50 protein-coding genes and 2 pseudogenes (1 of these 52 only partly in view) are annotated in these 50,226 nt (G+C 71.7%); 25 read left to right on the top strand and 27 right to left on the bottom strand.

Annotated features, from left to right (window positions below):
• Nucleotides 1–330: 330 nt before the first annotated feature.
• The 8 genes from ACIP63_RS25170 to ACIP63_RS25135 all read right to left on the bottom strand — a co-directional run bounded on the left by ACIP63_RS25170 (nt 331) and on the right by ACIP63_RS25135 (nt 10,098).
• Nucleotides 331–1,788 (bottom strand): catalase, encoded by a 1,458-nt coding sequence (locus ACIP63_RS25170; protein WP_401519529.1) that lies wholly within the window; start codon nt 1,786–1,788, stop codon nt 331–333.
• Nucleotides 1,789–1,972: 184 nt separating this feature from the next.
• Nucleotides 1,973–2,866, bottom strand: coding sequence for a 2-hydroxy-3-oxopropionate reductase (locus tag ACIP63_RS25165; protein WP_401519527.1), 894 nt, complete (start codon nt 2,864–2,866; stop codon nt 1,973–1,975).
• Between the two features lie 43 nt (nt 2,867–2,909).
• Entirely contained in the window at nt 2,910–3,749 is an 840-nt protein-coding gene (locus ACIP63_RS25160) for a TIM barrel protein (protein WP_401519586.1), read from the bottom strand.
• 157 nt (nt 3,750–3,906) lie between these two features.
• On the bottom strand, nt 3,907–5,337 hold the full coding sequence (locus tag ACIP63_RS25155) for a cellulose binding domain-containing protein (protein WP_401519524.1): 1,431 nt from the start codon (nt 5,335–5,337) through the stop codon (nt 3,907–3,909).
• A 34-nt stretch (nt 5,338–5,371) separates the two neighbouring features.
• On the bottom strand, nt 5,372–6,934 hold the full coding sequence (locus ACIP63_RS25150) for a beta-N-acetylhexosaminidase (protein ID WP_401519521.1): 1,563 nt from the start codon (nt 6,932–6,934) through the stop codon (nt 5,372–5,374).
• Nucleotides 6,935–6,987: 53 nt separating this feature from the next.
• Nucleotides 6,988–7,827, bottom strand: coding sequence for a carbohydrate ABC transporter permease (locus ACIP63_RS25145; protein WP_401519518.1), 840 nt, complete (start codon nt 7,825–7,827; stop codon nt 6,988–6,990).
• The gene (locus ACIP63_RS25140) at nt 7,824–8,792 is read right to left on the bottom strand and encodes a carbohydrate ABC transporter permease (RefSeq protein ID WP_401519515.1); all 969 of its coding nucleotides are present in this window, start codon (nt 8,790–8,792) and stop codon (nt 7,824–7,826) included. Before ACIP63_RS25140 ends, ACIP63_RS25145 begins: the two co-directional genes overlap by 4 nt.
• A 40-nt stretch (nt 8,793–8,832) precedes the next feature.
• The gene (locus ACIP63_RS25135; protein WP_401519512.1) at nt 8,833–10,098 is read right to left on the bottom strand and encodes an extracellular solute-binding protein; all 1,266 of its coding nucleotides are present in this window, start codon (nt 10,096–10,098) and stop codon (nt 8,833–8,835) included.
• 249 nt (nt 10,099–10,347) lie between these two features.
• Here ACIP63_RS25135 and ACIP63_RS25130 point away from each other — a divergent pair, with 249 nt between their 5' ends.
• The 9 genes from ACIP63_RS25130 (at nt 10,348) to ACIP63_RS25090 (ending at nt 18,536) form a co-directional block, all read left to right on the top strand.
• Nucleotides 10,348–11,190 (top strand): GntR family transcriptional regulator, encoded by an 843-nt coding sequence (locus ACIP63_RS25130; RefSeq protein ID WP_401519509.1) that lies wholly within the window; start codon nt 10,348–10,350, stop codon nt 11,188–11,190.
• Between the two features lie 103 nt (nt 11,191–11,293).
• Nucleotides 11,294–11,545 carry a hypothetical protein gene (locus tag ACIP63_RS25125; RefSeq protein ID WP_362935780.1) on the top strand — a complete coding sequence of 84 codons (252 nt, stop codon included), beginning with the start codon at nt 11,294–11,296 and terminating at the stop codon, nt 11,543–11,545.
• Nucleotides 11,542–11,919, top strand: coding sequence for a helix-turn-helix domain-containing protein (locus ACIP63_RS25120; protein WP_401519506.1), 378 nt, complete (start codon nt 11,542–11,544; stop codon nt 11,917–11,919). The genes ACIP63_RS25125 and ACIP63_RS25120 overlap by 4 nt, the downstream gene beginning before the upstream one ends.
• A gap of 154 nt (nt 11,920–12,073) precedes the next feature.
• Nucleotides 12,074–12,580 carry a 2-oxo-4-hydroxy-4-carboxy-5-ureidoimidazoline decarboxylase gene (gene uraD, locus ACIP63_RS25115; protein WP_401519503.1) on the top strand — a complete coding sequence of 169 codons (507 nt, stop codon included), beginning with the start codon at nt 12,074–12,076 and terminating at the stop codon, nt 12,578–12,580.
• A 50-nt stretch (nt 12,581–12,630) separates the two neighbouring features.
• The gene (uraH, locus tag ACIP63_RS25110; protein ID WP_401519500.1) at nt 12,631–13,023 is read left to right on the top strand and encodes a hydroxyisourate hydrolase; all 393 of its coding nucleotides are present in this window, start codon (nt 12,631–12,633) and stop codon (nt 13,021–13,023) included.
• A gap of 6 nt (nt 13,024–13,029) precedes the next feature.
• On the top strand, nt 13,030–13,953 hold the full coding sequence (gene pucL / locus ACIP63_RS25105; RefSeq protein WP_393767376.1) for a factor-independent urate hydroxylase: 924 nt from the start codon (nt 13,030–13,032) through the stop codon (nt 13,951–13,953).
• A 64-nt stretch (nt 13,954–14,017) separates the two neighbouring features.
• Nucleotides 14,018–15,418, top strand: a complete 1,401-nt coding sequence (locus tag ACIP63_RS25100; protein WP_401519496.1) for a nucleobase:cation symporter-2 family protein — start codon at nt 14,018–14,020, stop codon at nt 15,416–15,418.
• 45 nt (nt 15,419–15,463) lie between these two features.
• Nucleotides 15,464–16,852, top strand: coding sequence for an 8-oxoguanine deaminase (locus tag ACIP63_RS25095; RefSeq protein ID WP_401519493.1), 1,389 nt, complete (start codon nt 15,464–15,466; stop codon nt 16,850–16,852).
• 229 nt (nt 16,853–17,081) lie between these two features.
• Complete coding sequence (locus tag ACIP63_RS25090) at nt 17,082–18,536, top strand: nucleobase:cation symporter-2 family protein (RefSeq protein ID WP_401519490.1); 1,455 nt, start codon at nt 17,082–17,084, stop codon at nt 18,534–18,536.
• Between the two features lie 64 nt (nt 18,537–18,600).
• Here the strand turns inward: ACIP63_RS25090 and ACIP63_RS25085 are convergent, their stop codons facing one another.
• Both ACIP63_RS25085 and ACIP63_RS25080 read right to left on the bottom strand, forming a co-directional pair.
• A complete protein-coding gene (locus tag ACIP63_RS25085; protein ID WP_401519487.1) occupies nt 18,601–19,467 on the bottom strand; it encodes a chitosanase in 867 nt (288 codons plus the stop codon).
• Between the two features lie 107 nt (nt 19,468–19,574).
• Nucleotides 19,575–20,378, bottom strand: coding sequence for a chitosanase (locus ACIP63_RS25080; protein ID WP_401519484.1), 804 nt, complete (start codon nt 20,376–20,378; stop codon nt 19,575–19,577).
• Between the two features lie 64 nt (nt 20,379–20,442).
• Here ACIP63_RS25080 and ACIP63_RS25075 point away from each other — a divergent pair, with 64 nt between their 5' ends.
• Nucleotides 20,443–21,126, top strand: a complete 684-nt coding sequence (locus ACIP63_RS25075) for an alpha/beta fold hydrolase (protein ID WP_401519481.1) — start codon at nt 20,443–20,445, stop codon at nt 21,124–21,126.
• A 144-nt stretch (nt 21,127–21,270) separates the two neighbouring features.
• On the opposite strand, the gene ACIP63_RS25070 is transcribed toward ACIP63_RS25075, so the two are convergent.
• Nucleotides 21,271–21,879, bottom strand: a complete 609-nt coding sequence (locus ACIP63_RS25070) for a TIGR03086 family metal-binding protein (RefSeq protein ID WP_401519479.1) — start codon at nt 21,877–21,879, stop codon at nt 21,271–21,273.
• A gap of 117 nt (nt 21,880–21,996) precedes the next feature.
• Here ACIP63_RS25070 and ACIP63_RS25065 point away from each other — a divergent pair, with 117 nt between their 5' ends.
• Nucleotides 21,997–22,989: a fibronectin type III domain-containing protein gene (locus tag ACIP63_RS25065; RefSeq protein ID WP_401519477.1), complete on the top strand. Its 993-nt coding sequence runs from the start codon at nt 21,997–21,999 to the stop codon at nt 22,987–22,989.
• A 15-nt stretch (nt 22,990–23,004) separates the two neighbouring features.
• On the opposite strand, the gene ACIP63_RS25060 is transcribed toward ACIP63_RS25065, so the two are convergent.
• Entirely contained in the window at nt 23,005–23,610 is a 606-nt protein-coding gene (locus ACIP63_RS25060) for a GPP34 family phosphoprotein (protein WP_401519474.1), read from the bottom strand.
• A 30-nt stretch (nt 23,611–23,640) separates the two neighbouring features.
• Between ACIP63_RS25060 and ACIP63_RS25055 the strand changes: the two genes are divergently transcribed.
• Both ACIP63_RS25055 and ACIP63_RS25050 read left to right on the top strand, forming a co-directional pair.
• Complete coding sequence (locus ACIP63_RS25055; protein WP_401519472.1) at nt 23,641–24,372, top strand: QsdR family transcriptional regulator; 732 nt, start codon at nt 23,641–23,643, stop codon at nt 24,370–24,372.
• A gap of 91 nt (nt 24,373–24,463) precedes the next feature.
• Complete coding sequence (locus ACIP63_RS25050; protein WP_401519469.1) at nt 24,464–25,810, top strand: hypothetical protein; 1,347 nt, start codon at nt 24,464–24,466, stop codon at nt 25,808–25,810.
• 67 nt (nt 25,811–25,877) lie between these two features.
• On the opposite strand, the gene ACIP63_RS25045 is transcribed toward ACIP63_RS25050, so the two are convergent.
• The 9 genes and pseudogenes from ACIP63_RS25045 to ACIP63_RS25005 form a co-directional block, all read right to left on the bottom strand.
• Entirely contained in the window at nt 25,878–26,540 is a 663-nt protein-coding gene (locus ACIP63_RS25045) for a lysophospholipid acyltransferase family protein (RefSeq protein WP_401519466.1), read from the bottom strand.
• Nucleotides 26,541–26,666: 126 nt separating this feature from the next.
• The gene (locus ACIP63_RS25040; RefSeq protein WP_401519464.1) at nt 26,667–27,839 is read right to left on the bottom strand and encodes a VWA-like domain-containing protein; all 1,173 of its coding nucleotides are present in this window, start codon (nt 27,837–27,839) and stop codon (nt 26,667–26,669) included.
• Nucleotides 27,832–29,040, bottom strand: coding sequence for an AAA family ATPase (locus tag ACIP63_RS25035; protein ID WP_401519461.1), 1,209 nt, complete (start codon nt 29,038–29,040; stop codon nt 27,832–27,834). The genes ACIP63_RS25040 and ACIP63_RS25035 overlap by 8 nt, the downstream gene beginning before the upstream one ends.
• Nucleotides 29,037–30,779: an ankyrin repeat domain-containing protein gene (locus ACIP63_RS25030; RefSeq protein WP_401519459.1), complete on the bottom strand. Its 1,743-nt coding sequence runs from the start codon at nt 30,777–30,779 to the stop codon at nt 29,037–29,039. The genes ACIP63_RS25035 and ACIP63_RS25030 overlap by 4 nt, the downstream gene beginning before the upstream one ends.
• Nucleotides 30,776–31,912, bottom strand: coding sequence for a gala protein (locus tag ACIP63_RS25025; RefSeq protein WP_401519456.1), 1,137 nt, complete (start codon nt 31,910–31,912; stop codon nt 30,776–30,778). The genes ACIP63_RS25030 and ACIP63_RS25025 overlap by 4 nt, the downstream gene beginning before the upstream one ends.
• Nucleotides 31,913–32,006: 94 nt before the next feature.
• Nucleotides 32,007–32,082 (bottom strand): annotated as a pseudogene (locus tag ACIP63_RS25020).
• A 75-nt stretch (nt 32,083–32,157) separates the two neighbouring features.
• On the bottom strand, nt 32,158–32,574 hold the full coding sequence (locus ACIP63_RS25015) for a hypothetical protein (protein ID WP_401519453.1): 417 nt from the start codon (nt 32,572–32,574) through the stop codon (nt 32,158–32,160).
• Between the two features lie 132 nt (nt 32,575–32,706).
• The gene (gene aceB, locus ACIP63_RS25010; RefSeq protein ID WP_401519450.1) at nt 32,707–34,326 is read right to left on the bottom strand and encodes a malate synthase A; all 1,620 of its coding nucleotides are present in this window, start codon (nt 34,324–34,326) and stop codon (nt 32,707–32,709) included.
• A 255-nt stretch (nt 34,327–34,581) separates the two neighbouring features.
• Nucleotides 34,582–35,187: an NTP transferase domain-containing protein gene (locus ACIP63_RS25005; RefSeq protein ID WP_401519448.1), complete on the bottom strand. Its 606-nt coding sequence runs from the start codon at nt 35,185–35,187 to the stop codon at nt 34,582–34,584.
• A gap of 203 nt (nt 35,188–35,390) precedes the next feature.
• Here ACIP63_RS25005 and ACIP63_RS25000 point away from each other — a divergent pair, with 203 nt between their 5' ends.
• A complete protein-coding gene (locus ACIP63_RS25000; protein WP_401519583.1) occupies nt 35,391–35,699 on the top strand; it encodes a DUF5955 family protein in 309 nt (102 codons plus the stop codon).
• Nucleotides 35,700–35,757: 58 nt separating this feature from the next.
• On the opposite strand, the gene ACIP63_RS24995 is transcribed toward ACIP63_RS25000, so the two are convergent.
• Entirely contained in the window at nt 35,758–36,561 is an 804-nt protein-coding gene (locus ACIP63_RS24995) for an IclR family transcriptional regulator (RefSeq protein ID WP_401519446.1), read from the bottom strand.
• A gap of 344 nt (nt 36,562–36,905) precedes the next feature.
• On the opposite strand from ACIP63_RS24995, the gene allB reads away from it, so the two are divergent.
• The 3 genes from allB (at nt 36,906) to ACIP63_RS24980 (ending at nt 39,788) form a co-directional block, all read left to right on the top strand.
• On the top strand, nt 36,906–38,249 hold the full coding sequence (gene allB / locus ACIP63_RS24990) for an allantoinase AllB (protein ID WP_401519445.1): 1,344 nt from the start codon (nt 36,906–36,908) through the stop codon (nt 38,247–38,249).
• Nucleotides 38,250–38,252: 3 nt separating this feature from the next.
• Nucleotides 38,253–39,368, top strand: coding sequence for an allantoicase (gene alc, locus ACIP63_RS24985; protein ID WP_401519444.1), 1,116 nt, complete (start codon nt 38,253–38,255; stop codon nt 39,366–39,368).
• 90 nt (nt 39,369–39,458) lie between these two features.
• Nucleotides 39,459–39,788, top strand: coding sequence for a putative quinol monooxygenase (locus tag ACIP63_RS24980; protein WP_104784424.1), 330 nt, complete (start codon nt 39,459–39,461; stop codon nt 39,786–39,788).
• Between the two features lies 1 nt (nt 39,789).
• Here ACIP63_RS24980 and ACIP63_RS24975 read toward each other — a convergent pair whose 3' ends face one another.
• Nucleotides 39,790–40,626, bottom strand: a complete 837-nt coding sequence (locus ACIP63_RS24975) for an aldo/keto reductase (RefSeq protein ID WP_401519441.1) — start codon at nt 40,624–40,626, stop codon at nt 39,790–39,792.
• Nucleotides 40,627–40,706: 80 nt separating this feature from the next.
• On the bottom strand, nt 40,707–41,183 hold the full coding sequence (locus ACIP63_RS24970; RefSeq protein WP_401519438.1) for a hypothetical protein: 477 nt from the start codon (nt 41,181–41,183) through the stop codon (nt 40,707–40,709).
• A gap of 190 nt (nt 41,184–41,373) precedes the next feature.
• Between ACIP63_RS24970 and ACIP63_RS24965 the strand changes: the two genes are divergently transcribed.
• A complete protein-coding gene (locus tag ACIP63_RS24965; protein WP_401519436.1) occupies nt 41,374–42,000 on the top strand; it encodes a dihydrofolate reductase family protein in 627 nt (208 codons plus the stop codon).
• A gap of 57 nt (nt 42,001–42,057) precedes the next feature.
• Here the strand turns inward: ACIP63_RS24965 and ACIP63_RS24960 are convergent, their stop codons facing one another.
• The gene (locus ACIP63_RS24960; protein WP_401519433.1) at nt 42,058–42,711 is read right to left on the bottom strand and encodes a TetR/AcrR family transcriptional regulator; all 654 of its coding nucleotides are present in this window, start codon (nt 42,709–42,711) and stop codon (nt 42,058–42,060) included.
• Between the two features lie 222 nt (nt 42,712–42,933).
• Between ACIP63_RS24960 and ACIP63_RS24955 the strand changes: the two genes are divergently transcribed.
• Nucleotides 42,934–43,854, top strand: a complete 921-nt coding sequence (locus ACIP63_RS24955) for a DMT family transporter (RefSeq protein WP_401519580.1) — start codon at nt 42,934–42,936, stop codon at nt 43,852–43,854.
• On the opposite strand, the gene ACIP63_RS24950 is transcribed toward ACIP63_RS24955, so the two are convergent.
• Nucleotides 43,844–44,047, bottom strand: a complete 204-nt coding sequence (locus ACIP63_RS24950) for a hypothetical protein (RefSeq protein WP_401519431.1) — start codon at nt 44,045–44,047, stop codon at nt 43,844–43,846. The genes ACIP63_RS24955 and ACIP63_RS24950 overlap by 11 nt on opposite strands.
• Before the next feature lie 145 nt (nt 44,048–44,192).
• Between ACIP63_RS24950 and ACIP63_RS24945 the strand changes: the two genes are divergently transcribed.
• The 5 genes and pseudogenes from ACIP63_RS24945 (at nt 44,193) to ACIP63_RS24925 (ending at nt 48,979) form a co-directional block, all read left to right on the top strand.
• Complete coding sequence (locus ACIP63_RS24945; RefSeq protein WP_401519428.1) at nt 44,193–45,410, top strand: sensor histidine kinase; 1,218 nt, start codon at nt 44,193–44,195, stop codon at nt 45,408–45,410.
• On the top strand, nt 45,407–46,135 hold the full coding sequence (locus ACIP63_RS24940) for a response regulator (protein ID WP_401519425.1): 729 nt from the start codon (nt 45,407–45,409) through the stop codon (nt 46,133–46,135). Before ACIP63_RS24945 ends, ACIP63_RS24940 begins: the two co-directional genes overlap by 4 nt.
• Nucleotides 46,136–46,165: 30 nt before the next feature.
• On the top strand, nt 46,166–47,338 hold the full coding sequence (locus ACIP63_RS24935) for a cytochrome P450 (RefSeq protein WP_401519422.1): 1,173 nt from the start codon (nt 46,166–46,168) through the stop codon (nt 47,336–47,338).
• Nucleotides 47,339–47,353: 15 nt separating this feature from the next.
• The gene (locus tag ACIP63_RS24930; RefSeq protein WP_401519419.1) at nt 47,354–47,773 is read left to right on the top strand and encodes a PaaI family thioesterase; all 420 of its coding nucleotides are present in this window, start codon (nt 47,354–47,356) and stop codon (nt 47,771–47,773) included.
• An 11-nt stretch (nt 47,774–47,784) separates the two neighbouring features.
• A pseudogene (locus tag ACIP63_RS24925) lies at nt 47,785–48,979 on the top strand (cytochrome P450).
• A gap of 13 nt (nt 48,980–48,992) precedes the next feature.
• Here the strand turns inward: ACIP63_RS24925 and ACIP63_RS24920 are convergent.
• On the bottom strand, nt 48,993–49,997 hold the full coding sequence (locus ACIP63_RS24920; protein ID WP_401519417.1) for a Gfo/Idh/MocA family oxidoreductase: 1,005 nt from the start codon (nt 49,995–49,997) through the stop codon (nt 48,993–48,995).
• A gap of 93 nt (nt 49,998–50,090) precedes the next feature.
• Here ACIP63_RS24920 and ACIP63_RS24915 point away from each other — a divergent pair, with 93 nt between their 5' ends.
• Nucleotides 50,091–50,226 carry the start of a GntR family transcriptional regulator gene (locus tag ACIP63_RS24915; RefSeq protein WP_401519414.1) on the top strand. It continues 626 nt past the right edge of the window, so the window shows 136 of its 762 coding nt (coding positions 1–136); it begins with the start codon at nt 50,091–50,093; its stop codon lies beyond the right edge, outside the window.

The raw sequence follows: 50,226 nt of genomic DNA, 5'->3' as shown, positions 1-50,226 counted from the left end.
GGGTGTGTGGGGGTCACTGGGGGCCGGCGCCCACCACCCCCCCCGCGCATTAACCCGGCACCCGACCCGCCCTTCCCCCCCCCCACCCCCCCGCGGGGGGGGGGGCCCCCCCCCCCCGCGCCCCCCCCACCCCTGCGATCCGATCCGTTCACAGCGACCGCGGCGGCGGCGAGCGGGCTGCCGGCGCCGGTTCCCTCAGGTCTGGAACCGGGCCGCCGGGCCCTTCGCCACCGCACTGGCGTCGTCCGCCGCCGCGGTCCCGTCCTGCCGGTGCCGCGTACTACCCCTCATCCGGGTGCGCGGCACGGGCAGGGCCCTGGGAAGGGAGGCTCAGTCCTCGCGCAGGGCGCGGACGGCCTCCTCCACGCGCTTGCCGTAGTCGGCGTCGGCGGCGTGGAAGTGGGCGAGGTTCTTCTCGATCACGTCGTCGCGGGTGACCTGCGAGAGTCCGCCGGCGATGTTGGCGATCAGGCGGTCCTTCTCGTCCGCCGACATCAGCCGGTAGAGCTCGCCCGCCTGGAAGAAGTCGTCGTCCTTCGCGTGCAGGGGCGCCTCGTGCGTACCCGTCCAGCCGTGCACCGCGAGCGGGGAGGCGAGCGCCGCGCCGGTCTGGGCGGGGCCGGCGTACGAGTTGGGCTCGTAGTTCTTGTCCTGGCGCGAGCCGTACCGGGTGGCGTGCAGTCCGTCGCGGCCGTAGTTGTCGACGGCGGCGGCCTTCGGCGCGTTGACCGGGAGCTGGGTGTGGTTGATGCCCAGCCGGTAGCGCTGCGCGTCGGCGTACGCGAACAGCCGGCCCTGGAGCATCTTGTCCGGCGAGGGACCGATGCCGGGCACGAAGTTGTTCGGCGAGAACGCCGCCTGCTCCACCTCGGCGAAGACGTTGTCCGGGTTGCGGTCCAGCACCAGCCGGCCGACGCGCTGGAGCGGGTAGTCGGCGTGCGGCCACACCTTCGTCACGTCGAACGGGTTGAAGCGGTAGTCCGCCGCCTCGGCGGCCGGCATCAGCTGCACGTGCAGCGTCCAGGACGGGTTGACTCCACGCTCGATGGCCTGGAGCAGGTCCGTCTGGTGCGAGTTGGCGTCCTTGCCGACCTGCTCGGCGGCCTGCTCGGCGGAGAGGGAACGCACGCCCTGGTTGGTCTTGAAGTGGTACTTGACGAAGAAGGCCTCGCCCTTCGCGTTCGTCCACTGGTACGTGTGCGAGCCGAAGCCGTGCATGTGACGGTACGAGGCGGGGATCCCGCGGTCACCCATCAGCCAGGTGATCTGGTGCGTCGCCTCGGGGGAGTTCGCCCAGAAGTCCCAGACGTTGTCCGGCTCCTGGCGTCCCGTGAACGGGTCCCGCTTCTGGGAGTGGATGAAGTCGGGGAACTTGATCGGGTCCTTGATGAAGAACACCGGGGTGTTGTTGCCGACGAGGTCGTAATTGCCCTCGTTCGTGTAGAACTTGAGGGCGAAGCCGCGCGGGTCGCGGACGGCGTCCGCGCCGCCCAGCGAGTCGGCGACGGTCGAGAAGCGGATGAACGTCTCGGTGCGGCGGCCCACCTCGGAGAGGAAGTCGGCACGGGTGAAGCCGGTGACGTCGTCCGTCACCTCGAAGTAGCCGTACGCGCCGGAGCCGCGGGCGTGGACGACGCGCTCCGGGATGCGCTCACGGTTGAAGCGGGCGAGCTTCTCGAGCAGGTGCTGGTCCTGGACGAGGATCGGCCCGCCGGCGCCGGCCGTGGCGGAGTTCTGGTTGTCGGCGACCGGGGCGCCTGACTCGGTCGTGAGCACACGCTGGGACATGGAGGCCTTCCGTACGGGGCTGCTGGCGGCCTCAGGAGCGTAGATTCGCCATTGTCGAGGCGTCAACAGTTTGTTGAAATTGGAGGAGGAGGTTCCGGGTCGCGGCAGCGCCTGGGCGCGACAGGACAGGTGTCAGCGCCACCGCGACCCGGAGTTCATGGGGCCCTGTGGAGGGCCGGGAGTGTCAGACCTGGGAGCCGGAGAGCCGCTCGACCGAGCGCAGCAGCGCGGAGTGGTCCAGGCCGCCGTCACCCTGCGCGCGCAGGGACGCCACGAGCTGGGCCACGACCCCGCCGACGGGCAGTGCCGCGCCGACGTTGCGGGCGGCGTCCGTGACGATGCCCATGTCCTTGTGGTGCAGGTCGATCCGGAAGCCCGGGGCGAAGTCCCGCTTCAGGAAGTTGTCCTTCTTGCGGGTCAGGACGGTCGAGCCGGCGAGGCCGCCGTTCAGCACGTCGAGCGCGGCGGACAGGTCGACCCCGGACTTCTCCAGGAACACGACGGCCTCGGCGCAGGCCTGGATGTTGACGGCGACGATCAGCTGGTTGGCCGCCTTCACCGTCTGGCCGGAGCCGTGGGGGCCGCACAGGACGATCGTCTTGCCGAGTGCGTCCAGCAGCGGCTTCGCGGCGTCGAAGTCGCTCTGCTCGCCGCCGACCATGATGGACAGGACGGCCTCGATGGCGCCGGCCTCTCCGCCGGAGACGGGGGCGTCCAGCACGCGGATGCCCTTGTCCTTTGCGCTCGATGCCAGGTCCACGGAGGTCTGCGGCGTGATGGAGGACATGTCGATCAGCAGGGCGTCCCGCCTGGCGTTCTCCAGGATGCCGTCGGGGCCGTACGCGATGGCCTCGACCTGCGGGGACGCCGGGACCATGGTGATGACGACATCCGCGTCGCGCACCGCGTCCGCGATCGAGGCGGCACCCTTGCCGCCCGCCGCGACGAGCCGGTCGATCTTGTCCTGCTCCAGGGTGTAACCGGTCACCTGGTAACCGGCCTTGACCAGGTTCTCGGACATGGGGGAGCCCATGATGCCGAGCCCGATCCAGGCGACCTTGGGGAGATTGCTGCTCATGAGGGTGCCTTCCGGTAAGCGTGTGTGCGGGAGGGGGCGGGCCTCAGCGGGCCGGCCGGGCCCCGGCCGGGAGCCAGTCGAAGGACTCCGCGCTCGGCCGGTCGCCCGGCTTGTACTCCAGACCGACCCAGCCGTCGTAGCCGGCCTCGGTCAGCTCGTCGAGGAGTCGCTCCAGCGGGAGCGAGCCGGTGCCGGGCGCGCCGCGCCCCGGGTTGTCGGCGATCTGGACGTGGCCGGTCTTCGCGGCGTACGCCTTGATCACCTGGCTGAGGTCCTCGCCGTTCATCGACAGGTGGTAGAGGTCCAGCAGGAACGTGGCGTTGCCCAGGCCCGTCGCCTCGTTGACACGGTCGACGACCTCGACGCCCGCCGGTGCGCTGACCAGGGGATAGAGCGGCGACTCCGTGTCGTTGAGGGTCTCGATCAGGAGGGTCGCCCCGATCCGGTGGGCCGCACGGGCGGCCAGGACCAGGTTCTCCAGGGCGAGTTCGTCCTGGACGGCCGGGTCCACGCCCTCCACGCGGTTGCCGTAGAGCGCGTTGAGCGCCTTGCAGCCGACCGAGGCCGCGAAGTCCGCCGCCACGTCGATGTTGGCGCGGAAGCGGTCCGACTCCTCGCCGGGCAGCGAGAGCGCCCCGCGGTCGGGGCCCGGGAGGCGGCCCGCGTAGAAGTTCAGCCCCACCAGCTGCGTGCCCGCGTCGTCGAGCGCCTTCTTCAGGGCGTCGAGCTCGGCCTGCGCGGGGGTGGGGGTCTCGATCCAGGGCCACCAGAGCTCGACCGCCGTGAAGCCCGCGGCGGCGGCCGCCGCGGGGCGCTCCAGGAGCGGGAGTTCGGTGAAGAGGATCGAGAGGTTCACATCGAAGCGCTGGTCCGAGTAACCCATCATGCGCTCCTTCCGTATCGCGGAAGTTAGTTTCTGCTTAACGGAAGATTGCCTGGCGTGTGGTGAGGCTGTCAAGAGGGAAACCGAATTCCGGACACGCGGGAGCGGGGTGGAGGGCTCCTCGCCCTCCACCCCGCTCCCCTTCACATCTGCCTGGTCAGGAGGCCGGAACCGTGTCCTGGAACGTGGTGCCCGCCGCGCGGTACCCGCTCACCAGCGCCGAGACCTGGGCGGGGGAGAGGACCTGGTCCTTCACGTGCAGGACGTAGTCCACCTGCTGGTCGTACGAGCGCGGAGCCGTGCTGCTCTGGCCGGCGAGATCGATCAGCCACTGGTTGAAGTTGATCGACATCGGCCGCTCCGGGAGATAGGCCGCCCCGTGCGTGCCGAAGAGCTGACCGTCGACGTAGTACGTGATGGCGCTGTCGTCGATGGTCACCACCAGGTCGTGCCAGCCCGCGTAGCTCTGCCGCGCCTCGCTGTGCTGGTTGACGGCCTCCCACGGGTCGGGGCGGTAGGTCTCCCACGAGGTGGTGTAGAGGATGTTGGCGGGCTCGCCCCAGCCGCCGTTGGGCAGGTACTCGAAGTCGTACTCGGCGTAGTCGTCCGCCATCGGCGCCTTGAGGTCGTTGATGGTGAAGAAGGTCTGGACGAGGTGGTCGCCGTCGGGCCCGGACCTCGGGGCGTCGCTGAACTTCACGCGGGCCGCGTAGGTGCCGTTGCGGAACTTCATGGACTGCGTGAGGATCTCCGTCTGCACCGTCGAGGCTCCCGTGCCCGCGGTCGACGTCTCCAGGTTCATCACCGAATTGCCGCTCTGGCTGGTGAAGGTGACGTTCTCCGGGGCCCAGACGGCGCCAGGCACCCCGGGGCCGCCGGAGTTCGAGCGGACGCTCCAGCCGTTCGCGGCGATCCTCGGGTCCGTGTGACCGCTGTAGTCGAAGTCGTCGAACAGCCGGGGTCCGTCGGCCGGCGGGTCGGTGGGGGGATCGGTCGGGTCGGTCGGGCCGTTGCCCTCGGGCGCCTCGCCCCAGGCCGTCACGGCGCCCACCTGCGCGGTGATCCTGGGCCAGTCCCCGTACGTGCTCCGTCCGGCGCCGAAGGAGTAGTCGTCGCTCTGCCCGAGCGGCTGCCAGTCCGTGCGGTGGAAGCGCAGCTGCATGTCCCCGGTGTCCGCGCCGGGCGCCAGGGAGCCCGCCCCCGCCGTGAAGGCGATCTCCAGGTAGCGGTCGGCGGTGGCGGTCGGGTGGGGCAGCGGCTTGAAGCTCCCGGTGATGTTCGAGCAGCCCTTCACCGCCCACGAGCAGGCGAAACGGTAAGCCGCGGACGCGGAGTCGCCCTTGAAGTAGTACCGCACCTTGACGTCGGAGAGAGGCACGCTCGCACTCCCCGTGTTACGTACCTTCAGCCACGGTTCGCTCTGGTCGGCCGTCGCTCCCGACGCGCTCGTGCGGTACTGGACGACGAGCCCGCCGGCCGCCGCGGCACCGGCGGTCGTGGGCAGGGCGGCGAGGGCCGTGCAGCCCAGGGCCAGGGTGACGGCGGCGGCGGCCGCCGCGCGGATACGGCTCCTGCGGAATGTCCTCATGACGGTGTTCCTCTCCGGAACGGTGGGGGATGAGTTACCGAGGGGGTCGCGCTGTACCTGCGGACGCGGTCGCCAGGGACCGCGTGGTGAGAGGCCGGTAGCGCACGCCGAGAGCGTCCAGCCGGGCGGTGTGATCGCGCAGCCGCCCGACGAATCCGGCCCAGTCGCCGCGCCCGCCGGACCAGGCACGGTCCGCCAGGGCGCACAGCCGGGGATAGGTGAGGTACTCGATCCGGTCCGGCGTCGTCACGTACTCGGTCCACAGCTGCGCCTGGGTGCCGAGGACACGGGAGGCATCGTCCGGCCCCCAGCCCGGCGGCACCGGCTCGTTCGTGTGGACCGCGTACAGGGGGACGGGGTCGCCCCGCTGGGCGGTGGGTTCGTCCGGATCCGTGGACTGGGCGTAGTCCAGATAGGTCGCGCGGTGGTGCGCGGTCACCACCTGGTGGCCGCGCCGCGCGGCGGCGAGGGCGTGCGCGGGGTCGCGCCAGGTCATCACCGTGAATTCGGGCGGCAGTTCGCTGCCGGTCTCGGCCCAGCCGGTGGGCCGCCGGCCGTGCTCCACGAGGAACGAGCCGATCCGGCCCATGAACCAGCTGTGCAGCCCACGGGGACCGTTCAGCCCCTCGGCCGCCGCACGCGCCACGGCCGCCGGGCTGTTCTCCCACTCGGCGACCGGGCACTCGTCGCCGCCGATGTGGACGTACGGCGAGGGGAAGACGTCCATGACCTCCTCCAGCACCGTACGGCAGAAGTCGAACACCTCCTCGTGGACGCCGAACACGGTGTCGCAGACGCCCCACCGGGTCCACACGTCGAGGCGCCGCTCCGGGTGGTTGCCCAGGTGGGGATAGGCCGCGAGCGCCGCGCGCACATGGCCCGGCATCTCGATCTCCGGCACGACGGTCACCCCCCGCTCCCGTGCGTGACGGACCAGTCCCCGCAGCTCCGCCCTGGTGTACGCCCCCGTGTGCGGCACCCCGTCGGACAGGGACTGCGCCCGGTGCCCGCCCACCGACGTCAGCCGGGGGAAGGCGTCGACCGGCATGCGCCAGCCCTGGTCGTCCGTGAGGTGCAGGTGGAGGACGTTGAGCTTGTGCAGCGCCATCAGGTCCACGTAGCGGCGCAGATAGGAGACGGGCTGGAAGTGCCGGGCGACGTCGAGCATCGCACCGCGCCACGGATACCGCGGCACGTCGCTGATCTCGACGCACGGCAGCTCCCAGGAGATTCCCCGCGCACCGCCCGACAGGGCTTCGGGCGGCAGCAGTTGCCGGATGGTCTGGACGCCCCGGAGCAGCCCGTCCGGACGGGCCGCGCGCAGCAGGAGCGCCTGCGGCCCGACGGTCAGGCCGTACCCCTCCTCGCCCAGTCCGCCGAGCTGCGGATCGAGCGCCAAGACGACACGGCCGTCCGCCGAGGGCGGCAGGGGCAGGCCGGTCGTCGGCCCGAGGAGTGTGCGTAACAGGTCCGCCGCCCCTTCGGCACCCGGCAGGGCGCGTACGGCGGTGTCCTGGCCGAGGACGAATCGGCCCGGGCGCGGCGAGACCTTGCCGGGCCGGGGGACGAGGGAGAGCTCGGGGCGTGATGCGGGCACGGAGGGCCTCCGGGGCAGGGGTTACGGACGGTTCGCGCGTACGCCGACAGGGCTCACCCCTTGACGGCGCCGGCCGCGAAGCCGGAGGTCACATGGCGCTGGAGCAGCAGGAAGACCACGAGCGCGGGCAGCGCGAAGAGCGTCGAGGCGGCCATGGTGGCGCCCCAGTCGGTGCCGAAGGTGTTCTGGAAGGAGGAGAGCCAGACCGGCAGGGTGCGGTTGTCCTGCTGCTTGATGATCAGGAAGTTGGCGTAGGCGAACTCGTTCCAGGCCGTGATGAATCCGAACAGCGAGGTCGCCATCAGACCGGGGGCGAGCAGCGGCAGCGCCACCCTGACGAACGCGCCGGTCCGGGTGCAGCCGTCGACCTGGGCGGCCTCCTCCAGTTCGGGCGGGATGGTCGCGAGGAACCCCCGCAGCACCACGATCGTGAACGGCAGCGTGATCATGAAGTAGACGAGGGTCAGGGTCGGCAGCCGGTCGAGCATGTCCGTGTCGCGCGAGATGATGTAGATCGGGATGATCAGTGACTCCCAGGGCGCCATCTGGGCGACGAAGACCAGCAGCATGAACTGCCGCCGGCCCCTCCACCGCAGGCGCGCCACGGCGAACGACGCCCCGAGCGCCACGACGAGGGAGAGCAGCACGGCTCCCAGCGTGACCAGGACGCTGTTGCGCCAGAACAGTTCGAAGCCGTCCGCCTGCACGGCCCGGCGGAAGTGGTCCAGGGTCCAGGTGTAGGGCACGAGCCTCGGCTCGGCGGACCGGATGTCCCGGGACGGCTTGAACGCGGTGGAGATCATCCAGTACACGGGGAAGAGGCAGACCACGACGGTCACGACGGCGGCGGCGTTCAGCGGGAGCCGCCGGACCCGGGGGCGCAGCAGGGTCATCCGAGATCGTCCTCCTGACGGAACATCTGACGGAAGTAGAGGACCAGCACCCCGGACATCAGGACCACGGTGATCATCGACGCGGCGGAACCCAGGTCGTAGCGCTGGCTGGAGAGCGCCGTCTGGACCGCGTACACGGGCAGGATGGTGGTGGCGTCGCCAGGGCCGCCGCGGGTCATCACCCAGATCTGGACGAACGCCTTGAAGGTCCAGATCACCTCCAGGGAGAGGACCAGCATGAAGATCGGCCGCAGGATCGGGAAGGTGAGCGAGCGGAAGATCCGGGAGGCGGACGCGCCGTCCAGGCGCGCCGACTCGTACAGCTCGGCCGGGACGGTCGTCAGCGCGGAGTAGAGGGTGACCGCCGCGAACGGGACGGACTGCCAGACGATCAGCAGGACCAGGATCGTGAACGACGCCGTGCCGTTCGCGAACCACGGGTAGCGGTCGAAGGACCCGAAGCCGAGCGCGGTCAGCAGCTGGTTGACGATGCCGAACTCGGAGTGGAACAGCCACTGGAAGACCGTCGTGGCCGCGACCACCGGCATGGCCCAGGCCAGCACCAGCGAGCAGAGCACGACCGTACGGCCGGCCCGGCGCAGCCGTTCCGTCATGAGCGCGACCAGGGTCGAGATGACCATGATCAGCACGACGTCGACGGCCATGAAGACGAAGGTGCGGCCGGTCACCTCCCAGAAGCGCGGGTCGGACAGCAGCGTCCGGTAGTTGCGCAGCCCCACGAACTCGGCGTCGCCGCTGATCAGCTGGCGGAGCCGGAAGTCCTGGAGGGAGATCACCACCGCCCGCACCAGCGGGTACACCAGCAGATAGATCATGCCGCCGATCGCGGGGGCGATCAGGGCGTACGGCCACAGGTCGCGCGGGGGCCGTCCCGGCCGCCGCCCCGGTGGCGCCTTCGGGGGACGGTGGACGTGGGGAGCGGGCCGTTCACGCACATCCGGCACGGTGGGCCTCCTCTCGGTGACGGGAAACGGACGGGCCGGATCAGGAGCCGGCGTTCATGGCCCGGGTGATGTCCGCGGAGGCCCTGGCCGCCTCCTCGGCGGCGTCACCGCCGGTGAGGACGGCGGTCATGTAGTCCTTGACCGGGTTCTCCGCCTCCACCGCCGCCCAGCCCGGGGTGTTCGGCGTCGCGTGCCCGTTCGCCGCACCGACGGCCATCGCCGAGGCGCCCGGGTCGCCCGCAACGGCCGAGGCGAGGGTGGTCCGGTTGGGCACGTAGCTCATGGCCACCGCGAGCTTCTTCTGCCAGGCGTCGCCCGTGAGCTCCTTGATGAAGGTCACGGCCGCCTCGGGGTGACCGGACGCGGCGGGAACGACCAGGTCGGAACCGCCGGTGAACACCGCACCCGGAGTGCCGGCCGTCTTCCCCGGGATCGGGAAGAAGCCCAGCTTCCCCTTGAGCTCCGGATTGTTCTCGACGACCACGTTGGCCCCGCCGGGCGTGGAGATGACCTGTGCCACCTGCCCCTGCGCCATCACCTCGGCCTGCGGCGGATCGTCCTCGTCGGAGTCCTTGGGGCCCTTGCCGAGTGCCTGGAGCTGTGCGTAGAAGGCCATGCCCCGCTGCGCCTCGGGCGTGTCGAGCGCGCCCTTCCACGTGCCGCCGGACTCGGTGGCGAAGTCGCCGCCCTCGTCCCAGATGAAGCCGCCCAGCGCGTACCAGAGCTGGCCCGGCAGGTAGATGCCCTGCGTGCCGCCCTTGTTCAGCTTCGTGGTGGCGTCGATCCACGCGTCGCGTGTGGTGATCTCCGCGGCGTCGACACCGGCCTTCTCGAACAGGTCCTTGCGGTAGATCACGACCCGGTTGGCGGCGTAGTACGGGATGCCGTACTGCTTCCCCTCGTACGCACCGGGTTCGGCCAGCCCCGGCAGCCAGTCCGCGCCGTTCAGCTCGTCCTTCCGGTCGCTGAGGTCCAGCAGTCCGCCGCTCTCCGCGAACTGGGCGACCTGGGTGTTGCCCGCCTCGATCACGTCCGGGGCGTCGTTGCTCGCCAGGGCGGCGGTGATCTTCTGGCCGATGCCGTCCCACTCCTGGATCTGGATCCTGACGTCGATGTCGGGGTGCGCGGCCTCGAACCCCTCGGTGAACTCCTTCTGGAACGCGGCCGAGACGCTGTCACGCATCAGCCAGACGTCGACCGTCGTCACGCCCCCGGCCTCGTCCGCGCCGTCCCCACCAGAACTGCAGGCACTGAGAGCGGCGGCCGTCACGAGCGCGGACACACCGGCAAGCAAGCGGTACTTCACGGTTCACCTCAACGGGAGCAGAGACCTGACCACCTGACCAGTGAAGCCCACTGGACAGCTCACCTCTTGATGGGGGATGAAGGTGGCATAGACCAATGGGGTCGTCAACCCCCCCTGTATAAAGGGATTTTGGGGAATCTGATCGAGAGCTTCCTCTGTTCATGCCGGCGAGGGCGGCTAGACTCTCCCTGACCAGTGGCCATCGGTCGCTCAACTGGTAAAGGGAGCGGGACGCGCGAAGGGGAACGCATGAAAGCCGACGTACCGGGGACGGTGCTCAAACGGGAACGGGTGCGCGACGCGGTCCTCGAGCTGATCGAGAGCCGCAGCCCCGGCGACGCCATCCCGTCCGAGCGGGCCCTGTGCGCCCTGCTCGGCGTCTCCCGGCCGACCCTGCGGGCCGCCGTCGACGAGCTGGTGGCCGCCGGTCTGCTCGTCCGTGAACACGGACGCGGGATGTTCGTCGCCCCGGAGAAGATCACCCAGGAGCTGGTCTCCGCCGACCTCGCCCTGAGCGTGCCGCAGGCCGCCGGAGCGTGGTCGAGCAGGCTGCTGGAGTTCACGACCCTCCAGGCCGGCGCCCGGGTCGGCCGCAAGCTGCGGATGTCGCCCGCCGACGAGATCGTCTACGTCGCACGGCTGCGTCTGGTCGACGGCGCGCCCATGGCCATCGAGCACCTGCACATCAGGGCGGCGCTCGTCCCCGGCCTGTCGGCCCAGGAGCTGGAGGACGGCGACCTCTACGAGCACCTGCGCCACACCCACGGGGTGCACGTCCGTGAGGCGGTCCAGGCCATCGAGCCCACGGTCGTCACGAGGGCGGAGGCCCAGCTCCTGGAGGTCCCCGAGCTCTCCCCCGCCCTGCTCTTCGAGCGCCTGACCTCGGACACCGCCGGACTGCCCGTGGAGTACGTCCACTCGCTCTACCGGGGTGACCGCTACCGGATCGTCTCCCGGCTCGCGCTCGGCCCGGCCGCCGCCGGCGCCCCGCTGGTCAGGGACGGCCACCACCCGGGGATCCCGCCCGGGGACTTCGCACACGGCGATCCGATCGCCTCCTCCACCCGGGGGGACATCCAGGCCGGGCCGTGAGGAGCGGTCCGTCCTTCAGGCATTCCAGGCCCGGCGTCCCGTGCCTTAGGGTCGGGGCGAGCCGTGCGAGCCGACGGACGCGGCGGGACATGAGGGAGGCACCGTGCGCTTGAGGGTGGAATTCACCACCGAGCCCTTCGATCTCGACGAGGCACCCGCTCATGCGGTGGTGGCCCGCGAGGTCATCCAGACCGCCGACCTGGACGCGGTGGACGTGGGCCCCTTCGGGAACACGGCCGAAGGAGGCGCGGACGAGGTGCTCACCGCCGTGGACTCGCTGCTGCGGAAGGCCCTGGCCTCGGGCGCCACCCGGGTCTCCCTCCAGCTCAACGTGATCGGGGAGGACACCCCGTGACCGAACCGGCCGACCACCCGCTGGTCACCGCGGTGAAGCCGCTCGTCGACGCCATGGGAGCGGAGCTGCTCGCCCCGGAGCAGGCCACCACCGAGGACGTGCTCCTCGCGTGGGAGGGGGCCGACGTCATAGCCGTACGGCTCCCGCAGCTCTCCGAGTCGCTGGACCACATCCTGTCCGCGATGGAGCGGCGGCACGGGATGCCACTGGCCGAGCTGGACCGGAAGGCCAAGCAGGGCGTCGTGCGCACCCTTGAGGCACGCGGTGCCTTCTCCGTGCGGCACGGTGTGGAGACCGTGGCGGGGGCGCTCGGCGTCAGCCGCTTCACCGTCTACAACTATCTGAACCGGGACAATGCCGCCAAGGGTGAGTAGCGGCGCGTAATGCGGTGCAATGCCGTCGTCCGGGAACTCGGGCGGCGGCATCACTTGTTCGCGGAATTTCAACAAACTGTTGACGTGGTGTTGCGGAGGGCGTTAGCTATCCGCAGCCCGACAACGCACAGCGAAAAAAGCCACGGAGGCTCCCGTGACTACGAGCTCCACACCGGGCCTCGCCCGGTTCAACACCCTGGCGGCCGCAGAGGCCGCAGCCGCGCTGCACGAGGTGTGTGCCAGTGCGGCGTGGGGAAGCTCCGTCCTCGCCCACCGGCCCTACGACGGCACGGAAGCCCTGTTCTCCGCGAGCGACGCCGCCATGGCCGAGCTCTCACCGGAGGACCTGGCCGAGGCCATGGCCGGCCACCCGCCGATCGGCCGCCCCAAGCCGGGGGACCCGGCCTCCGCCCGTGAGCAGCGGGGGATGGCCGGTGCGTCCGAGGAGCTCAAGGCGGAGATGCTCGAACTCAACCTGGCCTACCAGGAGCGGTTCGGACATGTCTTCCTGATCTGCGCCACCGGAGCCACCGGTGAACAGATGCGCGACGCGGTGAAGGCCCGGATCGGCAACTCGCCCGAGCAGGAACGCGAGATCGTCCGCGCCGAGCTGGGCAAGATCAACCGCATCCGCCTGACCCGCCTCGTGCAGGACTCCTGAGGGATCAGGCACCCCGTACAGCACTCTTCAGAACAAGGAGCGTGACGGTCTTGAGCACCGACACCACCGCATCGGTGTCCACCCACATCCTGGACACCAGCGTCGGCCGTCCCGCCGGAGCCGTCACCGTCTCCCTGGCCGCCCGCAGCGGCGCCGACGCGGCGTATGTGACGCTCGGCGGCTCCGCGACCGACGCGGACGGGCGCTGCAAAGACCTGCCGGCCCTGCCGGAAGGAACCACCCACGTACGGCTCGTCTTCGACACCGAGTCGTACTTCACCGCGAAGAAGCAAGCCGAGGCGCAGCAGGACGCCCCCCGCGTAAGGGACAGCGGCGCGTTCTTCCCGGAGGTGGCGATCGCATTCGCCGTCACCCCGGGCGAGCACTATCACGTACCGCTGCTGCTCAACCCGTTCGGCTACTCCGTTTACCGAGGGAGCTAGCAGACAATGCCCACGATTCTCGGCCAGAACCAGTACGGCAAAGCAGAGAACCGCGTCGTCAAGATCACGCGGGACGGCGACACCCACCACATCAAGGACCTCAACGTCTCGGTCGCCCTCTCCGGCGACATGGACGACGTCCACTACTCCGGCTCCAACGCCAACGTCCTGCCGACCGACACCACCAAGAACACGGTGTTCGCCTTCGCCAAGGAACACGGCATCGAGTCCGCCGAGCAGTTCGGCATCCACCTCGCCCGGCACTTCGTGTCCTCGCAGGAGCCGATCAAGGTGGCCCGGATCCGGATCGAGGAGTACGCCTGGGAGCGCATCGCGACCTCCGACGGCAACTCGAAGTTCATCGGCGCCGACGAGGTCAAGCACTCCTTCGTCCGCAAGGGCCAGGAGACGCGCACCACCCAGATCACCTTCGACGGCGAGAAGTGGGAGGTCGTCTCCGGCCTCAAGGACCTCTCCGTCATGAACTCCACCAACTCGGAGTTCTGGGGCTACGTCAAGGACAAGTACACGACGCTGAAGGAGGCGTACGACCGCATCCTCGCGACCGACGTCTCCGCGAAGTGGCGGTACAACTGGACCAGCGACGAGGAGCGCATGCCGAACTGGGAGAAGTCCTACGAGCAGACGCGCAAGCACATGCTCCAGGCCTTCGCGGAGACGTACTCCCTCTCGCTCCAGCAGACCCTCTACCAGATGGGTTCGCGCATCATCAACAACCGCAGCGAGATCGACGAGATCCGCTTCTCGCTGCCGAACAACCACCACTTCCTCGTCGATCTGGAGCCGTTCGGGCTGAAGAACGACAACGAGGTGTACTTCGCCGCCGACCGCCCGTACGGCCTCATCGAGGCGACGGTGCTCCGGGACGGCGTGGAGCCGAAGATCCCGGTCGACATGACCAACCTCTGACGCGGTGCTGAACCGGCCCCCGCCCGGCTGCGGGCGGGGGCTGGTCATCCCGGAGGGAAATCCCATGGCACAGCCTGCAACGGGGCCGGCGAAAGGCCCACGTAAAGCATCACCGACCGCTGCCGGCACGGTAGTTCATCCGGTCGACGAGAAGCTTCCACCCTCGCGGCTCGTCCCCGCCGCGCTCCAGCACATCGCCGCCATGTACGCGGGCGTCGTCACCCCTCCGCTCATCATCGGGCAGGCCGTCGGCCTCGACGCGGCCGGCATGACCCGGCTGATCGCGGCGAGTCTCCTGATCGCCGGCCTGGCCACCCTCCTCCAGACCCTCGGCGCCGGACGCTTCGCCGGGAACCGGCTGCCGTTCGTCAACGCCGCGTCCTCCGCCGGGATCGCGCCGATGCTCGCCATCGCCGAGACCAGCGCCCCCGGCCACCAACTCCCCGCGATCTACGGGGCGGTGCTCGTCGCAGGTGTCTTCTGCCTGGCCGTCGGCCCGTTCTTCGGGCGGCTGCTGCGCTTCTTCCCGCCGCTCGTCACCGGGGTCGTCATCACCCTCATCGGCGTCACCCTGATGCCCGTACCCGTCGGCTGGGCCCAGGGAGGCGACGCCACCGCCGCCAACTTCGGCGCCATGAAGTATCTGGCACTGGCCGCCTTCACCCTCGTCGTCATCCTGCTGATCCAGCGCTTCGGTCGCGGCTTCGTCAAGCAAGTGGCCCTGCTCGCGGGCATGTTCATCGGCACGCTGGCCGCCATCCCGTTCGGACTCGCCGACTTCTCCGCGCTCGGCTCCGCACCCGTCGCCGCACTGCCCGCACCCTTCGCCTTCGGACCGCCCGAGTTCCAGCCCGCCGCGATCCTCTCCCTGTGCATCGTGATGCTGGTGCTGATGACGGAGTCGTCCGCCGGCATGCTGGCGCTCGGCGAGATCTGCGACCGGCGCACCGACGGCCCCACCATCACGCGCGGTCTGCGCACCGACGGCATCGCCACCCTCCTCGGCCCGGTCTTCGGAGGCTTCCCGACCAGCGCCTTCGCCCAGAACGTGGGCGTCGTGTCGCTGACACGGGTGCGCAGCCGGTACGTGGTCGCCGCCGCGGGCGGCGCCCTGATCGTCCTGGGCGCCTTCCCCGTCCTCGGGGCGGTCGTCTCCCTCGTCCCGATGCCCGTGCTCGGCGGCGCCGGCATCGTCCTGTTCGGCTCGATCGCGGTGAGCGGCATCCGGACCCTGTCCGAGGCGGGGCTCGACGACAGCTCCAACATCATCCTCGTGGCCGTGGCACTCGGCGCGGGCATCATCCCGCTGGCCGCGCCCGGCTTCTACGCCGGATTCCCGTCCTGGGCGCAGACGGTGCTCGGATCCGGGATCAGTGCGGGAGCGCTCGTCGCGGTCCTGCTCAACCTGTTCTTCCATCATCTCGGCACCCACAGCCGTAACGCTGTGGCACTCAAATCCTCCTAGGGTCCTGCCGTGCCCACATCGCCAGACACAGAAGAGGGAAGCGCCATGGCAGCTTCGGCAGACCCGCAACGCATCGTCATCGAGAACTGTTCCATCGCCACCGTCGACGCCCACGACACCGAATACGCCTCCGGGCACGTCGTCGTGGCGGGCAACCGCATCGAGTCCGTCGGCGCGGGCAAGGCCCCGGAGGGCCTCGGAGGCGTCGTACGGCGCGTCGACGGCACCGGCCACCTGGTGACGCCGGGCCTGGTCAACACCCACCACCACTTCTACCAGTGGATCACCCGGGGCCTGGCGACCGACCACAAACTCTTCGACTGGCTGGTCGCGCTGTACCCGACGTGGGCGCGCATCGACGAGCCGATGGCCCGCGCGGCCGCCCAGGGTTCGCTCGCGATGATGGCCCGCGGCGGGGTGACCACCGCGATGGACCACCACTACATCCACCCCCGGGGCTCCGGCGACCTGTCCGGCGCGATCATCGGCGCGGCCCGCGACATGGGCGTACGCTTCACCCTCGCCCGCGGCTCCATGGACCGCAGCGAGAAGGACGGCGGGCTGCCGCCGGACTTCGCCGTGGAGACCCTCGACGGAGCGCTCGCCGCCACCGAGGCCACCATCGACGAACACCACGACACCTCGTTCGGCGCGATGACGCAGATCGCTGTCGCCCCCTGCTCACCCTTCTCCGTCTCCACCGAACTGATGCGCCAGGGCGCCGAGTTGGCCCGCCGTCGCGGCGTGCGCCTGCACACGCACGGTTCGGAGACCGTCGAGGAGGAGCAGTTCTGCAAGGAGCTGTTCGGGATGGGGCCGACGGACTACTTCGAGTCGACCGGCTGGCTCGGTGACGACGTGTGGATGGCGCACTGCGTCCACATGAACGACTCCGACATCGCCGCCTTCGCCCGCACCGGCACCGGCGTCGCCCACTGCCCGTCCTCCAACGCCCGCCTCGCCGCCGGCATCGCACGCGTCCCCGACATGCTCGCCGCCGGTGTCCCGGTCGGGCTCGGCGTCGACGGCACCGCGTCCAACGAGTCCGGCGAACTCCACACCGAACTGCGCAACGCCCTCCTCATCAACCGCCTCGGCGCGCACCGCGAGAAGGCCCTCGACGCGCGCCAGGCCCTGCGCCTCGGCACGTACGGCGGCGCGCAGGTCCTCGGCCGGGCCCAGGAGATCGGCTCGCTGGAACCGGGGAAGCTCGCCGACCTCGTGCTCTGGAAGCTGGACACCCTGGCCCACGCCTCCATCGCCGACCCCGTGACCGCCCTGGTCTTCGGTGCCGCGGCCCCCGTCACCCTCTCCCTCGTCAACGGCAGGACCGTCGTCGAGGACAACCGCCTCACCACCGTGGACGAGGACGCCATCGCCCGCGCGACCCGTGACGAGGCCAGGCGCCTCGCACAGATCGCCGCCGGCGCCTGACGCTCCGCACCCCCTGACAGGCCGGCCGAGGGGGACGGCCCTCGGCCGGCCGCCGTGGACCCGACAAGGTTCACGGCAGCCTGTGCGGGTGCGCGTACGTCCCGTACGCGCACCCGCACAGGTGAGCTCCAAGCTGCCCGCACCAGCTGCACGACCTGCACCAACGCACCACTCAGCACCACCTCCCTGACACCCACGTCGCCCGACGTGTACCCGACCGGAGGAAGCCGTGGCAGCTAAGCCCAGGTTTCGCAAGAACGCAGTCGAAGCAGACGCAGTAGCCGTAAGCGCAGGAGAAGGAGAACCGGACCGGAAGCACCCGGTCGACGAGACGCTGCCGCCCCTCAGGATGTTCACCAGCGGCCTGCAGCACGTCGCCGCGATGTACGCGGGTGTGGTGGCCCCGCCCATGATCGTGGGGCCCGCCGTGGGTCTCAGCGCCAAGGAGACCGCCTTCCTCATGGGGGCGAGCCTCTTCACCGCGGGGATAGCCACCCTGCTCCAGACCCTCGGCTTCTGGCGAATAGGCGCCAAACTGCCGTTCGTCAACGGTGTCTCCTTCGCCGGAGTCACCCCGATGATCGCGATAGGCAAGGACCGCGGGCACGACGGCATCGCCGTCATCTTCGGCGCGATCATCGTCGCCGGCCTCCTCGGCTTCGTCCTCGCCCCGTACTTCTGCAAACTGGTGCGGTTCTTCCCGCCCGTCGTCACCGGTACGGTCATCACGCTGATCGGCGTCTCGCTGCTCCCGGTCGCCTTCAACTGGTCGCAGGGCGGCAACGCGACCGCCGACGACTACGGCTCGATGACGAACATCACGATGGCCGCCGTCACCCTCGTGATCGTGCTGGCCCTGCGCAAGCTGCTGCGGGGCTTCCTCCAGCAGATCGCCATCCTGCTCGGCCTGGTCATCGGCACCCTGATCGCGATCCCCGCCGGCATCACCGACTTCGGGGCACTGGGCGACGCCGACGTGGTCGGTTTCCCGACGCCGTTCCACTTCGGCGCACCGCAGTTCGAGATCGCCGCCATCATCTCGATGTGCATCGTGATGCTGGTCTGTATGACCGAATCGACCGCCGACATGCTGGCCCTCGGCAAGATCGTCGGCCGTCCGGCGGACGAGCGGACCATCGAGGGCGGTCTGCGCGCCGACACCCTGGGCAGCGCCGTCAGCCCGCTCTTCAACGGCTTCATGTGCAGTGCGTTCGCCCAGAACATCGGGCTGGTCGCCATGACCAAGGTGCGCAGCCGGTTCGTCGTCGCCGCGGGCGGAGTCATCCTGGTGCTGCTCGGGCTGGTCCCCGTGGCCGCGTCCGTCATCGCCCTCGTGCCGCTCCCGGTCCTCGGCGGCGCCGGCATCGTGCTCTTCGGGTCGGTCGCGGCGAGCGGTGTCCAGACGCTGGCCACCGCCGCCCTCGAGAAGGGCGAGAACGCCCTGATCGTCGCGGCGGCCGTCGGCGTCGGCCTGATCCCGATCGCCGCGCCGGACTTCTACCACGCCTTCCCCGAGGACCTGCTCGTCGTCCTGGACTCGGGCATCTCCACCGGCTGCGTGGTGGCGATCGTGCTGAACCTGGCCTTCAACCACTGGGGCCGACGGCCGGACGAGGAGCCGGAGCCGGAGGCCGCGGACAGCGAACAGCCGAAGGACCCGATGGCCCTGCCCGTCGCCCACTGACACACCGGTGCGCGTACGGGACCCTTCGAGGGGGAGCCCGTACGCGCACCGGGTGCGGCCGGTGTCAGCCGATGTGGAAGCTGTCGCCGTAGACCTGCCAGTCCAGCGGCGGATCGAGATCCAGATTGCCGTTCCGCAGGAACACCCGCTGGGCGGTGTCCACCCGGCTGGTGTCCGAGTGGGCCTCCTCCTGCTTCATCGCCCAGACCCGGGCGTCCAGGAACGCGTCGAGGTAGGCCACCTCGTCGCCGCCCTGCGACGGCGGGCTCGCCTGGGCCAGCGCCCTCTCCCTGATCGAGCCGAAGCTCGTGCTGTCGCTGCCGCCGCCGTGCATCACGAGGGCGTCGTAGTACGCGAACTGGCCGAGGGCGCCGAGCCCGTCGGCCTTGCCCTGGCGCACCGCCGGGTCGAAGTAGACCCGGTCACGCTCGTCGTTCTGCGCCTGCTGGAAGGCGGGGTCCGACGCGGCCTCCGCCCAGTGGCCGGTGAAGCCGGGGTCCAGCCCCTCGTGCGAATCCGTGCCGTCCACCGCCCGCAGGGCGGGCAGATAGGCGGCCAGGACGTTGTCCGGCTTCCGCTCGGTGTACAGCTCCACCAGGTCGAGCATGTCCCCGGTGCCGGAGCAGAATCCGATGATGCCGGCGGTGTAGCCGCGGCCGTCGCCGATGTCCTCGACGTAGGAGTACTGGGCCTTCCAGTCGAGCGTGGAGTTCTCCGCGCTGGACACCAGCTGCATCGCGATGTCCTTCTTCGCGGGGTCGTCGAGTCCGGTCGCGGCTGCCTCCAGGTGTGCGGCCGGCGGCGTGGGGGCGCCGGCGTGAGCGGTGGCCGGAACCGCCGTGAAGGTCAGCCCGAGGGCCAGCACGGCGAGTCCGGCGGTGTGGATGAATCGGGTGGTGCGACGTGAGGTGCTGTTGTGGGGGTGATGCACCGGTCCTCCCAGGGGAGTTCGTCGTTCCGACGTTCTGTTAGGAAGCTTTCCTATCAGGTCCCGGAGCGGGCGGTAACCCCTTGGCACCCGGTTGCCGGATGCCGTTTTCAGCCGCCGTCGATGCGGAAGCTCTGCCCGTAGACCTTCCACGCCAGCGGGGTCTCCAGCTGGAGCTTCCCCTCGCGCACGAAGACACGTTGGGCGGTCTCCACCCGGCTGGTGTCGCTGTGCGAGGGCTCCTCGCGGATCGCGGCCACCCGGGCGTCCAGGAAGGCGTCGAGATACGCCTCCTCGTCGCCGCCCTCGGAGGGCGGATCGTTCTCGGCGAGGGCCTGGGCGCGTATCGTCCGGAAGCCGACCGTGCCGTCGGTGTCGGCGTACCCGTGGATCACGTAGGCGTCGTAGTAGATGAACTGCCCCAGGGCGCTGAGCCCGTCGGCCTCGGCGCGCTTCACCGCCGGGTCGAAGTACGAGCTGTCCCGCTCCGCGTCCTGTGCCGCCCGGAAGGCCGGGTCCGCCGCGGCCTGGGCCCAAGCCTCGGTGAAGGCGCTTCCGAGCCCCTCGTGCGAGTCGCTGCCGTTCACCGCGCGCAGCGCCGGCAGGAAGTCCTGGAGCGCGTTTCCCGGACGCTTCGCGGCGTAGCGCTCGACGACCTTCAGCAGATCGCCCGTGCCGGAGCAGAATCCGATGATGCCGGCGGTGTAGCCGCGGCCGTCGCCGATGTCCTCGACATAGGAGTACTGGGCCTTCCAGTCCAGCGTGGAGTTCTCCGCGCTGGACACGAGCCGCATCGCGATGTCCTTCTTGGCCGGGTCGTCGAGCCCTTTCTCGGGGGAGCCGGAGCCGGACCCGGAGCAGCCGGTCAGGACGAGTGCCGCGACGGCGGCGAGGGCGAGACGTCTGTGCTTCACGCACCAAGCGTGCCAGGCCGGGGGGCGGCGCCGGCGGGGGCGGGGCGCCTGTAGCGTTCGGGATATGGAAGATCAGTCTGTTGTGGACGTCGGCGAAGTGCGGCTGGCGTATCGGACCTGGGGCGACCCCTTCGGGTCGCCCGTCGTCCTCTTGCACGGCCTCGGCGGCTCGTCCCTGAGCTGGGAGGCCGTCGGCACCCTGCTCGGCGAGGAGTGGCGGGTGTACGCCATCGATCTGCGCGGCCACGGCGAGAGCGACTGGCCCGACGAGTACGGCTTCGAGCAGATGCGGGACGACGTCCTGGAGTTCCTCGACGCCTGCGAGCTCGACCGGGTCGGTCTCGTCGGCCACTCGATGGGCGGGGTGGTCGCCTATCTGCTCGCCGAGGAGCACGCTGACCGGGTGGAGCGCCTGGTGCTGGTCGAGACCCCGCCGCCGTTCCCGGGACAGCTGGTGGCCGACAGTCGTCCCACGGGTCCGGTGGACTACGACGAGAACGTCGTGCCGGCCGTCCGGGCCCAGGTGGCCGAGCCGGATCCCCGGTGGGAGCAGGAGCTGGGGCAGATCGTCGCCCCGACGCTGATGATCGCCGGCGGCCCGGAGAGCAGCATGCCGCAGGGGAGGCTGGCCGACATGGCCTCGCTCATCCCCGACTGCCGGCTGCTCACCCTGGGCGGCGGCCACCATGTGCACAAGAAGCACGCGGACCAGGTGGCCCAGCAGATCACCGAGTTCTTCACCAGCTGAGCGGGCCCGGCCGCCCGACCGGTCCGCGCACGATGCCACCGCCGCCCCGCGGGCGACGCCACCGCCGGGCCCGTGCGCGATGCCACCCCCGCCCCGCGCACGGCGCCACCGCCGAGCCCACGCACGCCGTCCTCCGCGACGCTGTCAGCCGCCGGGCTGCCAGTCGGGCCGGCGCCCGCTCAGCGCGATCACCCGGTCGGTCAGCGGCGCGTCGGCCGGGACGGGGACCGGCGGGCCGAAGATCGCGTCAGGGCCGGACCTGTCGTCGTCCCCGGGTGCCAGCATCGCCTCCGACGAGCGCAGGCTCGCCTCGTCCGCCCGGAACTCCTGCCCGGTCGCCCTGGCCAGGTCCCAGCCGTGCACGACCAGCTCGTTACACGCCACCATCCCGGCGACCTGCCCGGGAAGATCGACCCCGCCCGCCCGGGTCATGCCCTCCAGCGCGGCCGGGGAGCGCCAGGCCGCGACAAGCTCGTCCAGCAGGGGCGGCAGCGCCGTACGCCAGTCGGCGGGCAGTGCCGGCGGGGCCGAGGTCGGCGGGGTGCCGGTCGTCGGGCCGGACTTCTTGTGTGCCGCGTCGCGGAACGCGACGGTCAGGCCCAGCAGGTGCCCGATCAGCTCCCGTACCGCGTAGTCCGGGCAGGGGGTCGGGTTGTCCAGCTGCCGGTCGTCGACGGCGCGGATCAGCTCCTGGACCTGTCGCGCCGCCGGTCCGAGATCGATGCCGGGCGCGGTCGCATGGTTCGTTTCCATACTCTTCGGACCGTTTCCGGCCCCGGAACTCATCGGGGACATCGTGGAACGTTCCGGTCCGCCCTCTTGTCGGCGGCCCCGTCCGCATGGCATATAGGTCTGGACCATTGCTGTCGGATGGAAGGCATCACCGTGCAACGCCCCCACGCACGCACCGCGTTGGCCTGTTCCGCCACGCTGCTCCTCGCCGGTCTCACCGCCTGCGGCGGACCCGCGGAAGCGGACACCAAGAACCCGACAGCCCCCAGGGGAGTGACAGCGCAGGCCGGCAGCGCCTCCTCCGCGCACGTCATGTGGGAGCGCGCCTCCGACAACGAGGGGATCACCGGCTACGACGTCTACCGGGAGGGGAGGAAGGCCGCCTCGGTGGACGCGACGAAGCTGATGACCGACATCGACGGTCTGACCGCGTCCACGGCCTACACCTTCACCGTCAGGGCCCGCGACGCCGCCGGGAACCTCTCCTCCCCGAGCGCCGCGGCCACCGTCACCACGCCCGCGTCCGCGCCCGCCGACGAGAAGGCGCCGACGGGACCGACGAAGCTGCGGGGCAAGGCGGACAGCGGCCGGACGGTCACCCTGTCCTGGGGCGGCTCCACGGACGACGTGGGCGTCACCTCGTACGACGTCTACCAGGAGGATTCCAGGATCCACAGCGTCCCGGGCACACGGACCACGGCCCGGCTCACAGGTCTGCGCCCCGGCACCGTCTACACCTTCACCGTCCGCGCCCGCGACGCCGCCGACCGTTCCTCGCCGGACAGTGACGCGCTCGACCTGACCACCCCGTCCGCGCCGGGCGCCCCCGCGAGCACGGCACCCACCGGACTGCGGACGACGACGGCGGCGCAGGGCGGGGAGTACCTCGTCGACCTCTCCTGGGACCAGCCGGACACCGGAGGCACGATTCCCGCGTACCAGCTCTTCCTGAACGGAAAGCTGACCACCACGATCGTCTGGGGCGGCACACCGCCCAAGGGCCGGGCGGCCTACAGGCTCACCCTGACCGATCCGCCCGGCACCCGGTACTCGCTCAAGCTCCGGCCCAAGCTCCCCGACGGGACATGGGGCGACTTCTCGGCCCAGCGCACGGTCGTGCTGCGCGGCTGACCGGAGGCCGGTCGCTCACGGTCCGCGCCAGAGGTTGGCGAAGGCCGCGTTCTCGATGGTCCGCCTCTGGCGTACGGCCTCCAGCTCCATCACCGCGTCATGGACGGCGGCCACCACGGTCGTCACCGCCTCGTCGTCGAGGCCGGGCTCGTCGTCGGACCGGCCCCCGTCGATGCCCACGGCCGAGGCGAGGGCGGCCAGCACGGGTTCCCCCGCGTCCCGGCGTCCGGCGGCCCGACGGCGGCCGGGCGTATCGGCCGGTTCGACACGTTCCGACCCGAAGGGCGAGCGGCCGCTCCGCCTCCGCGTCAGCTCGCCGTCCTTCTCCAGACCGGCCTGGTACGCGGCCGAGAGGTCCTGGCCCCGGCGCCACAGCCAGTCGTCGATCCGCTCGTAGGGCGGTTGGCGGGTGAGCCCCGCCGCGGCGTCGCCGAGGAGCGCGTCGTCCGGCGTCCGCGGCTCACCCGGCACGATGCGGTCACCGTCCACGCTCACGGCCCCCGCACCGATGAGATCGATCAGCTCGGCTCCCGCGAGCGCGAGCGACAGGTCACCCTGCCCCACGGCGTGCTCCGGCCGCGGGTCCATGGTGATGATGAACAGGTCCTTCGCCGTGGTCATGAACGGCTCCCCTCGGAGGCATCGACAGAAGTGCGTCCCCACCGGCCCCGTCAGGAGCTGGCGCGCGGCGAGGCGACCGTCACGATCAGTATCGCCCCCGAGCGGCCCGGCGCGCTAAGGTACCGGCCCCCGGCGGCGGTGCCGGAGTCCGCGGAGGAGGCGGTCGGCATGCGAGGTGCGCGGGCTTCCCGGCGTGTGGTCACCCGGGGTCATGTCGTGCGGGGGGCCTGCGGGTTCTTCCTGCGGCACGGCACGGTGGACATGGACGCGCTCGCCCAGGACCTCGCGGTCAGCCGTGCCACCCTCTACCGCGTGGTCGGCAGCCGGGACGCGCTCCTGGCCGATGTGCTGTGGGAGCTGGCCGAACACCTCCTGGACCGGGCGCGCCGCCGGCGTACCCGGGCCGGAGTGGACGGTGTCCTGGAGATCACCCGCTACTTCGTCACCGCTCTGCGCGGCTCCGCCCCCTTCGAGGGCTTCCTGCGTGAAGAACCCGAGACGGCACGGCGCCTGCTGACCGGCGGCTGCGTACACCGGCGGGCCGTCCTGGCCCAGCGGGGCATCCTCCTGGAAGCGGGGGAGAGGGACCGGCTCTGGCCCCGTTCCGGCATCGACGACCTGGCCTACCTCTATGTCAGGGTCGTCGAATCCACCCTGTACGCCGAGCTGCTGAGCAGCCGCCGGCCGGACCTCGCCCTGGCCGAACGCACTGCCCGCGCCGTACTCCAGCAAACCCGCCGAGCGTCACCGGGCGCGATCTGAGACCGCTGTCTCACCCTGGGCCCGGCCACTGGTGGGCCCGCCGGCACCGGCCGTAGTTTCCGACTCCGACGACGGCAACCCGGAGGACACGATGACCCGCTCCCAGCCGGCCCGGACGGGCCGGGCGACCTTACTCGCGGTGCTTCTCGCACTCGTCGGAACAGTCGCCGCCCTGACGGCCCCGACGCAGGCCGCGACCGCCCCGCGCGCCACGGTCAATCCCGTGATCTTCGTACACGGGCAGGAGGGTTCGGCCCAGCAGTGGCAGTCCCAGGCCAAGCGGTTCTCCAGCAACGGCTACCGCGACGACCTGCTGTACGTCCATGAGTACGACACCTCCGTGGCGACCGACGACCACGCGGTCGCGGGGCTGGAGGCCTTGGTCGACTCGGTCCGGGCCCGCACCGGCGCGCAGAAGGTCGACATCCTGGCCCACTCGCGCGGCACGCGTGTGATGCACGCCTACCTCTCCGTGCCGGAGCGGGCGACGGAAGTCGCCAAGTACGTGAACCTGGACGGCCGTACGGCCGCCGCCCAGCCGGGCGGGGTGCCCACCCTCGCCATCTGGAGCAGCCTCCAGCCGAACGGGTCGATCGGCGGGGCGCTCAACGTCCACGAGCCGGAGGCGAGCCACACGGAGAGCGCCACCTCCGCCGAGAGCTTCGCCCACATCTACGCGTTCCTCCGTGGCAGGCCGCCGCTCACCACCCGGGTGCTGCCCGAGCCGCACGCCTCCGTGGAGATCGCCGGGCGCGCCGTGCACTTCCCGCAGAACAAGGGGCTCGCGGGCCGCCTCGAGGTGTGGCGGCTCGACCCCGCCACCGGCGCCAGGGCCGGCCTCCTCCCTCAGCACGTCGTGCGGACCGGTGAGGACGGAGCCTTCGGCCCGCTGGGAGTGAGCGGACGCGGACACTACGAGCTGGCGTTCATCCGCTCCGGCGAACGCACCAACCACTTCTACTTCGAACCCTTCGAGCGCGGCGACCGCTTCGTGCGCCTGCTCGTCTCCCCGCCGGGCGGCGTCGCGGACTCCATCGACACCTGCCCCGCGCACACGGCGCTCACCATCGTCCGCGCACGTGAGTGGCGGGCCGGCACGGCCGAGGACGACCGGCTCCGCATCGCCGGGACCGATGTCCTCAACGCGGCGGTCTCCCCGCAACTGCGGCAGATTCTGGGCCTGTTCGCGTTCGACAAGGGGTGCGACGGAGTCAGTCACCTCGACGCGGCGCTGCCGCCCTTCGACCGCGTCCCCTTCCTGACGGCCACCGACCTCTCCCTTCCGGCCGACGCCCAGGCCCGTGGAACGATCCCCGTCACGGCGACGATGCGCGGGGCCGGGGTGGACGAGACCATCGCCGTGCCCGACTGGCCCTCCGACAGCCACACCGTGTCGCTGCTCTTCAAGGACTACGTGGACATCCCCTCCGGCGGGTGAGCCGCCAGGCCGTACGACGGTGCGCCGCTCCCGGACCACCCGGCCTGGGAGCGGCGCGCCGACGCTCTCATGCGGCGAGCGCCGCGGGCTCTCCGAGCCGTGCGGCAGCCGTCCGCCAGGCGGCCGTCACCGCGGTGCGGGCCTGCTCGGTCCGGGTGGCACCCTCCGCCGTCAAGTCGAGTGGCGCGCCCACGTGCACGTGCAGTTCCGGGCGGCGCAACGGGGCCGTGAACAGGCCCGCGAGCTGCTTGGCCGTGCTCCCCGAGGTGACCCGGCGTGCGCCTGCCTGGCCCACGGGCACCACCGGGGCCCCGCTGCGCCGGACCAGCCGGGAGAGGCCGCTGCGGAAGGCTTCGGGGGCCGTTTCCGCGGCGTCCGTCCGCCGCGGGAGACCGCCCTCGGCGTAGATCAGGACCAGGCGCCCGCGCCCGAGCGCCTCGACGGCCCCGTCCAGGGCGTCCGCCGCGCGCCGGTCGCCCCGGTGGACCGGGATGTGCCCTTCGAGGGCGAGCGCACGGCCGAGCAACGGGACGCGCCACAGTCCGGCGGTCGCCATGACGACCGGACGGACCCCGAGGCGGTGCAGCGCGGCGAGCACGACGGCGGGGTCGGCGAGCGACGTGTGGTTGGCGACGACGATGCTGCCGGGGGCGAGTTCGGCGCCCGCGTCGGTGGTGATCGAAAGGCGGCCGACGGTGGGCACCAGGACGTCGGCGAGGCGGCTGAGCATGTCCGGTCTCCTGGACTCGACGATGTTGGTCCCCATCGTCGGCCGCGGGGGCGCCACGGGCCTGAGTAGCCGCACTCATCTTCCGCCGCCCGGTGCTCAGGAACGGACCGCTGTCGTCGACCGGGCTCAGCCCGTGACGCGTACCGTCTCGACCCACGGGGGAGCGGCCGGGGCGGTCGGGCCGATGAGAGCGGCGACGAGCCGGCACGCCGGCGTCTCGTCCGGCCACGGAGTATGGCCGTCCGTCAGTACGACGATCACGTCCGGGCGTTCGCGTCCTTCGAGCGCCGCCGCGATCCCGACCCGCATGTCGGTTCCACCCCCGCCGCCCAACGTGACCTGCTCGGCGGACGTCACCCGGGTGACGGCCCGCACATCGGCGTCGCAGGCCAGGACCGTCACCCAGTTGCCCCGGATCCCCACCTCACGCAGCACACCGGTGACCTCGGCGAGCGCGGAGGCGATCTCCGCCTCGCCCATCGACCCCGAGGTGTCGATCACGACCGCGACCCTGGGCAGCGGTCGCCGCAGGCTGGGCAGCACGACACCGCGCAGCGCCGCGCTCCGGCGTGACGGCCGGCGGTAGGTGTAGTCGACCGCCCCGGCCGCCCAGGCGGCCGCTTCCCGCACGGCGCCCGCGAGCACCTGCCGCCAGTCGACCGTGGGCTCGAGGATCTCGTCCGCCCAGCGCTGCCAGCCACCGGGCAGGGCGCCCCTGGCGCGCACATGGGCGCGCATGGCCTCCGCCGTCGCGCGCCTCAGCGCCTCCGCCTCGACCGGGCCGACCACCGTCGCCTCCGTACGCCCGCCCGACTCCCAGGGGGAGGGCCGCCCATGGGCTCCCGACCCGCAGTCGTGGGTGACGGGGGAGGGCGGCAGAGCGGGCAGATACGCCTCGAAGAGCTGCCCCTCCGGGAGGCCGAAGAGTCGCGGCTCCAGCCGCCCCGCGGGCAGGGGCAGCCCGTCGGCGATCAGGTCGTCGTTGATCTCGCAGTCCTGTGCGACGTTCACCCGGTGCCGGTCGCGCTGCTCCGCCGCGGGCAGCAGCTCCGCACGCCCGTGGTGGTCGCGCAGCAGGTGCGCCACCTCGTGCACCCACACCGCCGCGAGCTCGGCCACCGGGATCCGCTCGACGAAGCGGGGCGAGACGTAGCAGCGCCAGTGCCGGTCCACGCCCATGGTCGGCACCTCGTCGCTCTCCACCACGGTCAGTGCGTACAGCGCCGACGCGAGGTAGGGGCGGTCCGCCGCTGCCCGGTAACGCGCCGCGAGCAGCTTCGTGGTGTCCAGGTCAACCACCGTGCGGCAGGGCGCCGGACTGCCGGAGCAGGTCCAGGAAGCCGTCGATGCCGGGCGGTACCGGCCAGTCGAGGCTGCGCATCCCCGCCAGGTCGACCGCGGCCCGGGCGGCCACATCGGGCACACCCGCGTCCACGGCCTTCGCCAGCACGGCCCACCCCGCCTCCCAGCGCTCACGGGTGAGATCGCCCTGGACCGCGGCGACGACCGCGATCAGGAATGCGAGCTGCCGGTCCCCGCGCCCGGGCAGCGCGAACGCGTCAGGATCGGCGAGTACGCGGTCGGGGTCGGGCAGGTCCAGGTGCTCCAGATAGGACAGCAGTTCGATGCCGGCGCCGTCCCCGACCGCGCCGGTGAGCACGGCCGCGACGGCCTCCCGCCCCGCACCCGCCGCGTAGCCCGTGGCCAGCAGCCGCAGGGCCATGTCCCAGGTCCTCGGGGACGGCCAGGCCCGGCCCCGGCTCTCCGCGTCGGCCGGGATGTGGTGGACCAGGCCCGGCCGCGCCGTCAGGAACCCGGAGACCGCGCCCCGGGCCCGTGCCGCCGCGCCCGGCACCCTGGCCGGATCGACGACCGGCACACTCAGGTCGGGCCATGTCCCCGCCATGCCGCGGGCGACGGTGCGCGGGTCGTGCGTCCACCGCAGATGGACGAAGCGGTTGGCGAGCGGCGGGCTGAGATGCCAGCCGTCCGCCGCGCTCGACGGAGGGTTGGCCGCCGCCACGACGCGTACGGCTTCCGGCAACCGCAGGCTGCCCACCCGCCGTTCGAGCACGACCCGCAGGAGTGCCGCCTGCACCGCGGGAGGCGCCGACGACAACTCGTCGAAGAACAGCAGGCCCCGGCCGGCACGGGCGAGCCGGACCGCCCAGTCGGGTGGCGCCATCGGTACACCCGTCACCGCCGGATCGTCCCCCACGACCGGCAGCCCGGCGAAGTCCGACGGTTCGTGGACGCTCGCGATGACCGTCTCCAGCTCCAGGCCGAGACCGGCGGCGAGCTGCTCCATCCCGGCGGACTTCCCGATCCCGGGTTCACCCCACAGCAGCACCGGCTGATTGGCCGTCACGGCCAATGCCAGCGCCTCCAGTTGTGGACTCGCGGAGGGCTCGGTGCGGGTGGTGCGCAGCCGCCGGTTGAGCTCGTCGGCCGCGTCCAGCGGTCCGGGGGCGGCGGGGGCGGGCCGGGTGGTGGCGGTCACTGTTCCTCGTCCTCTTCGGCGTTCTCGATCCGCTTGTCGTACCACGCCGCCCCGATGCCCGGGTGCTCCACGACCACCCGCTCCCGGAGGAAGCCGAGTTCCCCCCGCTCGTACCTGCGGATCATCTGGGCCAGCGAGAGCTCGGTCGCGTCGGTGACGTCGATCCGGGCCCCGGCGTCGAGCAGCGCCCGCACCAGTGCGGCGGAGCCACGCTCGCTCACCGCGACGGCCAACGGGGTGCGCTCCATGTGGTCACGGGCCTCCAGGTCGAGTCCTGCCGCCAGCAGCCGGGGCAACAGCGCCTCGTGATCGAGCAGGGGCAGGACGTGCAGCAGGCTCCGCCGTCTGCCGTCCTTCACCCGGAGGTCCACGCCCGTGGCCAGCATCTCGAGAACTCCCGCGGTGTCCCCGTGCTGGGCCCGCTGGAACAGCTCCTGGCGCTGTTCCCGCAGCGCTCTCGGGAGCCGCCCCGTTCCCGACGTGACGGAGTACTCCGCCGCGAAGCAGCCGGCGACGGCACCGCCGAACGCCCGCATGGCACTCTCGCGTTGCCGCTCCTCCTCGGTGTGCGGGGACCGGAGCGCGCCGTCCCGGAAGGCGACTTCGTGCCACTCACCGCGACACCTCACCCGCACGGGGCGCGGCGCTGACGGGCCCGGCGGGCCGAACGGCCCTTCGAGGGAGGGGAACAGCGCACGCGCGACCAGCGGATGCAGCCACCCCGGTGGCATGGCGCCGACCCGCAGCAGGTCGAGGTCGGGGAGGCGGCGCCAGGCCGTCTCCGGGAGGGAGGGGGGCTCCGCGGCCGGCCTCCTCGACTCGACGACGCGGGCCCGGAGCCGTCCGCCGCTGCTGTGGTCCGTGAGGTCCAGCAGGACGTGCCCCCGGTAGAAGTTCGCGACCAGGAAGCGCTCCCTGCCGCTCGCGGCCGTCGCGCGCCGCACAGCCGACTCCAGCCGGGGGATGTCGATCGCCGCCCGGCGGACAATCTCCTCGGCGTCCACACGCCGCCACGATCGCTCGGACGGCGGCAGAGAAGGATCCCAGTCGACACCCGCGGCGGCGAACGCCTCGGAGACCTTGCCCTCCTGATGAAGCAGAGTCACCCGTTCCGCCCGGGCCGCCGCGTCGTCACCAGGGGCGGCGAGTTCCCCGGGGGTGAGCGGCGTGCCGTCGTCATGGAAAAAGGGGATCCGGCCGCCACCGCCCCCGACCGCCGCCCGAAGCCCGTCCGTGTGCCGCGCGTCCCACACGTGGCGGACCGACCGCCAGTCCTCGATGCGCACGGCGAACACACCCGGAGAGGTCTCGCCGGGGACGGCGCCGAAGCGCAGTGCGAGCCGCTGCGGGCCGTCGGCCATCGGAGGCGTACGCAGATGGAGATACGGCGCCTGGGGCAGCCCGGCCCCGTAACCCGCCAGGACGACGGTGCGGTCGGTGTCGATCGTGGAGCGGCCCCCGAGGACCCGGGGCAGGTGCCAGCGCACCAGGTCGGGCACGAGGTGGCGCAGGTCCGACACGAGGGACGCGGCCACGACGCTCCCGTACGAGGCGGCCACCTCGGCCGGGTCGAAGGCCACATCGACCCCGGCCACCGCGAGAGCACCCCGCCAGTCACCGGCGAGCCGCCGTTCCGTGGCCCGCTCGATCAGCCGGCGGGGCACCGCGTACCGACGGACCCGCAGCAGGCCGGCCACGTCCTCCGTGGAGATGAACCGCTCCTCGGGGCCACGCCTCACCGGTAGACGCTCCGTATCGCACGGAGATCCGCGTGGGCGCCGGCATCCGGACGCAGCCGCGCGCTGAAGGACCGCTTCACCTTGCGGGGGAGTCCGGGGCCGAGACCCACGTACTCCAGCCGGGAGTCCGCTCCCACAGCGCCCAGCAGTTCCTTCGCACCGCGGCCGGTCAGTCCCGTGTGGGCCAGTTCGAGGCGCCGCAGCGGGCTGCCGGGCAGGGCGGCGGCCAGCGCGTGGGCCCCCGCGTCGCCGGTCGCGTTGCCGGTCGCCCCGAGGCTGCGCTGCGACAGCGGGCGCCCCAGGTCGAGCGCCTCGATCCCGCCGAGCGCGTCGGCCAGAGCGGATGCCCCGGCAGGCCCGATGCCGTTGCCGCCGAGGCCGAGCCGCACCGGACGCGCCGGGTCGGCCGCGGCGGCGAGCTCGGCGGCCCCCGCGTCACCGAGGTGGTTGGCCGGCAGGTACAGCTCCCGCACCCCCGCCTCACGGATCAGCGCGGCAAGGAGCGGCGCGGACTCCGAACCGAGCCCGTTGCCGCCGAGGAACAGCCTCTCCAGGGGCTGTTCCCGGGTCCGGAGCACGTCGAGCAGGACCTCCAGCGAGGCAGCCGTGATCCCGCTGTTGACCAGGTCCAGGGTGCGCAGGACGGAGTTGCGGGCCAGCATCGGCGCGAGCGCCCGCACCCCCGCGTCACCCAGCGGATTGCGCTTCAGCCAGAGAGCCCGGACGGTGCTGTCCGGGCCGAGCGCCCCGGCGAGCGCGGCGGCCCCCTCGGCCCCGATGCGATTGCAGCCGAGATAGACCGTCCGCAGCCCGTGCCCGTCCAGCCGCAGTGCCTCCGCGACCGAACGCGCGCCCTCGTCCCCGAGGGAGTTGGTGCCGAGGAGGACATGCGCGGCGTGCGGCGACCGCGCGAGCGCGGGCATCACTGTGGCCGCTCCGGAGGCCCCGAGCCCTTGCTTGCAGAGATCGACACGTCCGTCGCCGCGCAGGGTCCCCAGCGGGAACACCTCGTCCGCCCCGACCGGCGGCTCCGCGGCGAGCCGCGTCACCAGCGGATCCAGCAGCGCCGTGTCGGCGAGCGGGATGTCAGGGTGTTCGACCGCCGGGCAGCGCACGGGCATCGGCTGTGACATCACAACTCTCCAGTCCCTTGCCGGCTCGCCCGGCCGGAGCGGACACCGCGTCCCCCGCCGCCCGGCATGCCGACGCCATCCCTCCAAGAACAGGTGGCAAGACCGGCCGGATTCGAACCGGCGTCCTCCAGCTTGATGCGTGGGCGCGACGACCTCTGCGCTACAGCCTTGCCGTGCGTGATCATAACGGCGCCCGGTTCGGTGCCGCATGCCAGTACGCGGTTCCCCCGGACTCGCCCCACCGGCTACGCCGGAGGCCGCACCCACGGTGCGAAGCGCTGACCCGGGGCCGCGTCGTCCCGCCAGTACCTGAGGACGGTCCCGTGCACGACCTCGAACCGTTCCGCGGCGATGACGCAGGGGACGGGCTCCCGGCCGCCCGCGTCCGCGTCGAAGGCGACGAGAACCGGCGGGTCCTCACCCAACTGACTTGAGATCCGCGCCCGTTCCTCGTCCGTCGGCACCCGGAAGTCCGGATCGTGGAACATCGCCGGGCAGCTGACGAATACGGGATCGCCGAACACCAGCTCCAGGCCGTGGTGGTAGGTGAGGTCGTACCCGGCCGCCAGACGGAACTCACCGGCATCCCAGGTGATGACCTCCCAGTCCCACCAGGAGCCCTCGGGCAGTCGTACGCCGATGTCCCGCTGTCCCTCGCCCACCCTCAGCCCCTCGCGCCGTCCGCACCGATCCGCCCGCCACCCACTCCTGGCCCGCCGTCGGGCGCCCCGCATGCCGGAAGCGCCGCGCCCCGGTGCGGTGGATCGCGGGGTGCGGCGCTTCGCGGTGTGCGGTCAGCCCAGCTGCTCGTACGCCGGCAGCGTCAGGAAGTCCGCGTAGTCCTGGTCCAGCGAGACCGTGAGCAGCAGGTCGTGGGCCTGCTGCCACTTGCCGGACTCGAAGGCCTCGTCGCCGATCTCCGCGCGGATCGCGTCGAGTTCCTCGGCGGCCACCTTGCGGGCCAGGTCGGCGGTGGCGTGCTCGCCGTTCTCGAAGACCACGTCCGCGTTGATCCACTGCCAGATCTGCGAGCGCGAGATCTCGGCGGTGGCCGCGTCCTCCATCAGGTTGAAGATGGCGACCGCGCCCATGCCCCGCAGCCACGCCTCGATGTAGCGGATGCCGACCGCGACCGCGTTGCGCAGGCCGTCGTACGAGGGCTTCGCGTCCAGCGTGTCGATGGCGATCAGGTCGCCCGCCGCCACCGAGACGTCCTCGCGCAGCCGGTCCTTCTGGTTCGGCTTGGCGCCCAGGACCGCGTCGAAGGACTCCATCGCGATCGGGACCAGGTCCGGGTGCGCCACCCAGGAGCCGTCGAAGCCGTCGTTCGCCTCGCGGTCCTTGTCCGCCTTGACCTTCTCGAAGGCCACCTTGTTGACCTCGGCGTCACGCCTCGACGGGATGAAGGCCGCCATGCCGCCGATGGCGTGCGCGCCGCGCTTGTGGCAGGTGCGGACCAGGAGTTCGGTGTACGCCCGCATGAACGGGGCGGTCATCGTGACCAGGTTGCGGTCCGGCAGGACGAACTTCGAGCCGCCGTCGCGGAAGTTCTTGACGATGGAGAAGAGGTAGTCCCAGCGGCCCGCGTTCAGCCCGGAGGCGTGGTCGCGGAGCTCGTAGAGGATCTCCTCCATCTCGTACGCCGCGGTGATCGTCTCGATCAGGACGGTCGCGCGGACCGTTCCCTGCGGGATGCCGACGTAGTCCTGGGCGAAGACGAAGATGTCGTTCCAGAGGCGTGCCTCCAGGTGCGACTCCGTCTTCGGCAGGTAGAAGTACGGGCCCTTGCCGAGGTCGATCAGGCGCTGCGCGTTGTGGAAGAAGTAGAGGCCGAAGTCGACCAGCGCGCCGGGCACCGGGGTGCCGTCGAGCTGGAGGTGGCGCTCGTTCAGGTGCCAGCCGCGGGGGCGCGTGACGACGGTCGCGAGCTCCTCGGCGGGCTTGAGGGCGTACGACTTGCCCGACTTCGGGTCGGTGAAGTCGATGTTCCGGGTGTACGCGTCGATCAGGTTGAGCTGGCCGGTGATCACGTTCTCCCACGTGGGGGCGGACGCGTCCTCGAAGTCGGCGAGCCAGACCTTGGCGCCCGAGTTCAGGGCGTTGATGGTCATCTTGCGGTCGGTCGGACCGGTGATCTCCACCCGGCGGTCGTCCAGCGCGGCCGGGGCCGGGGCGACCTTCCAGGTGTCGTCCACACGGACCGCTTCCGTCTCCGGCAGGAAGTCCAGTGTGGAGGTGCGGGCGATCTCGGCGCGGCGCTCGCCTCGGCGGGCGAGCAGCTCGTCACGCCGGGGCGTGAACCGCCGGTGGAGCTCGGCCACGAACGCGAGGGCCGCATCGGTCAGGACCTCGTCCTGCCTCGGCAGGGGCTCGGCGTCGACGATGGCCAGCGGGGACGGCGCTGGTGCGGACATGAGCTGTCACTCCTTCAGCGGATGGTGCGGCGGCATCCCACGGCCGCCGGGTCGCCCGGGACGGCACGGGGTGCCAGGGCTCCGAGATACGGCCATGGGTACCGCCGAGGAACCGGAAGCGGAACCATGAGCTTCTGATCAGTGGATATTAGTTTCCTCATGGTGGAAGTTCAATGGTTTGTTGATGTCGAGATTCTCCGGGTCGACAGACGTGCCGCTCCGGTGGCGCGGCGTGCCAGGTCCGGTACGGTGCGTTCACTCCAGGCGCGTCAGGTCCTCCGCCGTGTCGATGTCGTACGCCTGAGCCACATCGGAACACTCCACGAGCGTGATCGCATCGCGATGCGCCCGCAGGTACGCCCGCGCGCCCTGATCGCCGACCGCGGCCGCCGAGATGTCCGCCCAGCGGTCGGCCCCGAACAGCACGGGATGGCCGCGCTCCCCGTCGTACGCGGCGGCCGCCAGCGACGCCCGGGAGCGGTACGCCGAGCGCACGCGCGCCACCGCCTCCGCCCCGATGCCCGGCTGGTCGACCAGCAGGACGAGGGCCGCGTCCGCGTCCGAACCGGCGAGGGCGCCCAGCCCCGCCCGGAGCGAGGAGCCCATCCCCTCCTCCCACGACGGGTTCACCGTCACCTCGCACGCCGAGAGGTCCGCCAGAGCCCGCACCTCCTCAGCCGCCGCACCCAGGACGACGCGGACGGGTCCGCACCCGCCGTTGCGCAGGGACCGCACCGCGTGCTCGACCAGGGGGCGGCCGCGGTGTTCCAGCAGGGCCTTCGGCCGGCCGCCGAGGCGACGGCCGCCACCGGCGGCGAGCAGCACTCCGGCGATGACGGGGGTCGGTTGTGTGTGAGCCATGTGCCCTGGATACCACTGAGTCATGCGTACGGGCGGAGTGGCTGTCACACCCCGGAGGTACCCTGATTCCTTGTGCGCACAGTGGCGCCCGCCACCTCCGGTGGCGTTAACTTGCGGACGGCCCCAGGCACTTGACCGCCGCCCGGGGCCAGGTCGACACACCGGCACAAGGACGTGCGAGGGGGAGTGCTTTGTTGCGAAGCGTGGGGCAGGAGCGGTTGACCGGGAGAGGCGAGGATCCGAGGGTGACGGAGCTGCGTATGGCCGTCTCCCGGCTCCGCCGGGAACTCGCCGGACACCCCGCCGAGTTCCCGGACCGGGGTATCGCCGAGGACGAGCTGGCCGCGCTGGACGCCATGGCGGTCAGCGGGAGGCCCGAGATACCCAGGCTGCGCCGTTCGCTGCTGCTGGTCGCGGGGGCGATCGGTTCGGTCAGCGCCCTGGCCCCGGGTCTCCGGGACGTGCGGGTCGCCGTCGAGCTCTTCGGGGAGCCGCCGCGCCGCCACCCGTGACGTCAGCGGGCCGCCGGGCTCCGTGCCGGCCCCGGTCCGAGGGGCCGGCCGGAGAGGCTCAGCCCGTCGGGCCGCCGCTGCTGGCCAGCGCCTCCGAGAGCTCCTTCGCGATCTGCTGCAGGATCGGCACGATCCGCTCGGTCGCCGTCTCCGTCACCCGGCCCGCGGGCCCGGAGATGGAGATGGCCGCCGAGGTGGGGGAGTCCGGCACCGAGACCGCGAGGCAGCGGACCCCGATCTCCTGCTCGTTGTCGTCCACCGCGTAGCCCGCCCTCCGCACCTGTTCGAGCGCGTCGAGGAAGCCGTCCGGAGTGGTGATCGTCTTCTCGGTGGCCGCCGGCATGCCCGTACGGGCCAGCAGGGCGCGCACCTCGTCCGCCGGGGTGTCCGCGAGGAGGGCCTTGCCCACACCTGTGGAGTGGGGGAGCACCCGCCGGCCGACCTCGGTGAACATCCGCATCGAGTGCTTCGAGGGCACCTGGGCGACGTACACGATCTCGTCGCCGTCGAGCAGCGCCATGTTCGCCGTCTCGCCGGTCTCCTCGACCAGCCGCTGGAGGTAGGGCCGCGCCCATGTGCCCAGCAGGCGGGCCGAGGACTCCCCGAGGCGGATGAGACGGGGGCCCAGCGCGTAACGCCGGTTGGGCTGCTGGCGCACGTAGCCGCAGACGACCAGTGTGCGCATCAGCCGGTGGATGGTCGGGAGGGGGAGCCCGCTGCTCGCGGAGAGTTCGCTGAGCCCGACCTCGCCCCCGGCGTCCGCCATGCGCTCCAGCAGATCGAAGGCGCGCTCGAGGGACTGCACGCCGCCGCTGGGACCGGCGGGCTTGGAGTCGGATGTGCTGGCGTGGGACGGCGGCACGTCAACGGTCCTTTCGAAGCGGAGGCAAGGCAGCAGCCTACCGGGCTGTTCCCGATCGGCCCACTGCTCCCGGTGCGGCGTCCTTGCCGGTCAGGACCTGTTTTGTCCTGGTGTCGGCGGTCCGGGACGCGTTCGGCCCGAAGCGCGGTGGTGCCGCTCATGGCCTATTCTACGTTTCGCCTGTCGAAAATGAACTTTTACTTCGTGGAAATATCCAATCGGCGTCACGGGTGCTCCGATAGGTGCTCCGCGGGGGTGCCCAGGGCGGAGGAGGGGTCTTGACGGGCCGCCGCCCCGAGTGAAGACTCCTTCAACAAATCGTTGAATCTGCGTGAGGAGCACAGGTGTCCGGAGTGGACAAGAAGCAGGTACTCCGCTCGACGCGCGTGGTCACCCCCGAGGGAACCCGCGCGGCGGCGGTCCTCGTCGCCGGCGGGGAGATCGAGGCGGTCCTGCCGTACGACACCGAGGTGCCCGACGGCGCCCACGTCGAGGACTTCGGGGACGACGTCCTGCTGCCAGGCCTCGTCGACACCCACGTCCATGTGAACGACCCCGGGCGCACCGAGTGGGAGGGCTTCTGGACCGCCACCCGCGCCGCCGCGGCGGGCGGCATCACGACCCTCCTCGACATGCCGCTCAACTCCCTCCCGCCGACCACCACCGTCGAGCACCTGCGCGTCAAGCAGGGGGTGGCCGCCCCCAAGGCGCACATCGACACCGGCTTCTGGGGCGGTGCGATCCCCTCCAACACGAAGGACCTGCGCCCGCTGTACGAGGCCGGGGTCTTCGGCTTCAAGTGCTTCCTCTCGCCCTCCGGCGTCGAGGAGTTCCCCGAGCTGGACCAGGAGCAGCTGGCCCGCTCGATGGCCGAGATCGCGGGCTTCGGCGGGCTCCTGATCGTGCACGCGGAGGACCCCCACCACCTGGCCGAGGCTCCGCAGAAGAGCGGGGAGAAGTACACCGACTTCCTCGCCTCCCGCCCCCGCGACGCCGAGAACGCCGCCATCGAGGGCCTCATCGCCCACGCGAAGCGGCTGAACGCCCGCGTGCACGTCCTGCACCTCTCCTCCAGCGACGCCCTGCCGCTCATCGCCGCCGCCAAGCGCGAGGGCGTACGCGTCACCGTCGAGTCGTGCCCGCACTTCCTCACCCTGACCGCCGAGGAGGTCCCCGACGGCGCGACCGAGTTCAAGTGCTGCCCGCCCATCCGGGAGGCCGCGAACCAGGACGCGCTCTGGGCCGGGCTCGCCGACGGCACGATCGACTGCATCGTCTCCGACCACTCGCCCTGCACCACGGACCTCAAGACCCCCGACTTCGCCTCCGCCTGGGGAGGGATCTCCTCGCTGCAGCTGGGCCTGCCCGCCATCTGGACCGAGGCGCGCCGGCGCGGCCACACCCTCGACGACGTGGCCCGCTGGATGTCCGCCGCCCCCGCCGGCCTCGCGGGGCTCACCCGCAAGGGCGCCATCGAGGCCGGGCGGGACGCGGACTTCGCGGTTCTCGCCCCCGACGAGACCTTCACCGTCGATCCGGCCGGACTCTTCCACCGCAACCAGGTCACCGCCTACGCGGGGAAGACCCTGCACGGCGTCGTCAGGTCCACCTGGCTGCGCGGCACGCGGATCGCGGCCGACGGCGTACTCGCCGAACCCACCGGCCGCCTCCTCGAAAGGAACCGCTGACCCATGACGGCGACACCGCACTTCACCGGCGACGCGAGCCCCTACGGGGGAGGCGACCCGTACGCCGACTACCGCACCGCCGACTTCCCCTTCACCCACCTCGTGGACCTCGCCGACCGGCGTCTCGGCGCAGGGGTCATCGCCGCCAACGACGAGTTCTTCGCGGAGCGGGAGAACCTGCTGAAGCCGGAGCCCGCGGAGTTCGATCCCGAGCGCTTCGGACACAAGGGCAAGATCATGGACGGCTGGGAGACCCGCCGCCGCCGTGGCACGGGCGCCACCGAGCCGCACCCCACCGACGAGGACCACGACTGGGCCCTCGTGCGCCTCGGTGCTCCCGGTGTGGTGCGCGGGCTGGTCGTCGACACCGCGCACTTCCGCGGGAACTACCCGCAGTCGGTCTCCGTCGAGGCGACCTCACTGCCCGGCTCCCCGTCGCCCGAGGACCTCCTCGCGCCCGGCGTGAAGTGGACGACCCTCGTCCCCCGTACGGCCGTCGGCGGCCACGCGGCCAACGGCTTCGCCGTCGACGCGGAGCAGCGGTTCACCCACCTCCGGGTCAACCAGCACCCCGACGGAGGCATAGCCCGCCTGCGCGTCCACGGCGAGGTGGCCCCCGACCCGGCATGGCTCACCGCGCTCGGTACGTTCGACCTGGCGGCCCTGGAGAACGGCGGCCAGGTCGAGGACGCCTCCGACCGCTTCTACTCCCCGGCCACCAACACCATCGCGCCGGGCCGCTCCCACAAGATGGACGACGGCTGGGAGACCCGCCGCCGGCGCGACAAGGGCAACGACTGGATCCGCTACCGGCTGGCGGAGCAGTCGGAGATCCGGGCGGTCGAGATCGACACGGCCTACCTCAAGGGCAACGCGGCGGGCTGGGCGGAAATCTCTGTCAGTGACGGCGAGGACGGCGAGTGGTCGGAGATCCTGCCCCGCACCCGGCTCCAGCCCGACACGAACCACCGCTTCGTCCTGCCTGAGCCCGTGCGCTCCACGCACGTCCGGATCGACATCTTCCCGGACGGCGGGATCTCCAGGCTGCGGCTCTTCGGCTCGCTCACCGAGGAGGGGGCGGCGCGGCTGACCGCACGTCACGAGGCGCTCGGCGGCTGACGGCCCCGGGGCTGGTGTGCCGGTTCAGGCCCGGCCTGTACGGATATGGGACCCTGGTCGGGACGCCGCCGCCCCCGACCAGGAGTCGCCATGATCTTCATCGCCGTCAAGTTCACCGTGCGTACCGCCGAGCGGGACAACTGGCTCCCGGCCGTCGAGGACTTCACCCTCGCCACCCGCCAGGAGCCGGGCAACCTCTTCTTCGACTGGTCCTACAGCGTCGAGAACCCGGACCAGTTCGTCCTGCTGGAAGCGTTCGCCTCGGAGGAGGCGGGTGCGGCGCATGTGAACTCCGAGCACTTCAAGAAGGCGATCGACACCATGTCGGAGCTCGTCAGCGAGGTGCCGGAGATCATCAACGTCGAGGTGCCCGGGGACGACTGGTCCCGGATGTCGGAGGTCACCCCGCGCAACCGGTGACTCAGAACTCCTCGTGCGTATCGGGGTCCCCGCCGAAGCGATGGGGCGGCCGGGCCCCGATCAGGTCCAGTTCCCGCTGCGTCAGCTCGAAACCGAACAGGTCGAGATTCTCCCGCTGCCGCCCGGGATCCGCGGACTTCGGGATCGGCACCGCCCCCAGCTGCGTGTGCCACCGCAGCACGACCTGGCCGGGCGTCACACCGTGGGCCTCGGCGGTGGCGACCACCTCGGGCGCATCGAGCACCTGGCGCCCCCGGGCCAGCGGGCTCCAGCTCTCCGTGACGATGCCCTTCGCGTCGTGCACCGCCCGCAGCTCCTCCTGGGGGAGCAGCGGATGCATCTCGACCTGGTTCACGACGGGCAGCACACCGGTCTCCCGCTCCAGCCGGGCCAGGTGCTCCGCGGTGAAGTTGGAGACGCCGATGGAGCGTACGAGGCCGTCCTCACGGAGCTTGATCATCGCCTTCCAGGTGTCGACGTACTTGTCCACCCGGGGCAGCGGCCAGTGGATGAGATACAGATCGACGTACTCCAGCCCCAGCTTGCCGCGCGACTCCTCGAAGGAGGCCAGCGTCTCCTCGTAACCGTGGTGGCGGCCGGGCACCTTGGTCGTGACGAAGACCTCCTGGCGGGGCACTCCGGAGTGCGCGATGCCGCGGCCGGTGCCGGTCTCGTTCCCGTAGTTCAGCGCGGTGTCCACGAGCCGGTAGCCGGCCCGCAGCGCCCCGGCGACGGCCTGCTCGGCCGCATCGTCGTCGAGTGGCCAGGTGCCGAGGCCCACCGCGGGGATGGTGCTGCCGTCGTGAAGATTGCGGACCGGGGGCGGTGTCTGGCTCATGGTCTCCCATTTCGTTCGCGTACCGTCCCCGCCAGCGTAGGACGGGCCGCCGGGCGCGGCGCGCGGCGGCGCGGCCCCCGTCAGCAGAGGTCGTTGCGCCACTCACCGTCCTCCCGCACCCAGGAGGACCGCTCGTCGTACTGCGGCTCGCCCACGCCGTAGGTCACCTCCGCGTCGTCCCCGTGGACGCTGTCCACGGACAGCCGCTTCAGGGTGTAGGTCTTCCCGAGCTGCTCGGCCGTCCGCGTCGCCCGGTCGACGAGCGCCTCGAACTGCGCCTCGGACATGTCCTTCCGGCAGCGCGTGGAGACGAGCGCGTAGGCGGCGTCGGTGTCCGGCTCGTAGTAGGCCGTCACGTACGCGCGTACGGACGACTCCAGTGCCGCCGTGTCCACCGGGGCGGTGGGGGGCGCCGTGGACGGACCGGTGGAGCGGGACGAGGACGGCGCGGCTCCGGGTGGCCCTTCCGGTTCCTGGGTGCAGGCGGTCAGTGCGGTCAGTGCGGCCAGAGCGACGAGCACGGAGAGCCCGGCGCGAGTGATGTGTGTGGTGCGCATGCACCCTATGTATCGAAGGTACGTGCGACACGTCGGCGATGTGGTCGATCTGTGACCGTGGAATCGCGACCGGCCTCGTCGGGCGGACAGATGACTTTCGCCCGAAAGTGGTGTCGGAACAGGTGGAAGCGTGGAAGCGGACGGACTGCCGGGACCCATGACCCCTGGCACGACGCGAAGGAGCGGGACCATGGCGAAACTGACTCTCACCACGTTCGTGTCCCTCGACGGCGTGATGCAGGCGCCCGGAGGCACCGGGGAGGACACCAGCGGCGGGTTCGCGTACGGCGGCTGGCTGGTGCCCTTCGCGGACGACGGCATGGCGGCCTTCACCAACGAGGTCTTCGACCGGTCGGGCGCCTTTCTCCTGGGACGGCGTACGTACGACATCTTCGCGGCCTACTGGCCCAGGGTCACCGACCCGCAGGACCCGGTCGCCGCACGTCTCAACACCCTGCCCAAGCACGTCGTCTCCACCACCCTGACCGACCCGGAGTGGGAGAACACGACCGTGGTCTCCGGCGACGTGCCGGCCGAGGTCGCCCGGCTCAAGGAGCGGACGGCGGAGGGCGAGCTGCAGATCCACGGCAGCGGCACACTGGCGCGGTCCCTCCTGGCGCACGGCCTGATCGACGAGGTCAACCTGCTCGTGTTCCCGGTCCACCTGGGGAGCGGCAAACGGCTCTTCGCGGAAGGCGGGAAGCCGACGGCCTTCGAGCTGACCGGTGCCCGGACCACCGGGAGCGGCATCGCGATCCACACCTACCGGCCGGAGGGGCCTGCCCGGTTCGGAGACTTCGACCCGCCCGGCGTGTGACACGGGCCCACAGGCGTCCTGGTCCTGGACGGGGCGAACCGGTGGACGGAGGCGCGGCTACGACGGTCCGGGGGCCGCCGGCAGCGCGGAGGGGTCGGTGGCGACCGTGCGCAGGCGCCCCAGGATGGCCCGCGCCGCCTTGGTGTAACCGGGGTTGTTGTTGTGCAGCACGGACTCGGCGTTGGCCAGTTCCATGAACGCGATGAGCTCGAAGGCCAGCTGCGAGACGTCCGTGTCCGCGACGAGTTCGCCCCGCACCCTGGCCTCCTCGAGCGTCTCCTCCACGAAGGTGACCCAGCCCGTCTGCGTGGAGGCCAGCGCGTCGTGCACCTTGCCCTCCCGTGAGTCGAACTCGGCGATGGTCGCGTAGAAGAAGCAACCGCCGCTGAACACCCGGCGCTGCGAGTAGGAGAGCCAGCTCTCGCACATCCGCCAGACCCGGCCCAGCCCGGGCTGGGCCGCCCTGGTCGGAGTCAGCACGTGCTCGACGAAGACGGTCACCGCGGCGCGCACCGTGGCGAGCTGCAGCTCCTCCTTGGAGCCGAAGAGGGCGAACACCCCGCTCTTGCTCAGCTTCAGCTCCGTGGCCAGCCGGCCGAGCGACAGGCCCTCCAGCCCCTCGGTCGAGGCGACGTGGACCGCGCGCCCCAGCACCAGTTGCCTGGTCTGGTTCCCCCGCTCGACCCGTCCGTCCAGCCGCGCTCCACCCATGTGCCAACTCCGTGTGTCCGAGCGTCCCAAGACCGACATTCTAGGAGGAGCCGGCACGACCGGGGGACCGCTTCCGGCGGTGACGACTCCTGCGAACAGGTGGCCGAGTCACCCTGCGGACAGAGGTTCACGGGTGCGGCGGCGTTCGGTACGGTGATCGCTCCCCGTGTGAGCCGGCGAGGTCTCCACATCGTTCCCGCTGTGGAGAACCAGGAGAACCAGGTGTCCGCTGCCGTCCTGCCCGCTCTCGCCCCGTCCCGCCGCGCGTGGGTCACCGATCTGCCGCTCCTGCTCGTCGCCGCCGTCTGGGGTGCCAGCTACCTCGCGGCCAAGGGCATCACCACGACGCACACCGTGATCGCCGTCCTGGTGCTCCGCTTCGCGATCGTGCTGCCCGCCCTGGCCGTCGCCGGATGGCGCGGGCTGCGGGCGCTGAGCGGCGCGCAGTGGCGAGGCGCCGGCCTGCTGGGGCTGGTGCTCAGCGGGATCTTCCTGCTGGAGACGTACGGGGTCGTGCACACGTCGGCGACCAACGCGGGGCTCATCATCAGCCTGACCATGGTCTTCACCCCGCTCGCCGAGGCTGCCGTCACCCGGGTCAGGCCGCCGGCCGCCTTCCTGGCGGCGGCGGGGCTCTCCGTCACGGGCGTGGTGCTGCTGACCCAGGGCGCCGGCTTCACCAGCCCCTCGGCAGGTGACCTCCTGATGCTGCTCGCGGCCGTCGCCCGTACGGTCCACGTCCTCGCGATGGCGCGCATCAAGGCGGTCCAGGACGCCGACTCGCTCTCCCTGACCACGGTGCAACTCGGCAGCGCGGTCGCCGTCTTCGCCGTCCTGGCCGCCGTGCCCGGGACCGGGCCGGCGCCCTGGACGGTGGCGGCGGACTTCGGCGCCGCCGAGTGGGCGGGGCTCCTCTTCCTGTCCGTGTTCTGCACGCTGTTCGCGTTCTTCGTGCAGATGTGGTCGGTACGCCGCACCTCTCCGTCCCGCGTCAGCCTGCTCCTCGGTACGGAGCCGCTCTGGGCCGCCGCCGCGGGCATCGCGATCGGCGGGGAGCGCCTCGGCGCGCCGGGGGCGCTCGGCGCGGTGCTCGTGCTGACGGGCACCGCGTGGGGGCGCCGCCGCGCGGACGTCACGTCCTGATCGAGTCCGCCGCGACCATCACGGCTCCGCCGGTCACGAGCAGCACGATGTTGACGAAGAGCCCGTACTCGTCGAGGAAGTCGAGCTTCGCCACCAGGGCCCACAGCCGGAACCAGCCGGTCCACTCGTACAGCAGTCCGGCGGCGCCCTGCGCGAACACGATGAACCCCACCGACTCCACGAATTTCTTCATGGTCCGAGCCTCACGCGGGCCGCCCCGGGCCCGCGTCGGCCACCGGTATGCGGCCCACCGACGGAAGTCTCGGATCGTGCGACTTCGGTATCTCCCTGGCACGGACAGACGCCTCCGGGCCCTCCCCGTGCGTAATTCTGTCGACATGACACGTACGGAATACCGCTGGCTGCTGCCCTCCGCCCTGGCCGACGACGAACTGTTCGGCGACCGGGGCAGCTCGCGGCGGACCGTGCGGGACTGGGCCGTCGACCTCACGGCCTTCCTCTGCGCCGCGGGCTTCGGGATGATCGCCCTCGCGGCGATCGAGGCCGACCCGACGACCCCGGACGGTGTCGTTCTCGCCGACTCGCTCATCGGGGCGGCGTCGTGCTGCGTGCTCTGGGTCCGGCGCAGGTGGCCCGTGGGAGTCGCCGTGGGCCTCACCGTGACCAGCCTGGTGGAGCCCGTCGCGGCCGGGGCCATGCTGATCGGGCTGTTCAGCCTTGCCGTGCACCGTCCGTTCAAGCAGGCCGCCCTCCTCGGCGCGGGTGCCCTCGTCGTCGCCCCCGTGCAGCCGATGCTGCGCCCGGACCCCGAGGCGTCGCTCTTCGCCTCCACCGCCATCGGGGTGCTGCTCGTGCTCCTCGTGCTCAGCTGGGGCATGGTCGTACGGTCACGGCGGCAGCTGCTCGTCACCCTGCGCGAACGCGCGCACCGGGCGGAGGCCGAGGCCGCGCTCCGGGCCGAGCAGGCGCAGCGGCTGGCGCGGGAGGCCATCGCCCGCGAGATGCACGACGTCCTCGCCCACCGGCTGACGCTGCTCAGCGTGCACGCCGGCGCCCTCGAATTCCGGCCCGACGCGCCCCCGGCCGAGGTCGCGAGAGCCGCCGGAGTCATCCGCGACAGTGCCCACGAGGCGCTCCAGGACCTCCGCGAGATCATCGGCGTGCTGCGCGGTCCCGGCGACAGCGACGACGGCAACAGGCCCCAGCCCACGCTCGTCACCCTGGACGCCCTGATCGACGAGTCCCGCTCGGCTGGCATGGACGTCACGCTGGCCAACAGCGTCTCCGACCCGGCCCGGGCGCCCGCGGCCACCGGACGCACGGTCTACCGCATCGCCCAGGAAGCGCTGACCAACGCCCGTAAGCACGCGCCCGGAGCCCCCGTCGACGTCACCGTGGCGGGCGGGCCGGGCGACGGGCTGACCATCGAGGTCCGCAATCCCGCCCCCACCGAGCCCTTCGAACCGGTCCCCGGATCCGGTCAGGGCCTCATCGGCCTCACCGAACGGGCCGGCCTGGCCGGCGGCAGTCTGGACCACGGACCGCGTCCCGGCGGCGGATTCGCGGTCAAGGCCCGGCTACCGTGGCCGGCATGAGCACTCCTACGTCTCCGGAAGCGCCACCGGTCCGGCTGGCCGTCATCGACGACGACCCGCTCGTGCGTGCCGGACTCGCCCTGATGCTCGGCGGTGCCAAGGGCATCGACCTCGTGGGGGAGGGCGCCGACGGCACCGAGGCCGCCGCACTCGTCGCCCGGACCCGCCCCGACGTCCTGCTCATGGACATCCGCATGCCGGGCATGGACGGGCTGGCCGCGACCGAGGAGCTCCGCCGCCGGCCCGGCGCGCCCGAGGTCATCGTCCTGACCACGTTCCACGCCGATGAGCAGGTGCTGCGCGCCATCCGCGCGGGAGCGGCGGGTTTCGTCCTGAAGGACACCCCGCCGGCGCAGATCGTCGAGGCGGTCCTGCGCGTCGCGGCCGGTGAGCCCGTCCTCTCGCCCGCCGTCACCCGCCGGCTCATGGCCCGTGCGGCGGGAGACCCGGCGGACGAGCGCCAGGACCGCAGGACTCGCGCCAGGCAGCGGTTCGCCGAGCTCGGGGAGCGCGAGCAGGACGTGGCCTCGGCCGTCGGCCGGGGCAGCTCCAACGCCGAGATCGCCGCCACCCTCCACCTGAGCGTCGCGACGGTCAAGGCGCACGTCTCCCGGATCCTGGCCAGGCTCGAACTCAACAACCGTGTCCAGATCGCGCTGTTGGTGCACGACGCGGGTCTCCTCCACGAGGACGAGGACGGGGCGCCGGACGGCCGCCTAGGCTGAACCGGTCAGACCGGAGGAGGGGACGGGACGATGACAGTGGTCGATCTGCGCGGGGTGGCGGACTTCAGCGCGAATCCGTATCCGTACTACGCGAAGATGCGCGCCGAGGGGCCGGTGCACCAGGTCCGTACCGACGACTTCGAGAGCGTCTGGATGATCGTCGGTTACGAGGAGGCCCGTGCGGCCCTCGCCGACCAGCGGTTCAGCAAGGACTGGCGTACGACGGAGCGCTTCTCCGCGTCGAGCAACCCGATCAACGCCAACATGCTGGAGATGGACGCCCCGCACCACACCAGGCTGCGCAAACTCGTCGCACGCGAGTTCACGGCGCGGCGGATCGAGGCGCTGCGTCCGCGCGTCGGGCAGATCACCGGGGACCTCCTCGACGCGATGGTGCCCGCCGGGAGCGCCGACCTCATCGACGCGTTCGCCTTCCCGCTGCCGATGACCGTGATCTGCGAGCTCCTCGGCGTACCCGACATCGACCGGGACGCCTTCCGCCTGCTGTCCAACGCCATCGTCACTCCCGTCTCGCCGGAGAAGGAGAGCGAGGCGGTCTCCGCCATGGGCGCCTACCTGGAGGAGCTGATCGAGGACAAGCGGTGTGCTCCGGGCGACGACCTGATGAGCGCCCTGATCCAGGCACGTGACGACGAGGGCGACCGGCTGTCGCCGGACGAGCTCATCGGCATGGCCTTCCTGCTCCTGGTCGCCGGACACGAGACGACCGTGAACCTGATCGCCAACGGCGTACGCGCACTGCTCGACCACCCTGACCAGCTGGCCCTGCTCCGCGCCCGGCCGGAGCTGATCGACGGCGCCGTCGAGGAGATGCTGCGCTACGACGGGCCCGTGGAGACGGCCACCTTCCGCTTCACCCGCGAACCCGTCGCGATCGGCCCGGTCGTCGTACCGCAGGGCGAGGCCGTGCTGGTCGCCCTGGGCTCCGGGGACCGCGACCCCGGCCGCTATCCGGACCCGGACACCTTCGACATCCGGCGCGAGGCGCAGGGGCACCTGGCCTTCGGGCACGGCATCCACTTCTGCCTGGGCGCACCACTGGCCCGGATGGAGGGCCGCATCGCGATCCGCGCCCTGCTGGAGCGCTGCCCCGGGCTCGTCCGGGACCCGGACGCCGGGGAGCCCGAGTGGCTGCCGGGGCTGCTGCTCCGGGGGTCCCGGCGTCTTCCGGTGCGCTGGTGAGGTGAAATGGCGCCCATGACCGAACTCTCCGTGGACACGGCACAGCAGGTCCTCGACAGCCAGCCGTTCAGCGGACTCGTCGGCGCGCGGATCACGGCGTTCGGGGACGGCGCGGCCGTCCTCGAGGTCGACGTACGCGAGGAACTCACCCAGCAGAACGGGTTCCTGCACGGCGGGGTGCTCTCCTACGCGGCCGACAACGCTCTGACCTTCGCCGCCGGGACGACGCTCGGAGCGGCGGTCCTGACCGGCGGATTCTCGATCCAGTACGTCCGGCCGGCGAGCGGCCGCACCCTGAGCGCCCGCGCCGAGGTGGTGCACACCGGCCGCCGGCAGGCCGTCGTGCGCTGCGACCTGTACACCGTGGACGACGAGGGGGCGGAGACCCTGTGCGCGGTCGCGCAGGGGACCGTTCTCTCCGCCCGCCCTGCCTGAAGGGAAACGCGTTGACCACCCAGGCCCTGCTCGACCTCGGCGCCCTCGGCGACGACTTCCTCCGCGACCCGTATCCCGTCTACGCGCGCTTACGTGCCCTCGGTCCGGTGCACCGGGTCCGCATCCCGGAGGGCGCCGAGGCCTGGCTGGTCGTCGGGTACGACGCGGGGAGAGCCCTCCTCGCCGACCGGCGGCTCTCCAAGGACTGGGGCAGGGCATCACCCTCGCTGGGTGTCCGCAAGGTGTCCGTGGGCACGTCCATGCTGGGCAGTGACGCCCCGGTCCACACCCGGCTGCGCAGGCTCGTGGCCCGGGAGTTCACCCCGCGCCGTATGGAACGGCTCGCCCCGCGCGTCCAGGAGATGACGGACGGGTTCCTCGACTCCATGACCGGCGGCCCCGGACGGTCCGCCGACCTGGTCACGTCGCTGTCGGTCCCCCTGCCGATGGCCGTCATCTGCGAGCTTCTGGGTGTGCCGTCCCTGGACCGGCAGGCCTTCCGCGCATGGTCCGACACCGCCGTCTCGTCGCTCGACGCCGAGGCGCGCGGCCGGGCCAGAGCCGCCATGACCGCCTACCTCACCGGGCTGGTCGAGGAGAAGCGCGCGGCCCCCGGGGACGACCTGATGAGCGCGCTCGTCCACACGTCGGACGACGACGGCGACCAGCTCTCCGCCGACGAACATGGGCATGGCCTGGCTGCTGCTCGTCGCCGGACACGAGACGACGGTCAACCTCATCTCCAACGGCGTCCTGAGTCTGCTGACGCATCCCGGCCAACTCACGGCGCTGCGCGCGGATTTCGGGCTGATCGACAACGCGGTCGAGGAGACGCTCCGCTACGAGGGGCCCGTCGAGACCCCCACCTACCGCTTCACCACCGAACCGCTCGACGTCTCGGGCACGGTGATCCCTGGCGGTGGCGAGCTCGTCCTGGTCGCGCTGGCCGACTGCGACCGCGACCCCGCCCGCTACCCGGACGCCGACCGCTTCGACATCACGCGGGACGCCCGCGGGCACGTCGCCTTCGGCCACGGCATCCACTACTGCCTGGGTGCGCCACTGGCCCGCATCGAGGCCCGCATCGCCATCCGGTCGCTCCTCGAACGCTGCCCGGAACTGCGGCTCGACGCGGACCCGGCCGGTCTGTCCTGGCGTACGGGCATGCTGATCCGGGGCCCGTTGAGCCTGCCGGTGGCCTGGTAGCGGGGCGGCGGCCTCACTCCTCGGCGATCTCCGCCATCCGTACGGGACGGCGCTCCCGGCGCGACAGCTCGCACGCCTCCGCGACGCGCAGCGCGTGCAGCGCCTCCCGGCCGTCGCACGGGTTCGGAAGCTCTCCGCGTACGACGGCGAGGAACGCGTCCAGCTCCGCCTCGTACGCCGGGGCGAAGCGCTCCAGGAAGCCCGGCCACGGTTTGGCGGGGGCGGGCGGCCCCTGCGGCTCGGCGGACGTGAGCGGCGTACGGTCGTCGAGGCCGACCGCGATCTGGTCTCGCTCACCCGCCAGTTCCATGCGTACGTCGTAACCTGCCCCGTTGCACCGGGTGGCCGTCGCCGTGGCGAGCGTGCCGTCGTCCAGGGTCAGCAGCGCCGCCGCCGTGTCCACGTCGCCCGCATCCCGGAACATCGCGGGGCCCGCGTCGGACCCGGTCGCGTACACCTCGGTCACCTCGCGGCCCGTCACCCAGCGCAGGATGTCGAAGTCGTGCACCAGGCAGTCCCTGAACAGCCCGCCGGAGAGCGGCAGATACGCGGCGGGCGGGGGAGCGGGGTCGGAGGTCGCCGCCCTCACGGTGTGGAGCCGGCCCAGGGACCCGCCGCGCACGGCGGCGCGCGCCGCGGCGTAGCCCGCGTCGAACCTGCGCATGAAGCCCAGCTGGAGCACACTGCCGGCCCGGTCGACCTCGCGCAGCGCTGCCAGGGTTCCCGCCAGGTCGAGCGCGATCGGCTTCTCGCAGAAGGCGGGCAGACCCGCCCGGGCCGCCCGGCCGATGAGATCCGCGTGCGCCGAGGTGGCCGAGGTGATCACGACGGCGTCCACTCCCGCACCGAGGACCTGCTCCGCGGACGCGAGGGCCGTGGCCCCCGTCCGTGCCGCGACCACCGAGGCGCGGGCGGCGTCGGGATCCGTCACCACCAGGGAGGCGACCGCGGGATGGCGTGCCAGGACGCCCGCGTGGAAGGAACCGATGCGGCCCGTGCCGATGAGTCCGATGCGCATGGACCCAACGTGCCGCCCCCCAGGCGCACTGTCAACTATATGTCCTGACAAATAGAAGGGTGCGGCGCGGCCGTACGGGGTACGCTCCGTGCCGTGCCCAAACCCGCCGCCGACTCCGCCGCCCTCGGGCTGGGCGTGGACCGCACCAGCCCCGTCCCGCTCTACCACCAACTGGCCCAGCAGCTGGAGGCGGCCATCGAGCAGGGGCGGCTCGCACCGGGCAGCCTTC

It is taken from the genome of Streptomyces sp. NPDC088746 (assembly GCF_044751065.1).
Classification (GTDB): Bacteria; Actinomycetota; Actinomycetes; order Streptomycetales; family Streptomycetaceae; genus Streptomyces.
Note: the sequence above shows the minus strand (reverse complement) of the source record. Positions and strands in the feature narration are given on the sequence as shown.

Bases quoted from the DNA above. Each gene is read 5' to 3' on its own strand.
- ACIP63_RS24980 (WP_104784424.1), top strand. From the start codon at position 39,459: ATGATCTTCATCGCCGTCAAGTTCACCGTGCGTACCGCCGAGCGGGAC.
- aceB (WP_401519450.1), bottom strand. From the start codon at position 34,326: ATGTCCGCACCAGCGCCGTCCCCGCTGGCCATCGTCGACGCCGAGCCC.
- ACIP63_RS25060 (WP_401519474.1), bottom strand. From the start codon at position 23,610: ATGACCACGGCGAAGGACCTGTTCATCATCACCATGGACCCGCGGCCG.
- ACIP63_RS25045 (WP_401519466.1), bottom strand. From the start codon at position 26,540: ATGCTCAGCCGCCTCGCCGACGTCCTGGTGCCCACCGTCGGCCGCCTT.
- ACIP63_RS24970 (WP_401519438.1), bottom strand. From the start codon at position 41,183: ATGCGCACCACACACATCACTCGCGCCGGGCTCTCCGTGCTCGTCGCT.
- ACIP63_RS24940 (WP_401519425.1), top strand. From the start codon at position 45,407: ATGAGCACTCCTACGTCTCCGGAAGCGCCACCGGTCCGGCTGGCCGTC.
- ACIP63_RS24935 (WP_401519422.1), top strand. From the start codon at position 46,166: ATGACAGTGGTCGATCTGCGCGGGGTGGCGGACTTCAGCGCGAATCCG.
- ACIP63_RS25005 (WP_401519448.1), bottom strand. From the start codon at position 35,187: ATGGCTCACACACAACCGACCCCCGTCATCGCCGGAGTGCTGCTCGCC.
- ACIP63_RS25050 (WP_401519469.1), top strand. From the start codon at position 24,464: ATGACCCGCTCCCAGCCGGCCCGGACGGGCCGGGCGACCTTACTCGCG.
- ACIP63_RS24920 (WP_401519417.1), bottom strand. From the start codon at position 49,997: ATGCGCATCGGACTCATCGGCACGGGCCGCATCGGTTCCTTCCACGCG.
- pucL (WP_393767376.1), top strand. From the start codon at position 13,030: ATGCCCACGATTCTCGGCCAGAACCAGTACGGCAAAGCAGAGAACCGC.
- ACIP63_RS24965 (WP_401519436.1), top strand. From the start codon at position 41,374: ATGGCGAAACTGACTCTCACCACGTTCGTGTCCCTCGACGGCGTGATG.
- ACIP63_RS24950 (WP_401519431.1), bottom strand. From the start codon at position 44,047: ATGAAGAAATTCGTGGAGTCGGTGGGGTTCATCGTGTTCGCGCAGGGC.
- ACIP63_RS25070 (WP_401519479.1), bottom strand. From the start codon at position 21,879: ATGGAAACGAACCATGCGACCGCGCCCGGCATCGATCTCGGACCGGCG.
- alc (WP_401519444.1), top strand. From the start codon at position 38,253: ATGACGGCGACACCGCACTTCACCGGCGACGCGAGCCCCTACGGGGGA.
- ACIP63_RS25075 (WP_401519481.1), top strand. From the start codon at position 20,443: ATGGAAGATCAGTCTGTTGTGGACGTCGGCGAAGTGCGGCTGGCGTAT.
- ACIP63_RS24930 (WP_401519419.1), top strand. From the start codon at position 47,354: ATGACCGAACTCTCCGTGGACACGGCACAGCAGGTCCTCGACAGCCAG.
- ACIP63_RS25145 (WP_401519518.1), bottom strand. From the start codon at position 7,827: ATGACCCTGCTGCGCCCCCGGGTCCGGCGGCTCCCGCTGAACGCCGCC.
- ACIP63_RS25160 (WP_401519586.1), bottom strand. From the start codon at position 3,749: ATGGGTTACTCGGACCAGCGCTTCGATGTGAACCTCTCGATCCTCTTC.
- ACIP63_RS24975 (WP_401519441.1), bottom strand. From the start codon at position 40,626: ATGAGCCAGACACCGCCCCCGGTCCGCAATCTTCACGACGGCAGCACC.
- ACIP63_RS25155 (WP_401519524.1), bottom strand. From the start codon at position 5,337: ATGAGGACATTCCGCAGGAGCCGTATCCGCGCGGCGGCCGCCGCCGCC.
- ACIP63_RS25025 (WP_401519456.1), bottom strand. From the start codon at position 31,912: ATGTCACAGCCGATGCCCGTGCGCTGCCCGGCGGTCGAACACCCTGAC.
- ACIP63_RS25100 (WP_401519496.1), top strand. From the start codon at position 14,018: ATGGCACAGCCTGCAACGGGGCCGGCGAAAGGCCCACGTAAAGCATCA.
- ACIP63_RS25065 (WP_401519477.1), top strand. From the start codon at position 21,997: ATGGAAGGCATCACCGTGCAACGCCCCCACGCACGCACCGCGTTGGCC.
- ACIP63_RS24945 (WP_401519428.1), top strand. From the start codon at position 44,193: ATGACACGTACGGAATACCGCTGGCTGCTGCCCTCCGCCCTGGCCGAC.
- ACIP63_RS25165 (WP_401519527.1), bottom strand. From the start codon at position 2,866: ATGAGCAGCAATCTCCCCAAGGTCGCCTGGATCGGGCTCGGCATCATG.
- ACIP63_RS25130 (WP_401519509.1), top strand. From the start codon at position 10,348: ATGAAAGCCGACGTACCGGGGACGGTGCTCAAACGGGAACGGGTGCGC.
- ACIP63_RS24960 (WP_401519433.1), bottom strand. From the start codon at position 42,711: ATGGGTGGAGCGCGGCTGGACGGACGGGTCGAGCGGGGGAACCAGACC.
- ACIP63_RS25170 (WP_401519529.1), bottom strand. From the start codon at position 1,788: ATGTCCCAGCGTGTGCTCACGACCGAGTCAGGCGCCCCGGTCGCCGAC.
- ACIP63_RS25095 (WP_401519493.1), top strand. From the start codon at position 15,464: ATGGCAGCTTCGGCAGACCCGCAACGCATCGTCATCGAGAACTGTTCC.